Origin of the sequence: Natronococcus amylolyticus DSM 10524, assembly GCF_000337675.1 — an archaeon.
In the GTDB taxonomy this organism is placed as follows: domain Archaea; phylum Halobacteriota; class Halobacteria; order Halobacteriales; family Natrialbaceae; genus Natronococcus; species Natronococcus amylolyticus.
The window spans coordinates 1-57,671 of record NZ_AOIB01000036.1; the positions used below are offsets into that span (position 1 = coordinate 1).

Here is a 57,671-nt window from a genome sequence, read left to right on the forward strand (position 1 = left end):
CAACTGCCAGTTTTCCGCGCACAACGACCGTTACGGTCGGTTGACCAATCAAGCTCACGGCGCGTATCCCACGACTGAAGTCGTGGGTTTTGCGCCTGCTTCACACTATAATGAACGAAGCGATCCCCCCGCAGTGTCCCGAGTGCGGATCCACGAACCTCCAGCTCTCCCGCGTCGCGCCGGCCGAACACGATCACGGCGACGCGTGGGTGACTCACGCGTCGTGTGGCGCCTGCGAGGAGTACGTCGAGTGGTTCAACTGAGCTAGTCCGCTAGCCGGAGCCCCGGGACTCGTCAGTGACTGCGCTCGAGTACCCCCGGTAGCGTTCTGCTACACCACTCCTCTAGTACACCGGAACGACCGACAGTTCCCGCTCGCGAAACGCCTCGAGCGGGTCCGACACTCGGCGCCAGGCGCCGGTCCCCGACTGCAGGTCGCCGTCAACGACGACGGTGTCGGCTTCGACCTCCGTAGCGTACTCGACGATCTCGTCGATCGGGTGGCCGATCCGTCCGGCAGTCTCGTAGCGCTCGAGTGCGGGCGCGGCGAGTCGGTCGGCCTTGCGTTCGCAGATCGCCCGTATCGTGTCGATACCGGTCGGAATCCGCAGTCGTTCGGCCAGCCAGAGCTCCGCGCTCGCGTACCACTCGAGGCCGAGCACGTAGAGGACGTGGACCGTCGCGCCGGAGTCGTCCGCCCGGCGCGCGGCCTCGAAGAGCACGCGTTCGGGGGCGGTGGTACCGCTCACGACGGCGACGATTCCGTCGGTCATCGCTGCCCCGTAAGGCGCATCGCGGGGACGCTTCCATTACGTCGCAACGAGCGTCGGACCACGCTAGCTGCGTTCGAACGCGTCGACACCGGCTTCTGCGACGTCGACGTCTTCGTCCGCGCTCCCGCCGGAGACGCCGACGCCGCCGACGACGGTCCCGTCGTCGTCCTCGAGGGGGAGCCCGCCGCCGAAGGTGACGATCCGACCGTCGTTCGTGGTCCCAAGCCCGTACAGCGACTCGCCCGGCTGTGACACCTCCTGGATGGTCTGTGTCTCCATCTCCATGGCTACCGACGAGTAGGCCTTGTTCCGCGCGATGTCGATGCTCGCCAGCAGCGCGCCGTCCATGCGATGGAACGCAACGGGGTTTCCGCCCTCGTCGGTCACCGCGACACACATTGGGATGTCGATCTCCGCCGCCCGCTGTTCGGCCGCGTCCACGATCTCTTTCGCCGTATCCAGCGTCAGTTTGCTCATTGGTGTCGACCCAGCTACGAACTCTTCGTCGGAGCCGATAAACCCGTGGGACCGACCCTCATGCGGTAGTGGTCGACCGCATAGCTAAGACACGCAACGGAGTCGGACGCCAACCTCGAGAACCCGTCACTCGGCGTACTCGAGTTCGATTCCCTCGTCGGTGAGGACGTCCCACCAGTACCGCCACGCGAGCAGGTACGTCGCGGACAGCCCAAAAACGACCGCGAGCATCGGTTCGAGCGGCGTCATCGGTCGACTCTCCTCGCCCGTTCGGTCGTCGGCTCCTGCAATGGCGTTCGAAGCGCGAATCGCGACTGGTGGTCGGCCATAGGTGCTAGCGGACGGCTGTCCGTCGGCTCGAGGGTTCTGCACCGTGCAGTGACAAGTAGCTTCGCGGTATGCCGTCGGGCGACTCGAGCCGATCTCGGCAACGTTACCGGCGATCAGAATCCTTTCGGCCGAGCGCGCTCGAGACAGTGCCGTGCGCACCGACGACCAGGAACGTCCCGACGGTCGCCGCAGCTGGCTGGTGGCGATCGTCGGCGCGGTCGCGATGGTCTTTACCTTCGGCACGCCGCTGTCGTACGGCATCTTCCGCGAGCCATTTAGCGACGCTTTCGGTGTCTCGCCGCTCGCGCTGTCGGGCGTGTTCGCCGTCATGCTGTTTACCTTCTTCATCGGCTCCGGGCTCGTCGGCGTCTTCGGCACCCGCCTGGACTCTCGGCTCGTGCTGCTCGCCTGTTCGCTCGTGACGGGGCTGCTGGCGCCCGCGCTGTACCTCGTGGAGTCGATCGCCGGACTGGCGGTCGTCTTCGCGTTCCTCGGACTCGCGCTGGGGACGGCGTTCGTCCTGCTCGCGTCGGTCGTCCCGCGCTGGTTCGATCGCCGCCGCGGCGCCGCGACGGGGCTGATCTTCGTCGGCAACGGGCTCGGTCTGACCGTCCTCCCGCCGATCTGGCAGTTCGTCCTCGCGGAGCTCGGCGTCCGCCCGGGATTTCTCCTCGTGATGTCGGTGACCGCGGTCGCGTTCCTGCTGGCCGGACTGGTCTGTCGGCGCCCACGGTGGGCCGAGCAGTCGACCGCGACCGCGGGCGAACTCCTCGAGTGGCTCGCTCGGCTCGGCGGAACGCGAACGTTCCAGCTGCTGTTCGTCGGAATCGCGCTCTCGTTCGCGTGGTACCAGCTGCTCGCCGCCTACGCCGTCGATCTGTTCGCCCACCGTGGACTTACCGAGGCGGGCGCGTCGGCCGCGTTCGGACTGATCGGCGGCGTGAGCATCATCTCGCGGATCGGCAGCGGCTACCTCGCCGACGTCGTCGGCTCCCGGCGGGCCTTCCTCGCCTCGCTCACCGCCGCGGCCGCCGGCATCGGCCTGCTGTTCGCCCCGGCCGACTCGATGCTCCCGATCGCAATCTTCCTGATCGGGCTCGGACTCGGCGGCTCCGCGACGCTGTACATCCCGCTGGTGATGACGATCTACTCTCCGGAGAAGGACACCGCCATCGTCGGCGTGTTCAACATCGCGATCGGCGTAACCGCGCTGGCGATGCCCCCGCTCGGCACCGCGAGCGTCGCCTACACCGGGAGTTTCACGATTGCAATCGCCCTCACCTTCGCCGCGGTTCTCGTTGGACTCTGGTCGACCGCCGCTGGCACCGCTCGGCCGTCACACGTCTGACTCGAGTCGGAGAACGAACCGCCGAGTCGGTGGTAAGTCGCGGCCGAAAAGTATATTGACGAACTTGAGAACGGACGAGGGAGTCGAATGCGACCGCGAGGGACGTCGGACTCACCCGAACGAGGAATCGTCGGAACTGTCAATAATATAATTACATTCTATGTCGTGTGATAGCGCATGGGTGAGGAGGAACGAAGAATGGCGGTCTGTACGAAGTGCGGATCGGCCTACCTTTAAACAGCGAGAGAGTCCCGCCGTTTACGGCGTTGACGAGACGCTTTGCGTCTCGTTCGCACACCAGAACGCGGAGCGTTCTGGGGACGGGCGTGAATCGCGTCACTCGGCTACGCAAACCACCGGTTATTCCCTATCTGGAGTCTCCACGGCGTCGAGTCCAGCGTTCAAGAGTTGTTCGTATGCCTCGGTGAGCGTAATATCTCGTTCTTCGGCAAAGTCTTTCACACGACCATGCGTTGCGTGGGAGAGGTCTATGTTTGGACGCATAAGACTTAATAGACGTAAGGACGTGTTGAGTGTTACGGCGAATGAAGCGAACCAACGAGTTCGAAGTAGTTCCGAAGTCCGACGCAGACGAGGAGTTGCTTCGCCGACTCTTGGACGCTTCAGCCGCCCTCTGGAACGAGATCAATTACCAGCGCCGAACCAACTTCGAAGATCCAGACGGCGACGTTTGGGAGATCGACGAGTACCGCGGTCGGTACGGCGGTACGCTCGGTGCTTCGACAGTTCAACAGATCGAACGCAAGAACCGCGAAGCGTGGCGCTCGTTCTTTGCACTCCGAGAGAAGGGCGAAGCCAACAGCAAGCCCGGCTTCTGGGGCAACCAAGACGAGGGCCGCGATCTTCGGACGTACATCCGGAACACCTCGTACTCGGTCAAGTGGGGCGAATACTCCCGACTCGAAATTCTTGTCGGCCAAGACCTGAAAAAGGAGTACGGTCTTGGATATCGAGAACGACTCCGGCTCGAGGTCCGGGGTGAACCCAACTGGAACGAGTACGACAAGCAGGGTCGGTTGGAACTATATTACGACGACGTGAGCGAGACATTCAGGGCCTTTCAGCCAGTCACAATCAGCAATTCTCGACTGGCACAACCACTGGCGGACGAAACCGCCGCTCTGGATATTGGCGCAAACAACATCGTCGCCTGTACGACCACAACCGGCGAGCAGTATCTGTACGACGGACGTGACCTGTTCAAACGGTTCCGCGAAACCACGCAACGGATTGCCGAACTTCAGTCGAAACTCGAGGACGGCCGGTACAGCTCGAAGCAAATCGAATCGCTGTACCGACGCCGGACGCGACGGCGCAACCATGCGATGGACGCGCTTGTACGCGACTTGATCGAACGGCTGTACGACGAAGGTGTCTCGACGGTGTATGTTGGCGACCTCACGGACATCCTCGAAACGCACTGGTCGGTTCGGACGAACGCCAAGCTGCACAACTTCTGGACCTTCCGGCGGTTCGTTGGGCGGCTCGCCGATACCGCCGAGGAGTTCGGCATCACCGTCGAAGTGCGAACGGAAGCGTGGACCTCTCAGACGTGTCCGAACTGCGGTTCGACCGAGGACACGACGCGGCATCAGGACACGCTGACCTGTCACTGCGGCTTCGAGGGCCACGCGGACCTCGCGGCAAGTGAGACGTTCCTGAGACGGCACGAAACGGTAGCAAGGCCGATGGCACGGCCCGTGTGCCTCAAGTGGGACAGCCACGACTGGTTGGAGTCTCCACGCTCTCCCCGTCCCAACGAGGAGCACACGAACCCGCAAGTTGCCTCCGTGGTCGTTCGAGACGACTTTGTCGTCTCGTGATGACGAGAGAGCTTGCTCTCTCGAACCAACTCGGCGTAGCCGAGACTCCCAGCGCGAGGAAACCCCGGCGTTCACGCCGGGGAGGATGTCATGCTGCCAGGATTGCAGCCGACGGAGCGGTACAGCCGATTGGCTCGAGGGACGGCTGTCGCTGCGGATCGAACGAGTTCGAGGTGGTCGGAGAGTCGACCGACGTCGCCCGTCGAGAGGAGTAGGTCGACGGGCCGTCCGTGCCCGTACCGACGACAGTCAGGCGCCGGGCGAGCGGACGGTCGCACGCCGAGGGGGCAGCCCCGTCGTCCCTACTCGAGCAGTCGCTGAACCGTCTCGTCGTCGGCGAGTTCCTCGTCGGCCTCCTCGAGCAGGGCGACGACTCCGTCCGGCGCGTCCGCCTCTGCCCCCGGCGAGAGCGAGGTCTCGTATGACTCGCCGTTGGGCTCGATAACGATGCGCTCGACGTCGGTCTCGAGGCGGTAGTACTTCGTCGTCTCCGGAAGCTGCTCGCGCCGGCTGGGCTCGTCCCTGATACAGCGGATCCACGTGCCGTTCTTCCGCTCCAGCACCACGATTTCGTCGAACGGAACGCTCCGTCCATCCCGCAGGTCGACGGTGAATGTCCCCACCATGTTTCTGTAATGGAACTTCTAGGGTTTTGTTCTATTGGCTACTTTCGTAGGTCGAGAGATTTTACTAATGATTATATGGTAGCAGAAAATCCGTGCCGACGCCCGGCTCCGAGCGTTTGCGTGGTCACCACTGCGGCCCCGGCGCTCGGTCGGCTCTGAAGCCTACTTTTGCAACCGACCTCGAGAGCTGCGAGGTGCTACTGCGAGCGTTCCCAACGTGATTTGACCGAGCCGTTTTTGCACCCGATCCCGGAACTCTTCTCAGAGATGAACCGGACGGAGGCACTCGCGGTGCTCGCCAGCGCCGACCGCCAGCTTGTCCTGCACGAACTGGTCGAACGGAACCAAACGGTGACACTCGAGGGTCTCTCACGGAGCGTGGCCGCCCGCCGACACCAGATCCCGCCCGAAGACCTCGACGGTCGGGAGATCGAACGCGCCCGATATCGACTCCGACACACGCACCTGCCGAAACTCGCCGAGGAGGGAATCATCGATTCGAACTGGGAGGAGTCGGTCTCACTGGCGGACGGGGAGCGCACGGACCGCGTGTTCGGGCTCTCCGAGGAACTCGAGTGCTGGCCGCCGGACGACTCCCTGGGATACCCCTATCGGAGCCGGTAGGTGCCGCCGAATCCGCGTCGTGGGGCGTTTCGACCCGTCGACGACGTCCGCGTTCGAAACACATCGGGCTGGGCCTCGAGCTTCCGTGATCGCGAGTCTCGAGGGAGGTCTGACGTCAGCGTGCGGGACAGGTTCTCAGACGGCTATTCGTCCAGGTAGTCGCTACCACGCACGATCGGCAAGCGAGGTGCCGTTGGTCGCCCACTGAATCCAGGCTGTTCACAGTCACACAAATCGGCCGAATAGTGGGTTAATACTACTAGCAACTCTAGCATATTGGCACCATATGTCCAGTAATGCTATGTACTGATGTATGCTAACGCTAGTCAGTTATGATCGAGATGACAGTCAACAGCCTCGGGGTGCAGGCCCCGCCGACCGTGTCGCCCGATCAGGCTGCGGCGGAGGCGGCACAGCACCTTCGCCGTCCTGCGGTTCCGGCTCTTGTAGTCTGTCTCGACGATGTCGTCACCGGCATCGTCACCGAATCAGATATCGTCGCGATGGTCGCGGAAACGGCCGAGCAGCCGACCGTCGGCGAGATCATGTCGACACCGGTGACGACGATCGAACCGACGGCGACGCTGAAAGCGGCGACGGAGACGATGCAGGCCGCGGGCGTCAGACACCTTCCCGTCGTCAGCGACGGGAGCTACTGCGGACTGCTGTCGGCAGACTCCCTCTCACCGTACCTCTCACGCGGAAAGCTCGAGATCGAGTGGCACGGCGAATCGCTACGCCTCGAACCGCCGGGCGGCCAGGGACCCCAAACGAACGGGTAGCACGCCCATCTCGCCGTCGGACGGTCTCAGAACCCCTGTGCGGAGCCGTCGCCGCGAGGGTCGGCGCCGCCCTCGAGGTATCCCGTCTCGGGATCGATGCGGATCGCCTGGGCGTGTCCCATATTATCGTCCCAGTCGTCGAGTACCGTCGTCGGCTGGCCGCGTTCGGCGAGTTCTTCGACGACGTCGTCGTCGATGCGCCCTTCGAGCGAGAGATCGCGGGCGTCGGTTCCCCAGGTGGGACCCATCAACCAGCGCGGCGTCTCGATCGCCTGCTGGACGTCGTAGTCGAAGTCGACCAATCGTGTGACCATCGCGGCCTGGGTCTGTGGCTGGCCCTCGCCACCCATCGTACCGTAGCACAGATACGGTTCGTCGTTCTTGCAGCGCATTGCCGGGATCAGGGTGTGGAACGTGCGCTTGCCCGGCTCGAGGCAGTTCGGCTGACGCGAACCGTGCTCCCTCGCTGGTTGAATAACCAGCCGTCGTCATCGGGCTGCGCCCGATTGCTCGTGGGACGTTGTCCCACGCTGTTGACGCCCGCAGATTGCGGGGAGGAAGGCCCCATTGACAGGGCTGTACGCGCTGCAAAGCACGTCCGTGGTCACAACTGGGCGGCGACCGTTGACGGGTCACGCGAAAGCGTACTTGAACCTCGAGGAAACGCGCAACCTGAATATCCCCTTCGGGGAATCCTCGCCCTTTAGGGCGGAGAGGATGTCAATTGTTTTCCCGGTACTGAAGCGCGATCGGCGCGACGAGGGACACGACTGCGAGTAACAGGATCACCATCGCGATCGGGCTCGTGTAGATGATGTCCCAGCTTCCGTTCGAGATCTCGAGCGATCGACGAAGGTTTTCCTCGGCGATCGGTCCCAGGATCATTCCGAGAACGATCGGTGCGAGGGGGTAGCCGTCCATCCGTAGAATAAATCCGAGGACGCCGGCGGCGACCATCACCCACATGTCGAGGAGGTTCCCGCGAAGCGCGAACGCGCCGACGACACAGAGGACGAAGATGCTCGGCCAGAGGTACTTCGCGGGGAAGTTGATGACACGCACCCAGACGTGTGCGCCGAGCAGGCCGAGGACGAGGATCACAACGTACACCAGGAAGAAGCCGATGAAGATCGAGAAGACGAGCCCCGGTTCGTTATCGAACAGTCCGGGGCCCGGTTGAATCCCGTGGACGAGCAGGGCGCCGATCAGGATCGCGGTGACCGAGTCCCCGGGGATACCGAGGGTCAGCGTCGGAACGAGCGCACCCGCCGTACTCGAGTTGTTTCCGGATTCAGCCGCGGCGACGCCCTTGATGTTCCCGTTCCCGAACTCCGGCGTGGCATTTTTCGCCCAGCGTTTGGCCTCGTTGTACGTGACGAACGACGCGATGTCGCCGCCGGCACCCGGTATCGAGCCGACTATCGAGCCCACGACGCTCGAGCCGATCGTGACGTTCCGTATGTTCTTTAGGTCGGCGAGCGAGGGTGTGATGCCGCTGAGATCCTGCTGGATATCGATCGAACCGATCCCCTCTCGGTACCGATTGAGTCCCTCGGCCAGCCCGAACAGGCCAATCATCACTGCGATGAATTCGATTCCGGCGCTCAGCTCGGGAAATCCGAACGTGAACCGAGGCTGACCCAGCGTCGGATCGAGTCCCACCGTCGCGATCAGCATGCCGAGCAGTCCCGACAGCATCCCCTTCGTGATCGAATCGCCGCTAATACTCGCGATGATCGTAAGGCCAAAAAACGCGATCGCGAAGTACTCGGGCGAGCCGATGTTGAGCGCGACGTTGGCGATCTGTGGGGAGAGAAGGGTAACGAGAACAACGCTCACGGCCCCGCCGACGAACGAGGCGATCGTGGCGATACCGATCGCCTTTCCCGCCTGTCCCTGTTCGGAGAGCGGAAACCCGTCGAAGATCGTCGCGGCGGCGCTCGGCGTCCCGGGTGTCCGAATGAGGATCGCGGGAATCGAGCCTGCATACAGTGCACCCCCGTAGATGCCAAGCAGGAGCATCATTCCCTCGGTGGGGTTCATCCCGAACGTAAAGGAAACGAGAACGGCAACCGTCATCGTCGCCGTCATCCCCGGGATCGATCCCATGACGATGCCGACGACGACGCCGAAGACGATCAGCGCGAGCGCGAGCGGTTGGAAAACGAGGGACAGTCCTTCGAGCAATCCGGCGAGCATGTTAGCCGACCACCCCGGAAACCAGCCCGGCGTGGATCAATCCGGGAAGCGCGGCTTCGACTGGAATGAACGGGCTCTCCGGCAGCGGAATCCGGAGAAGCACCGCGAAGACGTAGTACAGTACCAACGTCAGTCCGAGGGCGGCAACTCCGATGCGGATCGGCGAACGCGCTCCGGAGTAGAGCATTCCCACGATCAGAAACAGCACCGTCCCGGTGACGAAACCGAACCACGGGAGCGAAAGCACGTAGATCGTGACGAGGGCGACGACCGCGACGACGCGCCGTGTTTGCTGTCTCGATACGTCACGAACCTGGTGCCCCTCGTCGTAGAAGCTACGGCCGAGTTGCAGACAGGCGAAGACGGCGATGAGCACGGCGATTACCCTCGGGTAGAACGCCGCTCCGGTCTCTCCGGTGCCGGTAGGCAGGTCCGTGGAGACGACGAAGATCCCGACCGCCAACAGTAGCCAGAGAATCGATCCGAGTTTGTCAGTGTGTGGTACGTGTAATCCCATTCTGATCCTACAGTATCGCTAAATAACCGTGGTTCGTCCTCGAGCGACCGGTTACTCGCCTTCGATTCCCAGCTCGTCGATGAGCTCGCCGAATCGGTCGTACTCCTCGTCCATGAACTGCCCGAATTCCTCCGCGTCGCGGTGCTCGAGCTGGAAATTGTTGTTCTCCATGAATTCCTCGAACTCTTCGGAGTCGTAAATATCATCGAAGGCGTCCTCGAGGGTCTCGACGATCTCCTCGTCCATGCCCTCGGGGCCGCCGATGCCCCGCCAGGCACCGACCGTAACGTCGTACCCTTCCTCCGACAGGGTCGGGACGTCGTCGAAAGCCGGATGGCGCTCGTCCCCGAAGAACGCGAGCATCTCGAGTTCGCCGTCCTGAACCTGCGAGGAGACCTCGGCGGCGCTCGAGGTCGTCGCCTCGACCTCGCCGCCGAGGACCGCCTCCGTCGCGGGTGCGGCGCCCTCGTAGCCGATGTGGTCGAGTTCGATGTCGGCGGCCTGCTCGAACTCCGCCGCCGCGAGGTGCCAGATCGCACCCGTTCCCGAGTTCGAGACACTGATCTCACCGGGGTTCTCTTCGGCGTACTCGATGAACTCCTCCAAGGTGTCGTAGGGTGCGTCCTCGTGGACCGTAAGCGCCGCCGGATCGAAGTTGTACTGCAGTATCGGCGTCATGTCCTCGTTGGTTACGTCTCCGATATCCAGGTGGGAGACGGTACAGATCTCGACCGTGAGAATCCCGAGCGTGTAGCCGTCGGCGGAGGCGGAGGCGATCTCACTGAATCCGACGCTGCCCGATCCACCGGTCGAGTTCGTCACGAACGACGACGTATCTAGCTGCTCCTCGAGTTGCTCGGACAGCTGTCGCGCCGTCAGGTCGGTACCACCACCCTCGTCGAACGGACAGATAATTTCAATGTCGTCCGATGGAAAGTCCGCCGCCCCCGAATCGGCTCCGTTGTCGTCCGGCGTCAGCGCGTCGGTGCACCCCGCTACTCCGACTGTCGTGCCGACGGCAGCCGTCGCCAAAAATTCCCGTCGTCCGCTATCTTTCATCATCTTCCGTAAACGCGTCTCGTCTATGATTACATTATACTTTTGTCTTCCTGCGAACACCATATTAGTTGAATAAGTCCACAATCGAACGGCGCGGATATTATTGACCGTTACCCGAGATGTTACTGTAATCGGACTGGAAAAAGCTTGGCCTTTGGTAGACCATTACCTGTAGTACTGGGAACGTTTCACTCGAGTCGACAGCGTCGCCTCCGAGTCGCTCGAGACTACATCGATGCCGGCGGCGGTCCCTGGCCAGCCCGGACTCAGTAGCCCAGCTCGAGCGCCCAGTTCGCCGCGAGCGCGGTAAACGTTAGCCCAAACAGGCCGGCGAGGACGAGAAAGGAAACGCCCCAGCCGAACAGGTCCGCGAGCAGGCCGACGCCGACCGAACCGGCGGAGCCGACGACGGTGTAGACCGTACGCACGAGCCCGAAGCCCGCGCCGCGTTCGGTGTCGCCGAACTGGTCGAGAAAGCGCGGATCGAGCGCGGCGAAGAAACTCGAGCCGAGGCCCGTCAGCAACACGGCGATCCCGACCGTGACGAGCCCCGGGCCGACGACCATCCCGAGGACGCCGACGGTCCCCGCGAGCATCGCGATGCCGATCGCGAGGTCGCGTCCGTACCGGTCGGAGAACTCGCCGAGGATCGACTGGCCGACGGTCCGAACGACGAAAAACGCCGAGAAGGCGACGCCGGCCAGCGTCGCGGAGTAGGCGTGGTAGTCGATCAGGAAGGTCGGAAGGAAGGTGAGCAGCCCCTGGACGATGAAGGTGCCGAGCATGGCGATGCCGAGCGTGAAGGCGATCGCCGGCCGCGTCACCAGCTCGCGAAGCGCCGCGAGCTCGAACCGGTCGCGCATCGGCTGGTCGGGCCGTCGCGGCTCGGTCGAGTGCACTCGGAGGGCGAAGAGGGCGAACACGGGGAGGCCGACGAGCAGCGCGAGCGCGACGGCCGGGCGCCAGCCGTACCGTGTGCCGACCCAGGCCGCCGCGACGGGGGCGACCAGCCCCGCGAGCGGGCCGCCGATCGAGTGGATGCCGACCGCGCGGCCGAGTTCGTCGTACGTCCGTGACAGCAGCGTCGTCGCGACGGCGTAATGCAGCCCTGCGACCAGTCCGAGGATCACGGCGAACAGGACGAACGCCGGAAACGCGGGCGCGAACGCGAGCAGGAGGCTGGCCAGCGCCGTGCCACCGACGGCGACGAGGATCACCGGCTTCTCGCCGTACCGATCGCCGAGGACGCCGCTGGGAAACTGCGAGAGCCCGTAGGCGAGCCACATCCCGGAGAGCGCGAACCCGATCTGGGTGTTCGTGACGTCGAAGTCCGCGGCGATAAACGGGATTACCGGGCTGATCGCCATCCGTGCGAAGTACGTCACGAAGAAGGCGAGCAGACAGAGCGCGAGGACCGTCGTTCGATACCGCCAGCGCATGATGGAAACGTCCACCACTTCGCCGGAGCACACGCATAAGCCCGCTGAATTCCGGCCGGCTCGAGACAACGCCGAGTTACCGGAGCCGGTCGTTTCGACGCCGGGCTTCCGGTAGTCCCGTGCTGATCGAGAGGTCGGTCGCGACGGCGCTCGAGGAGACGCCTCTCGGCGTCGCTCCCGACGCGTCGAGCCGGAAATCGGTCGGTACTCGTCGGCTGTCGTTCGTCCGAGTCCGTGTACTCACCGGTTACTGAAGCGCGAGACCGTCGAATCCGATCTTTCGACCGGGTCCCCGCCGGTCCGTACCAATGGCTCCCGCAATCGTCCACTTTCTGGTCGGCGCAGCGCTCGTCCTCCTGCTCGTCACGCCGCTGGCGCTCCGGTACCGACTGCCGACGTGGCTGCCGCTGTGGCTCGTCGCGGTCGGCGGGCTCTGGGGACTGTTCCCCGATATCCACCACATCGCGCCGGTGTACGAGACCGAACTCTACGCGTTCCACAACTCCCAGTGGGCCGACCTGTTCGCGTTCCACTACACGCTCGATCGGCCGGCAGTCCGCGCTCGATACAACGGGAGCATCTTCTGGTCGATCGTGCTCTTCCTCGCCGCCAGCGCGACGTTCACGGCCGCGGCTGCGGCGAACGCGCGGACCGCCGTCGACGAGACGCCCGCACCCCACCTCGTGGCGCTGGCGACGGCGACGATTCCCGCGCTGCTGGTCGGCGTCGCGGCGGTGGGCGGGCCGTTCTAGACGGCTCCGCGCTCGAGGGACGATCCCCCGCTCGGCCGTCAGAACGTCGCCGCGGTCAGCAGGTTCCAGTACCACAGCTGCCAGGCGAAGACGAGCAGGGCGACCGTCAGCGCGGTCAGGTACGCCAGCCCGAGCGGCGTCGTCGAACTCGCCTCGAGATCCCGCGCCGTGGCCACCCGGTACCACTCGAGGCCGACCAACGCCAGCGCGACCAGGGCCGCGAGCGGAACCCCGAGCAAGAACGCGAGGGTGAGCCGCAGCCACGGCGTATAGCCGTACACGAACTGATTCGGGTCGCCCACCCCGTTCGCGAGCAGGCCGACGACGAACGCGACGAGGAGCCCTGTACCGGCGAGGATCGCCAGTCGCGGGCGGGTGAGGTGAGTCCGCATCCGTCCCCACCCCCGGCTCCGATAGGCAGTGATCGGCCAGACCAGAAGCGTCGAGAGCACCGCGCCGAGGGCGACGACCGCAAGACCGAGCTGGGCCGTCGTCGTCTCGTACCACGACACCTGTTCGTACGGAGCCGCGGGTGCATCCGTGTAGAGGGTCCCGTCCTCGATGGCCAGCCTCGAGGTCAACATCGCGTCGTCCTCGTCGGGGTCGGGCGCGAAGACGCCGCGCTCGAGCTCGACCCAGCGCGTCTCGCCGCCGAGCAGGGGCGATCCCAGCTCGAGGTACCCCTCGTCGGTCACGGAGACGTGGTGGGCGTCGGCGAGCCCGACGATCTTCTCGGGGGTCGTCTGAAACCCGGTGCTCCGGTACTCGCCCTCGTACGCGTCCGCGCGGTCGGCGGTGGCCGGATCGGGCTCGAGGGTCGCCTCGCCCGCCTCGCTGTCGAAGCGCTGCTCGATGAACCCGTCGAGGACGTCGGCCAGGCCGGCACCGGAGCCGGCCGTGTTGAAGCTCACGTAGAGCGCGACGTCGTGGTCGGGAAACAGGACGAACAGCGTGTTGAAGTACTCGGTGCCGCCGGTGTGCCAGGCGAGGGCCTCACCGCCGCGCTCGCCGAGCATGTAGCCGTAGCCGACGCCGCCGACGTCGGGGTGGTTCGTCGCTCGCGGCTCGAGCATCGCCTCGGCCGACTCGGGCTCGAGGACCCGGTCGTCCTCGAACACGCCGTCCTGTAGCGCCGCGATCGCGAAGTTCCCCATATCGGTCGCGGTGGCGCTCATCGAGCCCGCGGGCGGAACGCCGATGATGACGGGGTCGTCCGTCTCGAACCCGTCCTCGGTCGGAACGTGGCCTTGCGAGACCGGCTCTCGGTCGTCGGGAACGGGCTGCTCGATCGTCGCCCCCTCCATCGCCAGCGGCTCGAAGATTTCTCGTTCGACGTACTCCTCGAACGGCTCGCCGACGGCCTCCTGGACGACCAGCGCCGCGAGCCCGGTGCCGTGGTTGGAGTAGGCGACCGTCTCCCCCGGCGGTCTGACGTGGGCGGGCAGCTCCCGCTCGAGTTTCGGCTCCCAGTTGTCGGCCTCGTCGTAGTCGTCGACGAACAGCCCCTGGAGGCGATCCTCGTACCCTGGCGTGTGGGTTCCGAGGTGCTCGAGGGTCACTTCGTCCTCGCCCTCGACGGAGTAGTTCTCGAGGTAGGTGCCGACAGGTTCGTCGAGCTCGAGGTCGCCGTTCTCGACGCCCTGCATCACCGCGGTCCAAACGGTCAGCTTGCCGACCGAGCCGACCATGAACGACGTCTCGTTCGGGTCGACCGGGGTTCCGGCCGCGGCGTCGGCGTTGCCGTACCCCTCGGCGTGGACGAGTTCGTCGCCCTCGACGACCGCAGCAGACGCGCCCGCGACGTCGTGTTCGGCCATCACGCTCCCGATCAGTCGATCGACCTCGGTACCGACGATCTGATCGTCCGCGGCCGACCCGGCAGTGTCGTCAGTCAAGGGGTGAGCCGCGTCGTCGAGTTCATCCGCCGCGGCGCCGCCCGAGTGAGCCATCGCTGTTCCGACGATCGGACCGACGAGCCCGCTTACCAGAAGCACGCAGACGATTCCCGTCACTGTCGCCCCTCGAGCCATGGCATACGAACGCAAGCCCGCAAGAAAACCGTACGGGTCGCTGACGCTAGATCTCGACGGCGCCGAGCCACCGATCCTCGCCGTGGACCGGGCAGAACGACTCGTGGTTCCGCCGGCAGTTCGGGTCCATACACCAGCCGCACTCGCAGACACGCTGCAGGGACCGATCCGGGATGGTCCGCCTGCAGAGGGTACATCGTACACGCATGGTTCGAGGTATGCTATTGAATACCATATTTGTGTCCACGTTCAGCGAGCGTTTCATCTCGCCGTTCCGAAGTAGGCTCTCGACGCCGACAGCGAGGAAAAGCGTCAGCCGCGACAGCGTCCGTTCGCCGACGAGTGTGCGGTAGCGAGCGAACTGCGTTTTGCCGGTGAGTATAAACGCAGCAAAAATAACTATCAAAAGAATGTACGGGTACCGGCCATATTTATTACTGATCTCCCTGTTTGTCATTGTATGTCACGATCGACGCTCGATCTCGATCGTCGGGGGTTCCTCAAGGCCGGTGCTGCCGGGACGCTCGCGACGGCGGTCGGGGGGCGAACGCTCCTCGAGCGGGGGGAGGCACAGGACGACGACACTGTCGATCCCGACGCGGCTGACGAGCTGGTCAAGACGGTCTGTACGCACTGCTCGGTCGGCTGCGGCGTACAGATGGCCGTCGAGGACGACGCGCTCGTCGGCCAGGAGACGTGGGACGACAACCCGATCAACCGGGGCGGGCTCTGCTCGAAGGGGGCGTCGCTCGCGCAGTCGGTCAACTCCGACAAACGGCTGAAGGAGCCGCTGAAACTCGAGGACGGCGAGTGGACCCAGATGGAGTGGGGCGCGATCCTCGAGGAGATCACCGGCCGACTGGACGACATCCGCGAGGAGACCGGCCCCCACGCCACGATGTGGGTCGGGTCGGCCAAACACACGAACGAGTGTGCGTACCTGATCCGGAAGCTGGCCGCGTTCTACGGGACGAACAACATCGACCACCAGGCGCGGATCTGTCACTCGACGACGGTGACCGGGATCGCCAACACCTGGGGCGTCGGCGCGATGACCAACAACAACAACGACATGCGCAACGTCGACGTTAACCTCATCATCGGGCACAACCCGCTCGAGAGCCACCCCGTCGCCTGGCAGCACTTCCAGGAGGCCCAGCGCCGAGGTGGCAGACACATCGTCGCCGAGCCGCGGTACACGAAGACGGCCGCCGCCGCCGACGACTACTACCACTTCCGGTCGGGCACCGACGTCGCGTTCATCTACGGGCTGATCCACCACATCGTCGAGAACGATCTCCACGACGAGGCGTTCATCGAGAGCCGCGTGATGGTACCGACCTGGGAGGAGTTCCGCGACGATGTCCTTCCCGAGTACGACCTCGAGACGGTTTCGGATATCACCGGGACGTCCGAGGACGACCTCGCCGAACTCGCCGAGACGCTCGCCGACGCCGACGTGAGCTGCGTCGAGTGGGCGATGGGTGGAACCCAGCACAACAACGCGACGGGCAACGTTCGGGCCTACGCGATGCTGAACCTGACGCTCGGCCACGCCGCCCAGTCCGGCGGCGGCACGCCCATCTATCGGGGCCACGACAACGTTCAGGGCGCGACCGACCTCGGCGTCGACTCCGGGAACACGCCGGGCTACTACGGGCTCGACGAGGGCGCCTGGGAGCACTGGACGAGCGTCTGGACCGAAACCGAGAGCACCTCCGGCGAGATCAGCTACGACGAACTGGTCGATCGGTTCCACTCGACCGAGCTGATGGAAAAGAACGGCTTTACTGTCGCCCGCTGGTTCGAGGGCGTCCTCGACGACGAGTGGGAGATCTACCAGCCCGATCCGCTCCGGGCGGCGGTCTTCTGGGGGCACGGCCTCGGCTCGCTCAGCGAGTACAAGCGGGTTCGGGAGGCGGTCAACGAACTCGAGTTCATCGTCAACGTCGACGTCTACCCCAACCAGGTCGCCGAGCTCGCCGACAGCGACACCGACGTCTACATGCTGCCGGCGGCGACCAACATGGAGGAAGCCGGCAGCGCCACCAACACCGGCCGGCAGCTCCAGTGGCGAAACCAGGCGATTACCCCGCGGCACAACTCCCGGACGGACTGGGAGCTGCTGTGTGACTTCGCCGAGCATCTCGGCTTCGGCGAGCACTTCGACTACGACGAGCCCGAGGAGATCCTGCGGGAGATCAACCTGGGTACGCGCTCGATTGGCTACGTCGGCCAGACGCCCGAACGGCTCAAGCTCCACCAGGAGCACGCGGAGCTGTTCAGCGTCGAGGATCTCCGGGCCGACCTCGAGGAGGACCACGAGCTGTACGACGAACTCGACGGCGACTACTACGGCCTGCCGTGGCCGTCCTGGCACGAGGACCACCCCGGGACGCCGATCCTCTACGACGCGTCGCTCCACCCCGCGGAAGGCGGCATGGACTTCCGTGCGAACTGGTGGGACGCGGCGGTCGACGAGGACGATCCCGAGGTCGAGCCCGAGGACCAACTCCGGGAGCCGTTCGAGCCGGAGTGGTGGGACGGCGAACTCGAGGGGGTCCCGCAGTACCCGCTGTTCTCGACCGTGCTGCCCGACCCCGAGACCCCGGCCGCGGCGACGCTCCCGGTGGAGTACGCCGAGGACGAGTCCCAGTCGGTCGCCGACACCGCCGAGGCGCTTGCCGACGAGGGGTACGACGTCGACCTCGAGCGGTACGCGGCGTTCGACAACCCACAGCCCGACGCCCCGTGGGGTCGCGGCCGAGCCCGGATGAAAGCCTGGAACCTCGAGGACCAGATTCCGGTTCACCGCGAGCCCGCGGTCACGCCGCGCGCGGATCTCGTCGAGGACTACCCGTGTAACGAGCGCGTCGAGGACCACTGGCGCGTCGAGCTCGACAACGAACGGGTCCAGCAGGACAACATCGACGCCCACGAGGAGTACGATCTGGTCCTCACGTCGGGCCGGCAGGTCGAACACCAGGGCGCCGCCGCACAGACCCGCAGCACGCTCGGCACGGCATCGCGGTCGCCGATGATGTACCTGGAGCTCCATCCCGACGTCGGCGGCGACCTCGGCGTCGACGACGGCGAGTGGATCGTCGTCGAGACGCCCCACGCCGAGATGGTCGTTCAGGCCAACGTCACCGAGCGGGTCGCCCCTGATCACGCGTTCGCCCCCTACCACTGGAGCGGCATCCTCGAGGGGGAGAGTATGCTGGAGACGGTCCCCGAGGGGCTGGGACCGCTGGTGATCGGCGAGTCGATCAACGCCGGGACGGCGCCGGCCTACGACCGCGAGACCCAGATGCAGGAGACGAAGGTGACGTTATGTCGCGTCCGGGTGGCTGACGACGGCGAGATCCCGGAGCTGTCGGATCGGCAGCTTCAGTGGCAAGAACAGCGCATGAGCCGCCACAAGCGATAGGTGAAACCGATGAGCACACACCAATCAGACGGAGGAACGGCCCGGGTAATCCCGAACTGGGAGTCCTGTATCGACTGCGGCGCCTGCGAGGTCGCGTGTCAGCGAACGTGGGACCTGCCGCCCGAAAGCGACCGGATTCAGGTCGTCGCGCTCGCCCACGGCACGGAGGACGAGACGAACAAGCCGATGCAGTGTTACAACTGCGCCGAAGCGCCCTGCGTCGAGGTCTGCCCGACCGACGCGCTTCGGTTTCGAGACAACGGCACCGTCCGGGTGGACGCGGGGATGTGCATCGGCTGTCACTACTGCGGCGTCGGCTGTCCGTTCGGCGCCCCCCAGTACCCCGACGCCGAGGTCCCCGAGGCCGAGGAAGCGTCGCCGCTGGGCGCCCGCGGGAACGGCCTGATGGACAAGTGCACGACCTGTGAGCCACGCCAGGAGCAGGGCCTCGAGCCAGCCTGCTCCTCGGAGTGTCCGACTGACGCGTTGCTGTTCGGCACGCCCGACGAACTCTCGGAAAAACTCGAGGAAGACCACGTCTCGACGCCGTTCTCCGACGAGGCTGCACGGATCGTCTTCGGAGACGACGCGGACGAAATCATGGGGGAGTGATACACGATGGCAACAGAAATCGCGTTCGAACTTCCGTACACGGAGTGGAACTGGCGAATCGGCGTCTACATCGCCATGATCGGGATCGCCGGCGGGGCGTACCTGACCGGCTACGTCGCGGACCTCCTCTCGGCGAGGAGCAACGCGAGCGAGCACGGTCGGATCGCCAAGTACGGCTACCTCGTCGGACTGCTCGGACTAGCGATCGGCCCGCCGGTCCTGCTGTCGCACCTCGCGACGCCGTTCCGGGCGATGCTGATCCCGCTGACGATGACGAACCTCGGCTCGTGGATGGCCATCGGGGCGTACATGCTGCTCGGGTTCGGCCTGGGCTCGTTCCTGATGTTCGTCTGGGTCGCGTTCGGGGCGAGCCGACCGCACTCACCGACCGTCGCCGAGGGGAGCGAGGGAACGCTCGCGGCCGACGGCGGACGGGACGTCGCCTCCGACGGCGGAGCCGAGGACGGACCCGCCAGGGCTGCAACGGGGGGGACGACCGGCGGGATCCGGGGCATCCTCGAGCGTCTCGGACTCGTAGACCGGCTCGACTCGCTCGCCGACTACACCCGCCCCTCGGAGCCGATCCGCCTCGCGCTCGGGGGCGTCTTTGCGATCTTCGCCGCCGGCGTCCTCGTCTACTCGGCGATGGCGTACGGCTCCGGGGCGACCGAACGGGTCGCGCTGTGGGACAAGACGTTCCTGGTTCCGGTCCAGATTTTCGGCGGGCTCGGCGCGGGGCTGGCCGTCTCCGTCGGGCTGACGGCGGTCGCCGACCGGTCCGTCAGCCCGACGATCCAGAACTACGCGCTCGGCGCCGCCGGACTGCTGGCGGCGACGCTGGCGGCGGTGCTCGCGACCGTCTTCCTGCTACCGGAGCAGGTTCCCGCGGCCGAGCCGGCGGTACAGAACCTGCTGACCACTCACGCGACGCTGTTCGTCGGCGTCGTCGTGATCGCCGGGCTGATCGTGCCGATCCTGCTGTCGGTCGGAACGGTCGTCGGCCAGCGTCGCGACGCGGTCTCGGCGACCGCTGCGGCGACGTCCTACGCCATCGCCGGGCTGCTGGTGATCGCCGGTAAGGTCGCCCTCGCGCTGGCGTACCTGCTCGCAGCCGAGTTCACGCCGATTCCGCTCCCGGTCTGACCTCCATCCGCTACCTCGGCTGTGGGTGCGAGCGTGGATGGAGTTCCGGCTGTAACCCGAACGGATAGGCAACCCGACACCGTAGCCCCCGGTGATGACGTCTCCTCGAGATGACTGGGACGCGACCGCCTACGACGACGACCACTCGTTCGTCTACGAGTACGGCAGGGACCTGCTCGAGCTCCTCGAGCCGACCGCCGGCGAGCGTGTACTCGACCTCGGCTGTGGAACGGGGGAGCTGACGGCGGCGGTGAGCGACGCGGGCGCGACCGCCGTCGGGATCGACAGCTCCGCCAAGATGATTGCGACCGCCCGCGAGACCCACCCCGATTGTTCGTTCGTTCGCGCCGACGCGACGACGTTCGCTTCCGACGAGCCGTTCGACGCCGTGCTCTCGAACGCGGCCTTACACTGGATCGACGACCAGGATGCCGTCCTCGAGACCGTGCAGAACGCGCTTCGGCCGGGCGGCCGGTTCGTCGCGGAGCTAGGCGGGACGGGTAACGTCCGAGCGATCGTCGACGCGCTCGAGGCCGAACTCGCTGACCGCGGATACGACGCCGACCACCCCTGGTACTTCCCGTCGATCGGCGAGTACGCGCCCCGGCTCGAGGCCCACGGGTTCGAGGTGCGCTCGGCGGAACTGTTCGACCGACCGACGGAACTCGAGAACGGTGCGGACGGCCTCGCGAACTGGATCGGGATGTTCGGCGACGAATTCTTCGAGGGGGTTCCCGACGCCGAGCGTGACGCAATCGTCGAGGGGGTCGAGGACCGACTTCGTCCGACGCTGTTCCGCGACGGCTCGTGGGTTGCCGACTACCGTCGGCTTCGCTTCGTCGCGGTTGCGGACGCCCTCTCAGGAGAATAGTGGTGGTGTGCAGAAGAGGCTACTTTGTTAAATAGTCACCTATTGCAGCTGTTCGGAATTAGGTACCTACCGAGGAGACGAGCAGATACCCGACGTAGACGAGGAGCGCGAGCACGGCCAGCGAGACGATCGTGCTCACGATCCACGTCACGAGCCCGAACACGAGCGCGATAAGCTCGAGCACGAGCCAGAGGACGACGATGCCGGCGACGGCGAGGCCGACGATCCGCAGTGGACGTGTCATACCCGAAAATACCGCATGAGCCGATATGAGTGTTTTCGCCGATCGACGAACCACGCGGGCCAGACCCATCGGCTTGCGCAACCGACGAAAGCGAACTTGGCCCGGTCCCGAGACGAGTCGACAGCCCGTTCCAATCGTGCTGTGCGTTTCTAGTACATTGTTGGAAATAGGTAGAACTGCTCGTGCTGAGCTCAGGGTAACACTACCGATCAGCTCAGTAGTTACCTATTACACCTCTTCCTCGGAGCGGGTTCTCGAGAACAGGCGGCGTGCGACAGGGAGAGGTTTTGACGAGGCCCGTTCCGGATCGGAGCGGACGAGAGAGAAACCGAACGTATACCCTTCTATTCCGAGCAGCAGTCTAGCATCGTTTCTAATAACTTGAAGAAATTACCTGATTACGGATAGTTTTCGAATCGATCGGTGAACCCGAAATGTCAGTTTGTCAATCACTCCACTCACCCAGGCGGACGGAGCTTGTCGATTGCACACGGCGGCCGTCCCGGTCGCGTGGAACACAATCGAGCCCTCGTCCGGGTGACGAACCGCTACGTTCAAGCCCGCGATCGAGAAAGCATTCATATGCCCCAATCGAACGCCGTCGAACGACAAATCGGCGACAGCGGCGTCGTCGCGGTGCTCCGCGGGATCGACGAGGATCGGATCACCCCCGTCGCTCGAGCGATCCACGACGCCGGAGTCGGCGCGATCGAAGTGACCGCCGACGGAACTCGCGTTCGCGAGAAGGTCGCGGCCGTCGACCGCGAACTGCGCGACACCGACGCCGTCGTCGGTGCGGGGACCGTCCGCGACGCCGCGACGGCGGCGTCGGTCGTCGACGCGGGGGCGACGTTCGTCCTCGCGCCCGACTGCAACCCCGACGTGATCCGAGCGTGCAACCGTCACGGCGTCGTCTCGATCCCCGGCGTCACGACGCCGACGGAGGCCGTAACGGCGATCGAGGCCGGTGCCGACATCCTGAAACTGTTTCCGGCAGCGACCGTCGGTCCAGACCACGTCGGCGCGCTGCAGGGTCCGCTCAGAGACGTTCGCGTCGTGCCGACCGGAGGTGTCTCCGTCGACAACGTCGCGTCGTTTTTCGACGCGGGAGCGTTCGCCGTCGGCGTCGGCAGCGCGATCGTCGACGACGACGCGATCGCGGACGGCGACATGGCTCGGGTCCGGGAGACCGCCACCGAGTTCGTCGCCGCGGTCGAGTCTGCTCGGTCCGGGTAGGGACGCCGCTACTCGAGCGCCCTCGCTGTTCCCTCGAGCGACCTCATGCGGGCTCGAGCGAGCCGTCGAGCGATTCTCGGACCGTCGGACGACAGCCCGGCCGCCCGCCGAGGAGTGATTCTATACACCCATATGACTGTAAACAGCCGGCTGAGCGGTACACCGGAAAACACGACCTGTTCGACCACCCACATATAATGGGACGATGTTAGGAAGCGAACGACGCCTCGAGTCGTCGCCCGCCGACCGGTTCCCGACGGGTCCCCCGTTCGCGTTCGTAATATCAAACGCTTTGTCGTCGTACTCGAGACCTCCCGTATGGACTACTGGTCGTCGCCGAGGAACCGTCGCTGGCTGCTATGGGGGATTCTGGCCGTCTCCTTCCTGCTGGTCAACGTCTACCGGCTCTCGACGGCCGTACTCGCCGACGACCTGATGGCGGCGTTTCGGACGACCGGCGGGCAGCTCGGCACGCTCCACGCCGTCTTCTTCCTCGTCTACGCCCTGATGCAGCTGCCGACGGGCATCCTCGTCGACCGGATCGGTATCCGTCGAACGGCGGCGATCGGCGCGGTGACCATGAACGCCGGCGCGCTCTGGTTCGCGCTCGCAGAGGGGTACCCGTCTGCGCTGGGCGGTCGGCTGGTGATCGGACTCGGCGGCAGCGTGATCTTCGTCTGCATGCTGCGGTTCTGTGCCAGCTGGTACCGCGTCGACGAGTTCGGCACGATGAACGGCCTGAGCTTCGCCGTCGGCGGCGTCGGCGGCGTGCTCGCGACGACGCCCCTGGCCGTGCTGGTGGACGCGACCGGCTGGCGAACCTCGCTGTCGATGCTCGCGGCCGTCGGACTGGTCGCTGCCGTCGTGACGGCGCTCGTCGTCCGAGACTCGCCGGAACGTGCGGGGTTCGAACCGATCGAGGGGGTTCCCGAGCAGTCCCGGCTCACGCTGGGAGAGGTCCGGACCCACGGCGCCACCGTCCTGCGCGATCGGTGGACGTGGGTCGTCAGCGTCCTGCTGTTCTGTACGGGCGGGGTGAATCTCACGCTGTTCGGCCTCTGGGGGATCCCCTACGTCGTCCAGGTGTACGACACCTCGGTGACCGTGGCGTCGCTGTGTACGCTGCTCGGCGGCGTCGGGAGCGCCGTCGGCCCGCCCGCGTTCGGCTGGCTCTCCGACCGCCTCGAGCGCCGAACCGAGTTCATCGTCGGCGGCGGGCTCCTCTACACCGGTGCGCTCGCGCTGCTCGCGATCGTCGGCGACCCCCCGCTCGTGGTCGTCGGAGCCGTCTTCTTCGTGGCCGGCGCGCTGCTGGGGACGTTCGTCCTCACCTACCCCCTGATCAAGGAGCGCCACTCGAGCCGGGCAAGCGGGATCTCGCTGGGCGCGATCAACGGAGCCTCGTTCTTCGGCGCCGCCGTCTTTCCGACGGCGATGGGGTGGGTGCTCGACGCCTACTGGACCGGGGAGTTCGTCGGCGGCGTCCGCGTCTACACGGTGACGGGGTACCGGGTCGCCTTCGGGATCGCCGCCGTCGCGGGGCTCGTGACGATTGCCTGTGCGATCTGGCTTCACCGTCGAGCTAACGCCGTCAACGCCGTCGACGCCATCGACGCGTGAGTGGGGTCAGCCGCTCGAGAATCAGGCGTCGTACGCTTCCTGAGCGAGTCGATGGAGCTTGTGAACGGTGTGTTCGTTCGGTCCGAGCTGGGCCTGCGCGAGCGCGCCGGTCCGCAGCCCTGCCCACTGGCGTTCGACGAGTTCGAAGTCCTCTTCCTGGAGCTGACGGCTCGTGCGGACGAACTCTCGTTCCTCCTCCGAGATGTCGCCGTCACGGAAGTAGTAGTCCGCAATGAGCCGGAAGCGGCCGGTGTCGATCGGATCGATGATGTAGGTGCCGTAGCCGTCGGCGGTGCCGTACATGTTGACCGTGAAGTTCGGCCAGAAGTAGTGGAACTGGGCCTCGCGCTCGTCGTGAATGCGGAGTTCGTCCTCGATGTCCTCGTCGTGGGTGTAGTGGAGCACCCAGTGGTAGTCGTTGACCTCGAGTTCGGAGTCGGTGAGCTCGATCCCCTTGATCCAGTCCTGGTGGTTGGCCTGGCAGTGGTCGCACTCGGAGTAGTTACCCGCGAACACCTTCCAGTTGCACTCGACCTCCGAGACGACCCGGCAGCCGTGCTCGTACTCCTCGAGGGGCAGCGACTCGAGTCGCTCCTTCAGCACACCGGCCTGTTCGGAGAGCGACATCGGCTCGTCGCTCAGGTTGACGAAGTAAAGCGGTCCGATGCTGTCGACGCGGACCGACTCGGCGTGCTCGAAGTCGGCGAGGTCGACGCGGCCGGGATCGGTCATCGACGTCTCGTCGACCACCGGCGAGCCGGTTCGCGCCGAGAAGTTCTCGAAGACCTCGACGTCGCCGTCCGTTCCGCGGACGACGACGAGGTCGCGACCGCCGACGTTCCGGGTGAAGAACTGTCCCGGCTCGGCGATGCAGCTGGCGTGGCCGGCGTACACCCAGTACCGCCCGAAGACCTTGTCCTTCTCCATCTCGAAGGTCTCGGGCTCGGTGAAGTACTTCGCCGGCAGCGCGTTCGACTTCTCCGTGATATCCGGGCTGACTGGCTTTGTCCGAGCGTGCTCCCACTGTGTCATATACTCACTATGATGATAGAGTTCATGAAAGAAGTTAACTAGGTATATTGCGCCCATTTATATGACGGGTGGTTCTCGACAGCGCTGGTCGCGTTCCCGCTTGGCCTGGAGTCGCCCGGCGTCGCCTTCGTCCGTCGAGCGAGCATTGCCGACGGTGTCGTGACTCAGGTTCGAAATCCACCGACTGACCGCCGTTCCCGGCGGTACTGGGAGCCAGTCGTGGCCGCGTCAAGAAGAGGTCGTTCGGGCGGTCGTCTTCGCAGTGTAGGACGGTCGTTCGTCGACAGTAGGAGGGGCCGGAAGCCGATACACCGCCGACCGGGGGTTTCCTCGATCAGAACGCACGTAGGTGGTCGTCTTGTGGTTCGTACAGTCCGCCGCCCATTCGGATCTCGTGGATCTTTTCGAGCGTCTCGCCGATCGACAGTCCCTGCTCGCTCATCGCCGCTGCGACGGCGCCGATCGGAACCCCGTTCTCGTACTCCGCCTCGAGCTGGGTCACGACGTCTTTGAGCGTGTAGACCTCCTTGAGGTCGTCCTCTGTCACCGCGTCCACGAGGTCGGGTCCGATTCGGGTGAACTCCACGTCGTGGCCCGTGACACTCGAGTGGCGGCGGTAGAACTCGACGATCTCGTTCGGGTCCTCGCTGTGCAGATCGACGTCGCAGTCGGGACAGCTCGCGGCATACGTTGAGTGTTGTTGTTGTTGTGTGCTCATGGATCGATCACGAGTTGGACTCCTGTGCGAGCCCGTGGAGGTCGTGGACGGTGTGTTCGTTCGGTCCGAGCGTCCGCTCGAGGGTGCTGGCTCCGTCCGCGTCGCGGCGGCGTTCGGCCAGTTCGATCGCTTCGGCCCGACGCTGGCGGCTCGTGCGGACGAACTCTCGTTCCGCTTCGGTGCCATCGCCGTCCCGAGCGTAGTAGTCTACGATCAGCTGACAGCGGCCGGCGTCGACCGGGTCGATAATACACGTCGCGTACCCGTCGTCGCCGTCCACCTCGATCGTGACGTTCGGCCAGCAGTAGTGAATCTGCGCTCTCCCATCGTCGTCGGTCGAACTGAGCGACCAGCAGTGGTCGTCGGTCTCGAGGTCGGTCTCCGCGGACTCGACGCCCGGAAGCCGATCCTGACGGTCGACCGCGTCCAGGAGGCTGCCGGCGACCGTCTTCCAGTTGCACTCGACCTCCTCGACGACCCGACGCTCGTGGTCGGCCGCCTCGAGGGACAGCGACTCGAGCCGATCCGCCATCGGACCGACCTGCTCGGACAGCGCCGGCGGGTCGTCGCTCAGGTTCACGAACAGCAGCGGGCCGACGCTGTCAATGTGAACGTCGTTCAGGCCGTTGGTCTCGCAGTCGAACTCCTGGACGTCCTCGTTCTCGAGGTCGGGGTTCAGGCTCGCGTCCTCGAAGCTCTTCGGTGTGCTCCGGAGCTCGCCGTCGAGGTCGTACGTCCAGAGATGGTACGGACACTGGATCCGGTTCCCACCGCCGGGATCGGTCATCGGCGTATCCTCGACCATCTTGGAGCCGCGATGGGCACAGACGTTGTCGAACGCCTTGCTCTCGCCGTCGTGACCGCGGACGACGATCAGCTGCCGGTCGCCGACGGTTCGGGTGAAGAACTGTCCCGGTTCGGCGATGCTGTTGGCGTGGCCGGCGTAGATCCAGTCTCTGCCGAAGACCGTCTCCTTCTCCGTCTCGAAGGGATCGGGGTCGGCGAGCTGATTGGCCGACGAGGTGCTCGACTCGTCCGTAACGTTCTCACTCACCGCGGCGGCTTGTGAGTCGTCCCACTGTGTCATATGGCACCACCAACACAGGATATACTGAAAGTCGTTCACCCGTGCTATTGAACACCAATATATACCCCCATGAAGGTGACGCCTCGAACCGACCCGGTTCTCAAAGGAGTCGAAACCGGCTCGTAGCGCACGAGCCGAGAGAGAACGGTGATGTGAGGACGGGAGAGAAGAACTCGGTCGACGGTTGCGGACCGGTGTCGATCGGCGAGCGACGCTACGGGACGGCCGACTGCCGATCGCCGGAGTGGGCATCCCCGGCGCGTCGCTCGGATCGGTGCTGGTCGCTGCCGCGGATCCGCTCGGCGATCTCCTCCCGAGACGGCCCCTCCTCCGGCGTTCTCGAGGCGTAGACGCGTCTGACCACGAGATCGATCAGATCGAGTTCCTCGAGCAGCTCCCGGGTCCGGTCGCGCTCGAGGTCGAGCGCTCGAGAGACGTCGTACAGCGTCATCGCCGACTCGACCGCGTCGATCAGTCCCTCGACCTCGACGTCGTCCGGAAGACCGATCCCGTCCGCGACGAGGGGCCGCTCTGGGATGTCCTCGACCGGGTCCGCGGTCCCGTCGGGACGAGCAGGAGCCGGCTCCGCGTCGCTCGCGGTAGCGTCCGATCCCTCGGCAGCGGACTGGTCGTCCGGCTCGTCGACCGGTTCCGTTCGCTCTTCGGTCTCCTCGGCGTCGGCCACGTCGTAGGAGACGGGGTCGTGGACGCCGGCGTCGATCATGTACCGACGGACGGTCTCGGCTGCGACGTCCATCTCGAGGACGTCGGCCATCGCCGCGAACGTCTCGAACGACTCGTACAGACACTGCAGGTACTCGGCGTCGTCGTACGGCGGTAGCTCCTCGTTGCGCGCGTCCTCGAGGGCCCGTGAGAGTTCGGAGTCGATCGCGGACTCGGCTTCGGCTTCGCTCCCGAGTCGAGCGCCCGTCGATACCGGGCCGACTCCCTCCTCGTCGAGGGGGTCACCCGTCTCGAGCGAGCCGTCGGTTTCGGTCGGTTCCGTCCCGGCGTCCGATTCGGCCGCTGAACCCGCCGGCGGCTCGGCTCGAGCCGACGTCGCCTCCTCCTCGAAGCCGATCGCGAACGTCACGACGACGTCGCCGTCGGCGGTCACGCGGGCGTCGTCCCTCGTCACGACGACGCCGTCCGGCGCGTACTCCGCTATCGCGGGCAGCGCCGAGCGGGAGAACTCGAGGGAGAGCCCCCCGTCGTCGTCCAGGCGTGCCGTTTCGGGCGTCGTGCTGGTGTCCGATTCGGCCGCCGTCCCGTTACACAGCGGGGCGACGACGTCGACCGAGACGCTCGGAGCGGTCGCGTCCGCCCGCCCCGAGATCGTCGCGTCGACCTGCCGGATCACGCCGCCGTCCGCCTCGTACCGGTCTACTATTTGCGAGAGTGTATCAACCGAGTCACCGATCCTCATGATATGCTTACGATTGGACTCGGGTCGGGGTAATACTGAGTGGGGAATACTCCGTCCCTTCATATAGCTCGAGGCTGAGTTCCGGGAAGCGGACGTGAGGACCGAGAATCCGCGAGCGAGCGAACTGGATCCGACGGGCCGTTCGGTCGGGCCCTCGGTCGTCTTCGACGGAACGACGACGGCCGACGACGGCATCGCGCGGTCGTCGGGACTGCCGGGTCGTCCGAAACACTATCTCTCAGTTTTCGTATCGTTCGTTGGACGATCCGGGACGGCGACAGCTATATTTGACCCCCACCAGCATATCGAGGTGAGTAATGAATACACACGACAGTCTGCCGGCCGAGGCCGACACCGTCGTCGTCGGGGCCGGAATCGTCGGCTGCAGCACGGCCTACCACCTGACCGAGTTCGGGCGTGAGGACGTCGTCGTCGTCGACCAGGGGCCACTCCCGACCACGGGCGGCTCCTCGAGCCACGCGCCGGGGATCATGTTCCAGACCGCCGAGGACAAGGTGTTGACCAAGTTCGCGAACTACAGCCGCAAGCTCTACTCGCAACTCGAGGACGAGGACGGGAACCAGCTCTACAGCGAGACGGGCGGGATCGAAGTCGCCCGGAGCGACGAGCGGATGGACTTCCTCCAGCGCCGGGTCGAGTACGGCACCGCGTGGGGCGTTCCGGACCCCCAGCTCCTCTCGCCCGAGGAGGTCGAGGAGAAGCTGCCGCTGGTCGACAGCGACGTCATCCAGGGCGGCTACTACTCGCCGACCGACGGCCAGGTGTCGGGTGTCAAGGCCTGCGCCGCGCTGGCGAGGGCGTCGATGGATCGGGGCGCGAGGTTCGTCCCCCACACCCGGACCGAGGACGTCGCGGTCGAGGACGGCGAGGTGCAGGCCGTCGTCACCGAACACGGCGAGATCGAGTGTAACGAGGTCGTGATCGCGACGAACATCTGGGCGCGCCAGCTTGGCGAACAGCTCGGAGTCCACCTGCCCGTGACGCCGGTCGAACACCAGTACACGATCACCGAGTCCCTCGAGGAGCTGTCGGACGACCAGGACGTCACCCAGGACCCGGTCTACGAGAACTACCGCGAAGTCTCCGGCGAGAAGGCAGACCGCCTGCTCGCGAACCCCGACCGACCGATCCTCCGGGACCAGGACAACGCCCTGTACTTCCGGACCCACGGCGACGCCTACGGGATCGGCTCGTACAACCACGAACCGCTCGTCCCCGACCCACAGGAGCTCGGCGGTAACGAGGAGGGCGGCGAGCAGGGCTCGATCCACGAGTTCTCCGACTACCACCTGAACAACGCGACCCACCCCGATCGGCCGGACAAGGCACCCCGCCAGGCCAGCGACGAGCTGTTGCCCGCGACCGCGGGGAAAGAACTCGAGCACAAGTACAACGGGATGTTCGCGGAGTCGCCCAACGGCCTCCCCGTGATGGGGCCCGTCCAGGAGTACGACGGGCTCTGGACCGCCGCGGCTATCTGGGTCACCCACGCCGGCGGCGCGGGGCGAGCGCTGGCCGAGTGGATGGAGACCGGCGCGCCGAAGCTCTCCGACGGACGGATCGACCTCTCGCACTGTAACGTCAACCGGTTCCAGCCCCACGAGGGCAGCTGGGACTTCGCCCGCGACATCGGCGGCGAGGAGTACCGGATCGTCTACAACATCGTCCACCCCAAGTGGACCTGGACGGACTACCAGCGCGACATCCGCCGCAGCTCGGTCTACCACAAACTGCAGGAGCTCGACGCCGAGCTGTGGGCCGAGGCCGGCTGGGAGGAGGCCCAGTGGTTCGATTCGAACGCCGACTTGCTTGCACGCTACGGCGAGGACGTTCCCGAGCGGGACGGCTGGGAGGCGAAGTACTGGTCGCCGATCGAGGGCGCCGAGTCCCTGCACGTCCGCAACGAGGTCGGCATCCACGATATGACCTCGTTCAACAAGATGGAGGTCAGCGGGCAGGGCGCCGGCGAGTTCGTCCAGTACCTCTGTACCAACGACATGGACATCGACGTCGGGCAGGTGCGCTACACCCTCATGTGCAACGAGGAGGGTGGCGTGCGGGCCGACATCACCGTCACCCGGACCGACGACGATCGCTACCTCGTGCTCACCACGGGCCGGGAGGTCGGGCAGAACCACGTCGCCTGGGTCAAGAAACACGCCCCCGAGGACGTCACGGTCCGGGAGGTCACCTCCGAACTCACCTCGTTCGTCCTCACGGGGCCGAACGCCCGCGACGTGCTGAGCGAGGTAACCCGAGCCGATCTCTCGGACGACGCCTTCCCGTACTTCACCTCCCAGGAGATGTTCGTCAAGAACGTCCCGGTGCGGGCGCTGCGAGTCTCCTACGCCGGGGAACTCGGCTGGGAGCTGTACACGCCAAGCGAGTACGGCGGACGGCTCTGGGAGCACCTCTGGGAGGCCGGCCAGGACCACGACCTCCGGCCGTACGGCAACGGCGCGCTCGACTCCCTGCGCATCGAGAAGGGGTTCCGGCTGTGGGGGGAGGACCTCCACACCGAGCACAACCCCTACGAGGCGGGGCTCAGCTTCGCCGTCGACCTCGAGACGGAGTTCATCGGGAAGGAGGCCGTCGTCGAGGCCGCCGAGGGCGAGCGGATCGATCACAAGGTAGCCTGTCTGACCCTCGATGACGAGGACGCGGTCGTCTTCAAGAACCGGCCCGTCCTCGACGGCGACGAATCGTTGGGGTACGTTCACAGCGCCGAGTACGGCTACACGGTCGGCGCCTGCGTCGCCTACGCCTACCTCCCGCCGGAGTACGCCGAGCCCGGCACTGAAGTCGAGATTCTCCACGAGGGCGAACGCTACGCGGCGACGGTTCAGGACGGACCGCTGCTGTAGTTCGACCTCGAGCGGTTTTTCGACTCGCTATCGACGCGTAGTGACGTCTCCTGGCTCTCGAGTGGTCAGTTCGACACGGTACGAGGTCCGAAACGGCCCGGAACCGCACTCCTTCGGACCGATGCTATGGGAGTGGAGGCGTGGAAGAACGACACGCCTCCCTTCGTATGGCAGCGACACCCCTCAACAGGTGTCACCTCGACGTTGACATCCGATCTCAAAGTAGGTGCAGGTGGAATACTGGTGGTGTTTATGCCGCGCGAGAGTTCGGGAATCGCGGTCAAGAAGCCGTCTCGGCGATGAAACGCCGAACATTGCCCTCGGGATCGTGATCGCGGCCGCCGGCTACCCCCAACTGATCGACGGCTCGATGATCGGCGACAAGCGGTCGTGATCGACGTCGGCGTCAACCGCGTCGATGCAGATACGAAGAAGGGGTACGGACTCGTCGGGGACGTCGAGTTCGAGAGCGCGAAGGCGAGAGCAGACGCCATACCCCCCGTTCCCGGCGGCGTCGGCCCAGTGACGATTGCCATGCACCTCTACAACACGGTGAAGGCCGCGAGTATCTAGATGGACGTTCCGGTTTCGCTGCCGTAGTCACGGTCGTCGAACGGCGTCCTCGAGCGACTAACCTTGGGACGCAATACGTGTCTGGATGATGACTGTTTGTGGACTGTCGATCAACACTGTCCCTTCGTCGCCGGAGTGGGCCCGCAGTACCCGGATTGAAGACCGCGTCCGCCCTCTCACCGATGCACTTATGATACCCACTGTACCACGGTGTGGTATATGAGCACAGACAGCCCGCCCTCGAGTGCCGGGACGGTGATCATCGGTGCCGGGGCGGTCGGGTGCAGCGTGGCTTATCACCTGACCGAACTCGGTGCCGACGACGTCGTCGTCCTCGACAAGGGACCGCTGCCGGTGACCGGCGGCTCCTCGACCCACGCGCCGGGGATCATGTTCCAGACCTCGCCGTCGAAGCTCCAGACGAAGACGGCCCACTACACGACTCGACTGCTGAAGGAAGCCGGCGTCTACAACGAGACCGGCGGAATCGAGCTCGCTCGCTCGGAGGAACGGATGGATTTCCTCCAGCGCCGGGTCGAGTGGGCGAAATCGTACGGGCTCCCCGAGCCGGAGCTGCTCGAGCCCGCGGAAGTCACCGACTACCTGCCGCTGGTCGACGAGGAGGAGATCCTCGGCGGCTACTACTCGCCGACCGACGGCCAGGTCGCCGGCACCGACGCGCTCCAGTGGTACCTCGAGACGACGCCGGCGTCGTTCCACGGCCACACCGAGGTGACCGATATCGAGGTCGACGGCGGGGAGGTGCAGGCGGTCGTCACCGACCGCGGGCGCATCGAGTGTGACCGCTGCGTGCTGGCAACGAACAACTGGGCCTACCAGACCGGACAGCTCGCTGGCGTCGACCTGCCGATCGCCCCGGTCGAACACCAGTACGTCGTCACCGAACCGCTCGAGGAGCTGCGAGGCAACGAACGGGCCGACGACGCCGTCACCGGGCTCGAGATCCCGGGCGATCGAAAGATCACCGAGTCGATGGCCCAGCCGCCGGACCGCCCGGTCGGCCGGGATCAAGACAACTCGTTATACTTCCGAACCCACGGCGAGGGGTACGGGCTCGGCTCGTACAACCACGAGCAGCTCGTGGTCGACCCCGACGAGATGGGGTCGAACTCCGAGGAGAGCCAGGCCTCCGTCCACAGCTTCACGGAGAAACACTGGAGGAAGGCGACTCACCCGGATCGGGAGAAGTCGCCGAAGCAGGCGTTCGACGAGCTGCTTCCTGCGACCGAAGGCAGAGAGTTCGACGCTACCGAGAACGGAATCTTCGTCTACACGCCGGACGGGATGCCCGTACTGGGCGAGACCGCGGCGGTCGACGGGCTCTGGACCGGGCTCGCGATCTGGTGGACCCACTCGGGCGGCTACGGCAAGATCCTCGCGGAGTGGATGGAAACGGGCGTCCCCCGACTCCCCTCCGGCCCCGTCGACACGAGCGGAATCCACGTCGAGCGGTTCGAGCCTCACGCAGGAAACAAGCAGTACTTCATGGACCGTGGCGGGATGCGCTACCAGCAGGTCTACAGCATCGTCGAGCCCCGCTGGCAGCCCGCCGACCGCCGCGGGCTCCGGACGAGTCCGTTCTACCACCGTCAGCAGGAACTGGGTGCGGAGTTCTACCAGAGCGGCGGCTGGGAGACCCCGCAGTGGTACGAATCCAACGCCGACCTCCTCTCGACGTACGAGGACCGCATCCCCGACCAGGACGGCTGGCAGGGGGTCAACCGCTCCCCGATCGAGGGCGCCGAACATCTCCACACCCGCGAGAAGGTGTCGATGTTCGATATGACGACGTTCAGTTCGATCGTGGTCGAGGGCAGCGACGCCGGCGCGTTCCTCCAGCGGGTCTGTAGCAACGATATGGACCTCTCGATCGGCCAGGTTCGCTACACCACGATGTTGAACGAAGGCGGGACCGTCCTCGCGGACCTCACCGTCGCTCGCCTCGACGACGAGGAGTACGTGGTGACCACCGGTGGGGGGAACTCGCCGGGGATCCACGGCTCCTGGCTCGAGCGCCACGCCCCCGAGTCGGTGTCGGTCACGGTCGAGGAGTCCGCGAGGAGTACGATCGGCCTCTGGGGGCCGAACGCGCGACTGCTCCTCCAGCGGGCGACCGACGCGGATCTCTCGAACGACGAGTTCTCCTACTTCAGCGGAAAGCGGATCTACGTCGGCGACGTCCCCGTCATCGCCCTGCGGCTCTCCTACGTCGGCGAACTCGGCTGGGAGCTGTGGGCGCCGACGGAGTACGCGGGGAAGCTGTGGGACACCCTCTGGGAAGCCGGCCAGGATCTGGGCGTCCGACCGATGGGCGCCGGGGCCGTCGAGTCGATGCGCCTCGAGAAGGGGTTCCGGCTGTGGGGGACGGACGTCGATACCGACGTCAACCCCTACGAGGCCGGGCTCCCGTTCGCGGTCGATCTCGACACCGACTTCATCGGGAAGGAGGCGCTCGTCGAGGCCAAAGACGAGGGGATCGACAACCGGGTCGCCTGCCTCACCCTCGACGACTCGAGCGACGTGATGCTGAGCGGCCGTCCGGTCTCGAAAGACGGCGCCACTCTCGGGTACGTCCAGGCCGGCGACTACGGCTACAGCATCGGCGAGTCGATCGCGTACACCTACCTGCCGAGCGAGTACGCCGAGACGGGCACGTCGGTCCGAATCGAGTGCGAGGGGCAGAGCTACGACGCGACGGTTCGGGACGAGCCGCTGTTCGACCCCGGCCGCGATAAAATAATCCGATAGGCCGTCGAGAGCAGACCATGAACGAATCACGAAAACGCGAACCCGAAATCCAGTACGAGGACATCGAGCGAGCACGCGAGCGACTGACCGACGAGACGGTCGTCAAGCGCACGCCGATCGAGCGCTCCACGTCCCTCGAGGAGCTGGTCGACGCGGAGGTCTACCTGAAGATGGAACACCTCCAGTGGACCGGCTCGTTCAAGACCCGCGGGGCGTACAACCGGATCAGCCAGGCCGTCGCCGACGGCGCCGACGAGTTCGTCGCCGCAAGCGCCGGCAACCACGCCCAGGGCGTCGCGCTGGCTGCGACCAGGTGTGGCGCCGACTCGACGATCGTTATGCCGAGACATGCCCCCCAGGCGAAGATCGACGCCACCCGGAGCTACGGCGCGACGGTCGAACTCGTCGGCCAGGACTTCCAGGAGGCGATGGCCCACGCGAAGGAGTACGCCAGCGAGGACGACGAGGTCGAGTTCGTCCACGCCTACGACGATCCCGCGATCGTCGCGGGACAGGGAACTCTGGGAATCGAGATGTACGAGGACCTCCCCGAGGTCGACACCGTCGTCGTCCCGATCGGCGGCGGCGGGTTGATAAGCGGGATCTCCACGGCGCTCGACCACCTCTCACCCGAGACGCGAGTCGTCGGCGTCCAGGCGACAGGCGCCGAGACCGTCCACGAGAGCCTCGACAAGGGCGTCCCGGTGACGCTCGACGACGTCGATACGATCGCCGACGGGATCGCCACCGGTGGGATCTCCGAACTGACGCTGGGGCTCATCGAGGAACACGTCGACGAGGTCGTCACCGTCACCGACTCCCAGATCGCCCGCGCGATCTTGCTGTTGCTCGAGCGAGCGAAGCAGGTCGTCGAGGGCGCGGCCGCGGCGTCGGTCGCGGCGCTGCTGAGCGACGATCTGGATGTCACGGGCGAGACCGTCATGCCGCTGCTGTGTGGCGGCAATCTCGACATGACGATGCTGCAGACGGTGTTGATCCACGCGCTCACCGGCCGAGGCCAGATCCTGCGCCTGCGCGTGAAGATCGACGACATGCCGGGGAAGATGAACGAGCTCTCGGGGATCATCGCCCACCACGGAGCGAACATTCAGACCGTCCGCCACGACCGCGCGGTCGAATCGCTGAACGTCGGCGAGGCCTACCTCGTCTTCCAGATCGAGACGAGCGGGATCGAACACGCCGCCGCGATCATCGACAGCATCGAAGCGGAGGGGTACGACGTCGAAGACGTCAACCGCGAATAAGCGGAGACGCCCTCGCACCGAACACGATTTGCGAACGCTACGGGCGACGATAGCAGACGCCCGTCGAACCAACACGAACGTGAGATACTAACACGCATGATACGCCAGCGTACCGAGCGAACGGGACGACGCATCGAACGACGAACCGAGCGAGCGGGCCGAGACCCGGATCGACCCGGAGACAGAAGGGTGAGAGCGCGTGGCCGGCTCTGAGTCGACCGGGCCGCTGGCGCGATTCGCCGAGGAACTCGACGTCGCCGTCTTCACCGTCGGCTTCGTCATCGCGGCCGTGTCGGTACTGGCGTTCGTGATTCGGCCCGAGGCCGCGTCGAGCCTGATGGCCGACGCGAACGACGTTCTGTGGACCGCCGCCGGCTGGTGGTACCTGGTCGCGATGTTTATCCTCGTCGCGTTCGTCGGCTTCCTCATCTTCGGGCCGTGGGGAAACATCAAACTCGGCGACGACGACGAACGGCCGGAGTTTGCCTTCCCGGCGTACTTCGCGATGCTGTACTCCGCCGGAATCGCTGCCGGAATCGTATTCTGGGGGCCCGCCGAGGCCATTTTCCACTACGACGCGGTATCGCCGTTCGTCGACGCCGAGTCCCAGTCCTCCGGCGCCGCGGTCAGCGCGATCCAGTACACCTTCTTCCACTGGGGCGTCTCCGCGTGGACCGCCTACGTCGTCATGGCGCTGCCGATCGCGTACTTCGCGTATCGGTACGACGCGCCGCTTCGGATCTCGACGGTGATCGCACCGTGGGTCGGCCTCGAGAATCTCGACAGCCCGCTCGCGAAGTCGATCGACATCCTCGCGGTGTTCGCCACGATCGGCGGCGTCGCGACGACGCTCGGGCTGGTCGGAAGCCAGTTCCTCGTCGGCATCGAGTGGACCACCGGTGCCAGCGTCGGCGACGCGGGTACCGTGGTGGTGATAACCGGCCTCACGGTCGCGTTCACGATCTCCGTCGCGCTCGGGGTTCGAAAGGGGATCCGACGGCTCTCCTACTTCAATATGGGGCTGTTCGCGCTCGTGACCGTCGCGACGTTCCTGCTCGGACCCACGACCCAGATCATGTCGATGGGGACCCAGGCGCTCGGCGCCTACATCAACCAGTTCATCACGATGAGCTTCTACACTGGATCCGGCGCCACGGGAGGTGCGGGCGTCGCGGAGTGGGTCGGCGACTGGACGATCTTCTACTGGGCCTGGTGGTTCTCCTGGACGCCGTTCGTCGGCCTCTTCATCGCGCGGATCTCACGGGGCCGAACGGTCCGGCAGGTCGCCGTTACGGGCGTGATCGCCTCGACCGGAATCACGGTTCCCTGGTTCGCAACGATGGGCGGAACGGCGATCTTCCTCCAGGGAAACGATCGGGCCGACATCCTCGCTGTCGTCAGTGAACTCGGCGAGGCGGGGTCGGGCTACCCGCTGTTCGAGGCGCTCCCGCTGGGCGGCGTGTTGACCGTCCTCTTTCTGGTGCTCGTGACGACGTTCCTGATCACGTCGGCCGACTCCTCGACGCTCGCACTCGGCATGCTGACCACCGGCGGCGTCGAGGAGCCCTCGACGATCAACCGCGTCATCTGGGGCTTTCTCATCGGGGCGCTGGCCTCCCTGCTGATGGTTACCGGTGGCGTCGACGCGCTTCAGCAGGCCGCGATCATCACCGGCGGCCCGTTCTCGATCATCGCTCTGCTCGCCGTGATCTCGATGATGTCCGCGTTCGGAGCTCGCAGACCGCTGTTCCTCCGCGAGGAGGACGACGTCTCGCTCGGCTCGACCGACCTCGAGGGAACCCGCACGGAACCCGAGACCGCGGATCCGTCCGACGACTGAGCGGGCGTCGCGCCGCTCGTCCCGTTCGCTCGGCTTCCTCCCGACCGCAAGAACTCGAACGGCGAGTACGGCGAGTGCTCTCGAGAGTCCCTTCCTGAGCGAAAAGGCCGATGCGATACCGCCAACGTGTCGTCGATCCCACCGCCGAGATGTGCTCGAGTTTGTCTTGCCATCGACGGTCTGGCTCCGAACGGTGTTTCGTCGAGAGAAAACGGGCCGTTGTGCTACTCGTAGATCGGGTATGCCGTACAGAGTTCGTCGACCTGTGAGGCCACACGATCGGTGACACCCTCGTCGTCAGGCGCGTCGAGTACGTCGACGATACAGTCGGCGACGGTCTCCATCTCCGCCTCCTCGAGCCCGCGCGTGGTGAGCGCCGGCGTGCCGACGCGGATCCCGCTCGTGACCATCGGCGATCGGGTCTCGCCGGGAACGGTGTTCTTGTTGACGATGATGCCGGCGTCGCTCAGCAGCGACTCGGCTTGCTTGCCCGTGAGGTCGGGATGGGAGTCCCGGAGGTCGACCAGCAGGAGGTGTTTGTCGGTGCCGTCGCTGACCAGCGAGAGTCCTCGCTCGACGAAGACATCGGCGAGTCGCTTCGCGTTCGCGACGACCTGTTCGGCGTACTCGTCGAACGCGTCGGTTCGAGCTTCCGCGAAGCCGACGGCCTTGCCGGCGACGTTGTGCATCAGCGGGCCGCCCTGCGCGCCGGGGAACACCGCCGAGTCGATGTCGTCGGCGAACTCCTCGTCGCACATGACGATCCCGCCCCGCCCCGCGCGGATCGTCTTGTGCGTGCTCCCGGTGACGAATTCGGCGTGTTCGACGGGCGAGGCGTGGACGCCGGCCGCGACGAGCCCGGTTACGTGAGCGATGTCCGCCAGGTGGAGCGCGTCGACGGCGTCGGCGATCTCCGCGATTCGCTCGTACTCGAACTCGCGGGGGTACGCCGAAGAACCGCTGACGATCAGCTCCGGATCGGTCTCGCGAGCCTGCCGCTCGAGGTCGTCGTAGTCGATGTAGCCGGTGTCGGGATCGACCTCGTACTGGTCGACGTCGTAGAGCTGTCCGGAGAAGTTGACGCTGTGGCCGTGGCTCAGATGGCCGCCGTGAGACAGCGACAGCGAGAGGATGCTGTCGGCGGGCTCGAGGACGGCAAAGTAGACGCTCATGTTCGCCTGGGTCCCGCTGTGGGGCTGGACGTTGACGTGGTCCGCGCCGAAGAGCGCTTTCGCCGACTCGATCGCGTCCTCCTCGACCGTGTCGACGTGCTGGCAGCCGCCGTAGTACCGGCCGCCGGGGTAGCCCTCGGCGTACTTGTTCGTCAGCGCGCTGCCCTGGGCCTCGAGGACGGCCTCCGAGACGTGGTTTTCCGAGGCGATCATGCCGAGCGTCGACTCCTGTCGATCGCGTTCGCGGTCGATGGCCGTCGCTACGCTCGGTGAGATGCTGTCGAGTGGCTGGTCGAACGCCATACTACGAGTAGCGAGAACCCGGAGTAAGTATCTTGCGAGCGTGAGTGTTCAAACACAATACGTAAGATGAATGATCGTGCGTGGTACGACCGAGGACGAAAGTGGACGACTCTCGGGCGAGGTCGACGGACGTAGGTCGCGGAGCGAAAGAACGAAATCGACGTCAGTCGTCGGCAACGGCCGTCCCCTCGCGGTCGTCGGCGACGAGCGACTCGCGCTCGTCGACCGGGGCCTCGGGGTTGGCCCGATCCAGCGCTGCGGGTGCGCCGAGCTGAGTCGCATCCCGGTCCGGTTTCTCGACCATGGCCCGGCCGTCACCGATGACGAGTTCGTCCTCGAGGTGGAGCTCGATCGCCTCGAGCAGGGCCTCGGCCTCGAGGGGCTGGCCGCGCGCCTTGAGGTCGGCCTCGGCCGCGTCGGCGGGAACGTTGAACGCGCGCTGGGTGATGATCGGTCCCTGATCGAGATCTGTGGTCACGTAGTGGGCGGTGACGCCGGCGACCCGGACCCCCTTCTCCAGGGCCTGGCGGTAGGCCGCAGCGCCGGGGAACGCCGGCAGGAGGCTCGGGTGGACGTTGATAATGCGATCCTCGTACCGGAAGACGACCTCCGGGGAGAGGATCTGGATGTACCTGGCCAGCGCGACGAGGTCGGTGTCGTACTCCGCGAGCAGCTCCAGGAGCTCGTCCTCGTCGGGCGAGCCGCTCTCGTCGCCGACGTCGTGGAACGGGACGTCGTACTCCGCGGCGAGGGGACGCAGATCATCGTGGTTTCCGATGACGACGCCGATATCCGCATCGAGTTCGCCCTCGTCCCAGGCCTCGAGTAACGCCTCCAGACAGTGGCTCTCCTTCGTGACCAGGACGGCGATCGACTGGTCGTCGCAACTCGAGGGGAAGCGTACCCGAACGTCGGCGTCGAACTCGTCGCCGAGTGCCTGCAGCTCCGATCGCAGGACCGACTGCGAGACGGTCATTCCATCGGTGTCGACCCGGGCGTTCACCCGGAAGGTGCCGTCGCGGACGGCCTGATCTAGCTCGAGCAGTTCGACGTTACGATCGTAAAGCGCGGTGGTCAGCTCCGCGAGTACTCCCGACTCGTCCGTCCCGATAAGGGTGATCTCGGTGCTCTCGCGGGTCATCGCTGCCGATTCCCTCCGTCGTCGGCGTTTACTCGCTGCTGGCGCTGCTGGCGCTGCAGTCGCTCCTCGCCTCGAGGGGCCTGCCTGTAGTGTGACATCTACTGACGTAGTTCCGGTTCGCCGATAATGAACGTTGGCTCTCCTGAAATCACCGAGAGAGGATGTGCTTCGGAACGCTCGTCGTTTTCGGTATCTGATAGCTTGTGAACCGACGGAGGTCACCGAACAGGACCGACACGGGTTTGGTATCGACCGCAGTCGCCTCCTTCACTCTCGAGAACAGTACTGAACCCGACGCTAAACTTCTGGATGTTTATTAAACTGGATAGAGCCAGGAGGCCAAGTGACCTATTCTGCAGGGAAGATACCACAATAGTAGTTAAGTTTTACAACACCTGAGGTCGGCCACGAGGAACGATCGGCTCCGAGCCAACCGCGTTCGCACACCGAACGCTGTGGATCCGCCAGCGGGCTCGAGGCGGACCCAGCCACCCAGTACGCATATAGTCGCCGTCGTCGAACGCTGTCCATGGATACGGACCGGTTACTCGAACTCGTTCCCCACTACGTTGCGATGCTACTGCTGGTGTTTCTCGTGCTCGGTATCGTGCGAACGCTCGTCGGCGACGTTGGCTTCTGGGTCGATCTCGCGATCATCTTCGTCCTCGTCTTTCTGTATCGGCCCGCCGTTCAAGCCCTCGGTATTGCTCCCAGCGCGTGGGAGGAGTGAGACAGCTCGAGGGGACGGAAATTCGTCTGCGCCCGTCCTCCGGTTTCCGGGCGACACGGACAAAACGGTGAAGCCTCGGGGTCGTTCGAGAGAGCTTCGCTCTCCCGTGACTGAGCGGAGCGAAGCTAAGCGGGAACGAAGTTCCCGCGAGGCCAGCGGAACGTACGTCCCGCCAGACTCCGCGAGGTCCGCGAGACCTCCGGTCTCGCTTGATGACGAGAATCTACGATTCCCGAACCACTTGGCCCCCGAGGTACTCCACCTGCCGAGACGGTACCGGATACGAAACGGACGTCGGAAGCGACTGTCCCCTAACGTGCCGCTCGGATCGCGCCGGTCGCAGCATCGTTATCGACCGACATCCGTCGTGTGTACTCGTTCTCGGATTCGATAGACGGTAATCGTATCGAGCACCGGATGAAGTACCACGCTAAGAAACGAGCCGACGGCAGCGGCCAGTCAGGGAGCGTAGAAGCGGACGGACGAGAGTCCGGTACCGTGGAAGAACCGCCGACAGAGATCTCCGTCTCGAGACGGTTCGATACGGCCGCCGCGATCAGCGCACCCGAAACCGCCACTGCGAAGCCGCAATCACCTCGAGCCGGGGTACCTTGGGATTGATCCACGAGGATCGGCGCAGAACTTCGGAGGATGGATTTTGACAAATCACCAAAATAGTGATGTTTCTATATTCGGACATACGTGATTGGTAGGGAATGAAACCGATTAACACCAGTTCTGAATCAAAGACAATCAGAATGTGATGTAGGTGAGTGAATGGAAGTGGAGGAAACTTATTAGTGATAGAGTTATAACTATTACATATGAGTCAGAACAAATCTGACGGTGGGAAATTCGTTGCTTCAATTCACCGCTCAATACTTGGTGCGCTACTTGCAATAGCCGGAATTGTAGGTCTCGCTGGGGTAATGGAAGCGGTTACCGGAGGGCATCTGTTGTTTGGTGTTGTTGGAATCGTAGTTGCTGGAATCGCAGTCTATTGGATATATTACCTGTTTATGGAAGGTTTGCAAGAACGGTAAGACAGATTGCTATCTACAGATGCGAACTGGACAATATTTATCAATTCTCAAACTGACACTATTGTATGGGAAGTTCGGGCGAGTCAGATCGACGCATTATCTTTTTCAGCGTAGCTATGGCCATCGCTGGAGGTGCCATGCTAGTGAGGATTCTACAGGGTGATGGTGATGTTTGGGCAACAATCAGTGTGATTGGGGCATTTGTAGTGGTGGCAATAGGGGTATATCAGTTTGCGTATTAATATCTATGAGATTGAACAGTACGTCCTTGTTTCCTACATAACAGATTTCGCTTTGCTAATCATGGAAACCGACACTGCCGACGCTGATCAGTACCTTATCACAGCTTCTTGTATGTAAGATCTTTTGAAGACACATATTCACGAATCAGTTCACCAAGTTCCCAAGTGCGATGTACGTCTGCTAAATTATGCTGAAGTATCGGAAGGAATTCTTCGCGTTTGTAGTGCTCAACAGCACTCCCAGAGTCCTCGAACGGATCATACGGCTCGCCCTGATACCAAATGTGATCCACACTTTCGGAAGTAGTCTCTATCGGAACCTGATCAACTTCATTGAACAAGATTTCATGCGATCCGACGAGCGTATTTACATCTGAGCCATTACCGTAGGCGGTGTGTTGCGTGTTGAGACGTTTTTTGACTGGTTCAAACACATCTGCGAATTGGAGGTTGTTGAATACCCAGTTGAGATCGTTCTTGATACATCGAGTGCGTAGAAATGGAAGGTCAAAGCCACCAGACCATGAGTCCGCATTGTACGCAATGATCCGATTGTAGTCTCTATCGAACTTCTCAAAGATGATTTTCTGTAATGCTTTCAGAAGATGCCGTTCATTTTCTACTACGGTCACTGAAATGGGAACGCCTCCGCTTACACTTTCAAGTCGTTGTTCGCTTTCCTGAGACGACAGTGTACTTCCATCAGTATTGATTACGAGTTCTGCTCGTCCTGTCGGGAACCAAAACCCGGAGACCGTGATCTGGTCTGACCACCCGAACCCTGTTGTTTCGATGTCCCATGCGACGTGTGTCCGATCTATTTCTTGAATCATCACAACTGTATCATCAGGAAGAGATAACAAAACAGACGGGGCGAAATTTCCGGAAGATCAAGCATGTACCTACAGTATCTCATCACCAATATTCAGTGCAAAGCTGAAATCTGTCGAAAAGGAGATGGGTTAAAGATCTATTTGAAATGTTCTTTAATTTGATCGTAGTATCCCAAAACCGTCAAACACCCCAGTATAATACTCCCCGTGCTAACTAGTGTTCCTACGATTGGTCTTCGAAGTCTCCGTGATCCCATGGGTTCCAATGACAAAGGGTTACCGTGGACGAAGATAAGATACAACAGGAGTACCACCCCTATGAGAATCATATAGACACCATAGGTTTTGTCCCCTTCCAAACTAACCATATTTAATATATGAATTCAACATTTAAAAGTATGAGGTTTTAAACAGGACTGTTGCTCTATGTGATATATTCGTATGTTTTCTTCTTCAGCAATTATCTATGTCCGACAGCAAGGACACACATTTTCAGTTATCACTGGTTAGGAAGAGGTATTATACGTTCGTCCTCGGTTTTCGCCGTTAGCAACAACAAGGTTGTAGTGCTGCATCTTCTTCAGATAGTACCGCATCATTCGTCTTGTCTTCGGCTCATCAGCCCGATCCCGATAGGATTCATACAGTCGACCAGCCGAAATCTCTCCCTCCTCGGTCAGAATATCATAGAGTATCCGTTGATCCTCTGTAAGTTTCTCTACGTTTTTCTGCTTGATTTCCGTTTTCGCTTCCGGTACTGCTTCATCAATATACTCGTCCGAAATAGCCCGCTCATTGTCTTGTGAAGCCAGTCGTGCAGCTCTCCGAAGCACTCCTATTGCAACGCGAGAATCGCCTTTAGACGCGACAGCAATGCGCTCTAACTGATCACGAGTGACTGTATCTGGTTCCAACCCCCAGTGCACTCTGTCTTCAAGTATGGATACGATCTCACCGCTCCGGTACGGTTTGTAATGGATGCGTGTTATTGTCTGTAAACGGCTTTTGAGACGGGTATCCAACCGAGAGAACAGATCTGCCTCTTGATTCGCTATGAGAACCATTTCGATGTTTGGTGTGCGGTATATGTTGTAGAGTACGTCGGTGGTTTCGAGTTGATCTGCTTCGTCAAGAACGACTATGTAGGGTGGGCCGTCGTAGTTGTGTAGTCGGTCACGGAGTTTGTCGGTGGGTGTGGATTGGCGGTGGATGTCGAGTGTTTGGTCAATGCCTTCGAGGATGCGGTAGAGGGTTTGGAACTGGGTGTGGTCTTTCCAGCAGTTGACGTATTGTGTGTTGAGGTCGATTACGTTTTCGTGGAGTTGGTTGAGGATGTATTGTGTAGTGCAGGTTTTTCCGACGCCTGGGGGTCCATGTAGGAGGGTGGTTTCTCCTGGTTCGCCGTTAGTGAGTGGTTTGAGGGCGGCGGAGAGTGTGGTGAGTTCGTTATCGCGGTGAACGAGGTCTTTGGGTACGAATTCGGTTTGGAGGACTCGTGCGTCTGTTATCATAACGCATACTTCAACAGCATCCTAAATAAGTGGAAGTGGTGAATTTCCGCTTTTCCGATTCAGTTATTAGTACTCCGTAGTCCGGTTTCTTCATTGAGAAAGTTATCTGAAACTCGCTTTACGTAGAGAGAATCCGTAGAACGATACGATAGGGATCAGATTAATCCGAGCCCATTGACGATAATGAACAGAGAAATAACAATCCCGAGTATCCCTGCTATACGGCCCAGTTGAGCTTTAGTCAGGTTCATATTTATACTGTCGTTCGGCAGACATATAAATCTACTCGGTTTGGAGCCGTTCAGTGCGCACTCTATACGTAACGTGCGACCAATTTGGATTCACATTCCAGACGATATACTACCAACTACTACCAGCAGTCATTCATCCTTGTCTACTCTTCCTTGTTCTTCCTTTGCAGGGTCCGTAGTGGTGTACAGCGTAGGTGCAATCGGAATAAATTCATCATCCGCATATTCTTTGTCCATTTCTTCATAACCATCTACAATAGTGTCTAACACATTGTCACGCGCATCATCGAATCCTTTACGCGCATCTCTTAATTCGTAATGATAGTGAACTAAGCCAATATGCTCCATATTCATCAATAAATACCTTCCCCTGTTCGTCAAAATATACGCATGTGATTTTCCCTTCTCTCCATCAACTACTTCAGTGTCAACTAGTGACAAATATTCTGCCCGTTTCAACCTTTTAGTTAATGTTCCTTGACTAATGTCGAGTGCATCATCTAATTCGTTGAAACGAGACCCATTATATCCCATCTCACACACCATTCGTATTGACCCTTTTTTCCACAGAAACCCTCTAACATCTCCTGACATTAATCTCTGATTCATATTGCAACATATTAAATTCTACAGTACACTCTAATTTAGCGCACGCTCTCACCTTTTTGATTAAATACACCCATCAACTACCCCGATTACCGGAAATCGGAAACTCCGCACTTAAATCTTAGTTTAAAACCAGAGGACATCTACCATGAAACCATCAAACCACGATTCTCATCTTAACGACCTAATCGAGCAGACAGAAGAGCGCTGCCAAGTCCGCGACCATATTTCGAAAGTAATTGCTGATCTCGAATTTTCAGACGAAATGTTCACAGACCAGCATAATGGATCTGCTTTCTACGATTTTGAGGGAATGGTACGCATATTCCTTTACAAAGAAGTTCGCGGCCTCAGCCAACGAGAAACTGCACGACACTTGGAGCAATGGCCACACATACTGATGAAATTCGGGCTGGACCGTTCTCCAAGACAAGCAACACTGTCACACACGCGCAAAAAACGTTTTTCACGCACGGACTGGCTATTCCTGCGTGATGCTGCATCTCAAATCCAGAAAATCGCGGAAGAACACGGTCTGATTCATGCTCCAAACGACTCTCCACCAATTTCACCGGACGAAATTCAGGACGGTGGGCTAACTGAGAAAGAAATTCGACGGGCCACGCAACTCGCCCGGAAACACGTATTCAAACCGTTCAGCACAGGACGTGCTGAGAACGCAAAATACGACGATAACATTTTCTGGGAGATGCAGGCCTACTTGTCGATGGTTAGATGTGGGACTGCACAAGGCGGTCGGCGCTTTGCTCGGATGAGCAAACGAAGCGAGACACCACATGGCGACACACACGAAAGAACAATAAAGAAAATTGGTGCTCCTAATCCCCAAACCAGTCTCAAAGAATGGAGTGATGGATCAGACACGGTGAATTGGAAACGGATTCGGAAACAGTTACTTGATCCGTTCGATGACGCTATTGAACATCTCTTAGAGGAATCCACACTCAAAAACGATATTCGGGAACCAGTTAACGTCGCCATTGACATTACACCATGGCAGTTCTATCCCTCTCCATGGAAGGACAGAGACCGGGATCTTCCGAAGGAAGACTATCCAGAAATGGTTGCAGGGTTGAAGGAGAGAGGTGTTCGTGGATATGAGTTTGCGACGTTAACTGTAGTAGGAGCAAACACCCCGATTATTCTTGCTGTTGAACCAGTTAAACGTCACTCTGCATGGGAAAATGATGGCGTTGGATCAACACCAGTAGCGGATGTAGTAGAGCGGCTTCTGAATAAGGCGCAGCAGTATGTTGAGATCAACAAGGTGATGGCAGATCGGGAGTTTGACACCCATCTTGTTCGAGATACAATTCATTGGAAAGGAATGACCTACTTGATTCCGAAGCGGTTCAGTGCCTCGAAGGATTCCGAGAACGCTGAAAAAGTCGAGCAACATCCTTACGCAGATGTGGCAGTCGAACAAGATGTTCCGCTTTCAGTTGATGGCAGAACACATGAAGTGAATTTCATGTATGTCCCGTCAAAATCGGGTGAGGGTTCTGCACTGTTCACAACAAATGCAGATGTAACTCCGGATCGGGCACAAGGTTTGGTGGCTCAGTACCGGGACCGATGGATGATTGAGAACGAGTACAAGTCGATCAAAGCGGATTTCCTGCCGGTCACCTGCTCGAAAGACTACCGCATGCGGATGTTCTATTTTATTGCGGCTACTCTGATGTACAATCTGTGGCGGTTAACGAATCTTGTTCTTCGGGACTTGGTGGATGCGGATCTTGGTGAGTCTCCACCAATAACAGCCGGAGAATTTGTGGAGTTGATGGCAGTTTTTGTTGAGCCGCAGAAAGAATACGGGTAACTGATTGTTGTTATCGCGTTCATTTTTTGAGTAGTTGCATCGCTCGTTAGCACTTCTTATTTTCGTCAACAACCAACTGTATTTTATATTAGTAAATAATTTTAAATTCGTATCTTCTCTGACCTGATTTCTCAGATAAACAGAATTGGTTGGCGGACTGGTTTTCGTTTGTCAACCGGGTAAACTCCGAAGTTGTGATCGGCGTTTCGCCGCCGTTTTTGTATCGCGATATGCCGTTTACCACTCGATTTCTCGGAAGCTTAGTCCATCGATCCAGTGTCGATGATCCGATCGAGGAGTTCGTCCTCCGAGAGCTCCTCCGCTTCGTAGGCTTCGAGCCACTCGGATTCGATGTAGAAGTCGGCGAGGCTCGTGCCACCGTGCTCGACGTCCCACTCGACGGTCGAGACGGTGCCGGTAAACTCGTCGACGTCGTCGATAGCCCCGACGAACGCCCGACCGGCGTCCTCGAGGTCGTCCTCGAGGGCCTCCTGGTCGAGGGAGTGTGCCTCCATCCGAACGGTAACCGTCTCGTCGTCACGGGTCACCTCCTTGAGCGAAATCTCGTCACTGTCGATGGTAAACGAGTCGTCCTCGAAACCGGGAATCCGGTCCTCGACTGGGTCGTCGTTTTCGTCCTCGTCGTCTTCATCGTCTTCGCCGTCCTCCTCGGAAAGTTCGTCGGTCGGTGTGTCGTCGGCGTCGTCGGAATCGTCCTCGAGTGTGTCGTCCATCTCGTCGGCGTCGTTCGGTTCGTCCGACTCCTCTCCGTCCGCGCTTCCACACCCTGCTATCGTCGTCGTGAGTGCGGCGCCGGCTCCGAGAAGGATTTTCCGTCGGTTCATGGTGTCCCCTTCGTTCGAGAACGTGGTTAGTAATAGTCACATAACCGAGAAACGGGACGTTGTGGATGCCGAAACTGTCCGTGACCTACCGGCTCAGGTCGCGTTCGTTGTGGCAAACTTCGATGGGAGAGCGATAGCCGTCGGTTAGTTATCCGTTCCGCTGTCCGCGACCGGATCCCAAAAATTCTGGATCGCTTGCCGTCCCGTCAGCCGGCGACGATCGACCGTTAGATCTGTCATAAACCGTCTGATAGGTAGCAACGAACTACTATTAGTCGAATATCCTGAACTAGTCGTATACTAACCTTACACCGTCTCACAAGCTTTAATACGGCGTCTGAGGGAGAGAATATGTTGAATGTTACTACGCTGGGGATATCGCGGTGCCGCAGCCACAGGGACGCTGCTGCTCGCACTCGCGGCGGGGTTCGTCGCGGGTATCCTCACCGGTGTGCCGACGACGCTCGGGGAGAGCCTTCTCGCCGCGGCACTCGTCGGTGGGGTCGTCAGCGTCGCGTTGACCCCGCTGTACGTCTCCCGACCACGCTCGGTAACGACGGTGCTTTCGGAGAGTTGGCGACAGATCGGTATCGCCTGCCTCGTTCTTATCTCCCTCGCGGTCACTGGCGTCCCTATCGCCCCCGCAGTTTCGACGACGCTCGTCTCTGGTACCATCCTCGCACTCGCGCTTCCTGCCTGGTACGCACACTGTCGTCGTCGTGACCGCCCCGAACGCGTCCTGATCGTCGGCGACGAGCCCACGCTGATCAAATCCTCGGTCCTCTCGCTTCCCGTTTCGCCCCTCGGCTTCCTATCACCGGTACTGACCGAGCAGTCGATCGAGATGTCGTATCCCGGTAGCTCGGTACCGGACCGACATTCCGACGACGAACAGGTTCTTAGAACCGACGGCGGCCTCCGGACGGATGCCCAGCTCAACCGACTCGAGCTGATCGCCGGAACCAAGCGCCTCGGCGGGCTCTCGCGACTCGAGCGAGTCGTCCGGGAGCGCGACGTCGACACCGTCGTGCTCGCGTTCGCTCACGGCGACCGCGAGGAGTGTTTCGGCGTCCTGCGGACGTGCCGGGAACAGGGCGTCGACGCGCTCGTCCATGACTCGCTCGCCGACCGTGTTCTCGAGGACGAACCCGTCGGCGACGCGTTGGTGCGCGTCGACCTCCAGCCGTGGCCGTGGTACGGACGGCTAACGAAGCGAGCGTTCGATCTGACCTTCGCAACGGTGGGACTGCTCGTACTGGCGCCGATAATTCTGCTCGTCGCGGTGGCGGTCAAACTCGACTCTCCCGGTCCCGTCCTCTACAACCAGGTCCGAACGTCGACGCTGGGGCGGACGTTTACCCTCTCGAAGTTCCGGAGTATGGTCACCGACGCCGAAAGCGACGGTGCCGAGCTGAGCGACGAGGACGCCGGCGGCGTCGATCCCCGCGTCACCGGGGTCGGTCGAGTCCTCCGGAAGACTCACCTCGACGAGATCCCACAGCTGTTTTCAATTCTCAGCGGCGAGATGAGCGTCGTCGGTCCGCGACCCGAGCGCCCCGAGATCGACCGGGAGATCGAAGCCGACGGCATCGACTGGTCGAGGCGCTGGTTCGTCAAACCGGGGCTCACCGGTATCGCACAGATCAACGATGTGACGGGGTTCGAACCCGCGAAGAAACTCGAGTACGACCTCGAGTACGTACGACGACGGTCGCTGTGGCTGGACCTCAGGCTCGTCGCCGTCCAGATCTGGTCGGTCACGGTGGACGTCGTCGACCTGTTGTCTGAACGCTTAACTAAGGACGGCGACGAAGAGTCGAGTAGCAGCTGATGTCAGGTCAACGACCGGAGCCGCCGACGGGAGAGACGATTCTGGTAACAGGTGGAGCGGGGTTTATTGGTAGTCATCTCGTCGACGCGCTCGCCGACGAGAACGACGTTCGCGTGCTCGATAGCCTCTCGAGTGGTCGCCGTGACCGCGTTCCGGAGGGCGTGACCCTCGTCGAGGGCGACCTTCGGGACGAGGACGCCGTCGCGCGAGCGACGGACGGGATCGATCTCGTCTTCCACGAGGCAGCCCTCGTCAGCGTCGAGCGGTCGGTCGACGATCCCGTGGAGAGCCACGCGGTCAACGTCGACGGGACGCTGACGCTGCTCGAGCGGGCCCGCGCCGAGGACGCCCGGGTCGTACTGGCCTCGAGCGCGGCGATCTACGGCCACCCCGAGTACACGCCGATCGACGAGGACCACCCGGCAGAACCGAGTTCGCCGTACGGGTTGGAGAAGGCGACCGTCGACGAGTACGCCCGGCTCTACCACGAGCTGTACGGTCTGCCGACGGTGTCGCTTCGGTACTTCAACGTTTACGGCCCGAGACAGGTCGGCGGCGACTACAGCGCCGTTATCAGCATCTTTCTCGAGCAGGCCCGGGCCGACGAACCCATTACGATCGACGGCGACGGCGCCCAGACGCGGGACTTCGTCCACATCTCGGACGTCGTGCAGGCGAACCTGCTCGCGGCGACGACCGACGCCGTCGGCGAGTCGTTCAACGTCGGTACCGGGTCGTCGGTGACGATCCGGGAACTCGCCGAGACGATCCGCGAGGTCGTCGGCTCGGACTCGGAGATCGTTCACGGGGAGCCCCGACCCGGCGACATCGAACACAGTCAGGCAGCGATTTCGAAGATCCGAACCGAACTCGGCTACGAACCGACGGTAGGCCTCGAGGAGGGGCTCTCGCGGCTCGTGGAGAACGACTGAGTGGATTCAGGAATGTCGCTCGAACTACCCGACGCGGATCGACCGATGCGAATCCTTCGAGTGGCACAGAAGAGCTATCCCGACGTCAACGGCGGCGGCGCCTACCACGTCCACGCGATGAGCCGGGATCAGGCCGCGATGGGCCACGACGTTACGGTCCTGACGGTGCGACGCGACCCCGAACTCCCCCACCTCGAGAAGCGAGACGGCTACACCGTCGTTCGATACGATCCGACGGTCAGCCCGCTGGGCAACGACCTCTCGGTCGGCGTCGCACGGTACCTGCACGACGCCCGCGGGTTCGACGTCGTCCACGCCCACTCACACCTGTACTTCTCGACGAACCTGGCGGCGCTGAAGCGTCGGCTCGGGGGGACGCCGCTGGCGATCACGAACCACGGGCTGTACTCCCAGACGGCGCCCGAACGGGTGTTCGAGTGGTATCTGAAGACTGTCGGCCGGTGGACGTTCGACCAGGCCGACGTCGCGTTCTGTTACACCGACGTCGGCGAGCGCCAGCTCCGCGAGTTCGGCGTCCAAACGCCGATCGAAGTCGTCCCGAACGGGATTGACACCGAGCGATTTCGGCCTGAGGGTCCCGAAAGCGACCTGCTCGAGTCGTCGGGACCGATCGTGTTGTTCGTTGGTCGACTGGTCGAGGGAAAGCGACCGCAGGACGCCCTGGCGGCCGTCGAACGCATGCGTGAGACGTACCCCGACGTGACGCTGTACTTCTGCGGCGAGGGGCCGCTCCGCGAACGCCTCGAGGAGCGAGCCGCCGACCGGCTGGGCGACGGCGTCGAGTTTCTGGGCCACCTCCCCTACGAGGAGATGCCCCGCGTCTACCGGTCGGCGGACGTGCTCGTCCTCCCGAGTCGGACGGAGGGCGTCCCCAGAACCGTCCTCGAGGCGATGGCCTCGAACGTTCGCGTCGTCTGTTCGGACCTCGAGCAGGTCGCTGCGGTCGTCGGCGACGGCGGGAGCGTCGCTCCCGTCGGCGACGTCGAGGCGTTCGCCGACGGGATCGAAACGCAGCTCTCGCGCTCGAGTGCCCGGAGCGACGGTGGTCCCGGACCGGAGTACGACTGGCGGTCGACCGTCGAGCGGACCACGAGCGTGCTCCGGGAAGTCAGCCGCCGGTGATTCCCCACCCTACTCGCTCACCGCTGACGCGGTTCGCTCCTCGAAGCTAAGAGCGACGAGTACCGTACGCGAGCGAACAACTAAGAGCGCATACGCTTTTCGAGGTAGTAAGGCGTGCATAGAAACCGGCTCGGAAGTGTTCGGGACGTCGCGTACGAACTTTGGAGTGACGGCCGCGGCTGGATTCTGGTCGGCGTCGCCAGCGGCTGGTTTCTATCCCTGGGCGTCCGATTGATCTTTCCCGCACTCCTCCCGTCTATTCGGGAGACGTTCGACGTCAACCTGGCGGTTCTCGGGTTGCTCGTCACGGTGCTCTGGACGGCCTACGCACTCGGACAGTTCCCCGGAGGGATCGTCGGTGACCTGTTAGGCGAGGGGAACGCGCTGGTCATCAGCACCGTCTGCTCGGGAATCGCGATCGCCGCCGTCGCCGGCGCGACGACGCCGGTGATGCTGTTCGTCGCCACCGCGGTCTTCGGGTTCTCGACCGCGCTATTCGGCCCCGCGCGGTTCACGATTCTCTCGGCTATCTACGAGCGGCGGGACGGCACCGCCATCGGCCTGACGCTCTCGGCCGGCGAGGCTGGTAACGCCGCCCTCCCCGTCGTCGCCGGCGTCCTCGCGGGGGTGCTGTCCTGGCGGGTAGGTTTTGGTATCACTGTTCCGCTGTTTTTCCTCGTTGCGGTGCTGATCTTCTGGGCGATCCCCGGCCGGGTCTCGACGGCAACGGACGGCTACTCGCTGACGGTGGCGACGTTCCGGGAGGTGATCGACGGGATCGCGGATCGACTGATCCTGCTGATTACGAGCGTCCACCTCGTGCTCTTTTTCGTTTACCAGGGGTTCACCGGGTTCTACCCGATCTACCTCGTCGAAATGAAGGGGCTATCGCCGACCGCCGCCGCGGCGTTTTTCGGCTGGTTCTTCGTCGTCGGCATCGCCGTCCAACCGGCCGCCGGAGCCGGCGGCGATCGGTTCGGCTACCGGCCCATGCTACTGATCGTCGCCGGCGTTTCGACGGTCGTGTTGCTCGCGCTTCCGTTCGCCGAGACGCTCGGCTCGCTCCTCCTGGTCACGACGGTCGCCAGCGTGCTCCTCGGGGCGACACCGCTCACTCAAACGTACCTCGTCAACGAACTTCCCTCGAGCGTCAAAGGGACTGGCCTCGGTCTCCTCCGAACGGGGTACATCGCGCTCGGGGCAACGGGACCCCTGATCATCGGGACGTTCGCGGAGTGGGGGTACTTCGACGGCGCCTTCCTCGGACTCGGGGCCATCGCCGGCGCTAGCCTTCTGCTGGCGCTACTCCTGCCGACTGCCGGCTCGTAACCGCCGTTCCGAACGACCGATAGATTCAGCGGTATCCAATCGTATCCATCCAGATCAAACGAATCTAAAATCGACCGGGAGAAACGAATCCGGTCGCCGTGATCAGTACATACTCTGTCGCCAGTACGCCTCTCTGGACAGCTATCAGAAGAATTGATTGCCGCTCCTTTGCTCACTCGAGCCGGACGTAACACGAGTTTCACGCAGTGTGCGGAAAGTCGACCCACCACCGGCTGCTAACCGTGGTGTCGTTCGCCCTCGAGGCGCTCGAGAACCGTCGCGACGGCGTCCTCGAGGTCTGCCTGCGACTCGTTGTCGACGCGGAGCAGGTCGACCGACGGTTCGTCGGCGACGGCGTCCGCGAGCGAGCGTTCGATTCGATCCTTCCGTTCGAACGCCTCGCTGACGCCGTGACCGTCGCCAGCGGGACTGACCCGTGTGTCGCCGTCCGCGCGACTCGCGAGCCGTTCGCGGACCGTCTCGGGCGCGACGTCGACGACCACGACCACCGATGGACCCGCCCGCGAGAGCGCGTCGACGGCCAGTTCGCACAGCGGGGTCGTTCGATCCCGTTCGGCGCCGAGTCCGACCGACCAGGCGGCCTGTACCAGCCCCTGGTCGAGCACCTGCAGCTCTCCGGACTTTCGGGACTCGAGCACGCCGGTCACGTACAGCCAGTTGAACGTCGTCTTCACCAGCGCTCGAGGGGAGGGCTGACCGCTTTCGGCGATCGCTCGAGCGGCCGCGAGCGCTTGTCGGGGCCGCCGGCACGTTCCGGTGGCGGCGTACCCGCTCTTGGCGAGATACCGTCGCGCGCTCGAGACTCCGTGGGCGAGTTCGTACGTCGGTTCCGAGACCGGTCGTCCCGTCGCCGCCAGCCGCTCGGTCAGTCGGCGGGCGATCGTCGACTTTCCCGCTCCGGGAACGCCGAAGAACTCCACCGTCGCCGTGCCGTCTGCGGACCCCGTCACGGTCGGATCGTCCGACGTTCGGGCAAAAGCGGTTCCGGTTCGATCCCTACGACGACTCGAGCAGCTCCCGGTACAGCTTGGCGTAGGCGTCGGCGGTCCGCTCGAGGGGGAACTCGGTTCGCGCGCGGTCGGACGCCCGCTCGGCGAACTCCCGGCGCAGCTCGTCGTCCCCGAGCAGCCGTCGCAGGCGGTCGGCGAACGCGGCGGGCTCCGTCGGGGTCGCGTAGGCGCCCGCCTCGCCGACGACCTCGTGCAGGACGGGAACGTCGCTGACGACGACCGGAAGCCGACAGGCCATCGCTTCGACGAGGGCGACGCAAAAGCCCTCCGACAGCGACGGCTGGACGTAGAGGTCGCTCGCGGCGAGAATCCGGTACACCTCCTCGCGGTCGACGAAGCCCGTGAACTCGACGCGCGCTCGGACGCCGAGCGAGTCGGCGACCGACTCGAGGTCCTCGCGCAGGGGACCGTCACCGACGATCGTCAGCCGACTCTCGGGGTAGTCGTCGGCGAGCGACGCGAACGCCCGGAGCAGCGTCGACTGGTTCTTCGTCTCGCTCAGCCGGCCGACCGACGTGATTCGCGGCCCCTCGCCCTCCCGAGAGTCGCGGGGCTCCTCGAGCACGCGGTCGATCCGATCGACGTCGATCCCGTTGTAGATCACCGAGCACTGCTCGTCGTCCAGTCCGAGCCGTTCGAACCAGTACAGGGACTCGAGGGTCCGCCTCGAGTTTGCAACGACCCGGTCGGCCCGCGGGAGCGTCGCGGCGTTGACCAGCACTTGCGGGAGCGAGTAGTGACGCTCGTGGTCGGCGTGTTCGGTGTCGACGATTCGCGTCCCGCGGGGGGCGAGCAGCCGGGCCAGCGAGCCGACGAAGTTGTGGTGGGTGTGGAGGACGTCGTAGGACCTCGTCCGCAGGACCCAGCGAAGGTGGGCTATTGCGGTCGGATCGAGACGCGAACTCGCGTTCAGCGGCACGAACTCGACGGCCGACTCCGGCGCCATCGCCGTCTCCTCGACGGCGGCGTCGTAGTAGGAAACGATCGTCACCTCGATCCCGTCGATCGCCGCCAGCGCCTCGCAGAGTTCGTAGGAGAAGGTCGTCGGCTTGACGTGCGTGAGGACGGCGAGGACGCGAACCATTGCTCGAGGGATTTCCGATCGGACGGGTAAAGGCTTCGGTGCGGACGGCGCTACGCGGACCCGGACCGGACGGCTTCCCCGTACTCGAACCCGCTGGAGTCGCGCCTCGAGCGCAGGTACCGCGTCGCGGCGATCGCCGATCGAACGACCGCGGGGTGGGTGTAGGAAAGCGCCAGCAGCGCCGCCCTACGTTTCGTCGGCTCCGCGTAGAGGGCGGCCTTGAGGGCGCTACGGGCGCTTCGGAGTTCGTCGTGATCCAGGTACGCCCGCCCCGCTCGCTCGGCGACCGCCGCCGTCGCCGGCTCCCAGTAGCCACGCTCGCGGATCAGCGACTCGTGTTTCTCGAGCACGGCTCGGTAGTCGCGGGTCACGGCTTCGGGCGAACTGGACATGCTCTCGTGGGACGTCCGAAAGCAGAGGTGGTCGTCGACGGCGCCGACGTGCCAGCGCTGGCAGAGGCGAATGTAGAGGTCCCAGTCCTGTTTCGTCGGCAGGTTCTCGTCGAACCCGTCGGCCTCCTCGAGTGCGGCCCGTCGGGCGAGCACGCGGGAGGGCGAGCCGAGCAGGTTCTTTCGCAGCATAGCGTCGGAGAGGTCGCCGCTGGGTGCGTCACGTTCGACGTGGATAACCTCCCCGTCGGGGGTTACCGACACGGAGAGGCAGGTGACGAGGCCGACCCGGTCGTCCGATTCGAGGCGTCGGACCTGCCGTTCGATCTTCGTCTCGTGCCACCGGTCGTCGTCGTCGAGGAAGGCGACGCACTCACCCGAGGCGCGCTCGATCCCCGTGTTCCGCGCCGCGGAGAGCCCCCGGTTCTCCTCGTGTTCGATCCCGACCACCCGCTCCGGGTACTCGTCGACGACGGCCCCGAGGTAGTCGGTCTCGGAGCCGTCGTCGACAACGATCACCTCGAGATCGTCGTACGTCTGGGCCAGTGCAGTTTCGACGGCGCCCTCGAGGAAGGCGGGACGTTCGTAGGTCGGGATCACTACACTGACGGTCGCCATACCGGTGAAATTTCCCTCGGCGCCTTCAGCGTGTCGCTTCCGCGAGAGGTTGCAAGCGTTCGCGAGACGGGGTCGACTGCGACCACCGAGAGCTATACGGCTGGGGTCGCTACTCGAGCCGTAACCGCCGCGTGCCGACGCGGTCCGACCCATGATCGACAGGAACCTGCTCCGGCTGAAGCTGCGAGACGCCCTCCCGCGATCGATCACGGGGCCGACCGTTCCGCCGTTCGTGATCTGTCGGGTCGATCCCCGCGAGATCCGGACGTACCTCGAGTACACCGTGTTGCGAAAGTACCGCTCGGCGGGCCGGATCGAGCCCGGGGAGTGGGACCTGCAGGCGAAGCCGCTGTCCGAGAGTCCGAAGTACCGGCTGCTTCGGGGGTACTACGAGGGGAGCGTCCGCAAGGGCGACCTCACTCCCGAGCGACTGCGCGAGGCCGGCTACCCCGAGCGCGAGGCCCGCTCCTACGCAGCGTCCGGGTACGGGGCCTACCTGGACGAGCTGTTCGCGTCGATCCGGGAACGGGGGATCGAACTCGAGTACGACACCGCCCAGGCGGAGCGAACCGCCGACCGGTACGATCAGGTAGCTGTCAACGTCGGCCGTGAGGGGGCGCTGATCTTCAACTCCTGTGGGTTCCACCGGCTGGTGGCGTCACAGCTGGTCGGGCTCGAGGAGATACCGGTCCGGATCAACGCCGTCCACGACCGCTGGTGGCGGGCTCACCGCGACACGGCGAACCCGTTCGACGAACACCCGAAGCTAACCTACGTCGGTCGAATCCCGATCCGGTGGCGGGACGTGCTGGCGCGAGCCTGACACCTACTCGAGGCGGTCAGAACGGCGCCGCCGAACGGAGCTGCTGGCGCTCGAGCAGGCCGATCGAGACCGTCGCCCCGAGCCAGACGGCCGTCCCGAGGGCGACGACCGCCGCGAGCGAGACGACGCCGTCGACCATGGGCGAAAGCGGTAGAACGACGAGGGACATGACCGCCGTGACGGCCCCGACCTTGGCACAGCGACGACCGATCGCCCGCCAGTCGAGGTCGAGCTCGAGGTGGATGAGGTAGACGTTCACCGTGACGTAGGCCGCGTACGTGCCCGCCGTCGAGATCGCCGCACCGGCGATCCCGATCGTCGGAATGAGCGCGAGGTTCAACAGGAGGTTCGCGACCGCCGCCGCCCCCTTCGCGTACGCGCGGTGTTTCGCCCGGCCGAGGTAGTCGAGCCCGCCGCTGG

General features: G+C 63.4%; 50 protein-coding genes and 1 pseudogene (1 of these 51 running past the window's edge). 25 read left to right on the plus strand and 26 right to left on the minus strand.

Annotation, left to right across the window (positions count from 1 at the left end):
- The first annotated feature begins 110 nt into the window (after positions 1-110).
- Positions 111-263: a hypothetical protein gene (locus C491_RS23415; protein WP_005558730.1), complete on the plus strand. Its 153-nt coding sequence runs from the start codon at positions 111-113 to the stop codon at positions 261-263.
- Between the two features lie 81 nt (positions 264-344).
- On the opposite strand, the gene C491_RS17415 is transcribed toward C491_RS23415, so the two are convergent.
- The 3 genes from C491_RS17415 to C491_RS24050 all read right to left on the minus strand — a co-directional run bounded on the left by C491_RS17415 (position 345) and on the right by C491_RS24050 (position 1,499).
- Positions 345-773, minus strand: coding sequence for a universal stress protein (locus tag C491_RS17415; protein ID WP_005558732.1), 429 nt, complete (start codon positions 771-773; stop codon positions 345-347).
- A 63-nt stretch (positions 774-836) separates the two neighbouring features.
- Positions 837-1,250 (minus strand): GlcG/HbpS family heme-binding protein, encoded by a 414-nt coding sequence (locus C491_RS17420; RefSeq protein ID WP_005558733.1) that lies wholly within the window; start codon positions 1,248-1,250, stop codon positions 837-839.
- A gap of 126 nt (positions 1,251-1,376) precedes the next feature.
- Complete coding sequence (locus C491_RS24050) at positions 1,377-1,499, minus strand: hypothetical protein (protein WP_275040021.1); 123 nt, start codon at positions 1,497-1,499, stop codon at positions 1,377-1,379.
- A gap of 232 nt (positions 1,500-1,731) precedes the next feature.
- Here C491_RS24050 and C491_RS17425 point away from each other — a divergent pair, with 232 nt between their 5' ends.
- Both C491_RS17425 and C491_RS17430 read left to right on the plus strand, forming a co-directional pair.
- Positions 1,732-2,928 (plus strand): MFS transporter, encoded by a 1,197-nt coding sequence (locus tag C491_RS17425; RefSeq protein WP_005558735.1) that lies wholly within the window; start codon positions 1,732-1,734, stop codon positions 2,926-2,928.
- Between the two features lie 545 nt (positions 2,929-3,473).
- A complete protein-coding gene (locus C491_RS17430; RefSeq protein WP_005558738.1) occupies positions 3,474-4,772 on the plus strand; it encodes an RNA-guided endonuclease InsQ/TnpB family protein in 1,299 nt (432 codons plus the stop codon).
- Positions 4,773-5,074: 302 nt separating this feature from the next.
- Here the strand turns inward: C491_RS17430 and C491_RS17435 are convergent, their stop codons facing one another.
- The gene (locus tag C491_RS17435) at positions 5,075-5,398 is read right to left on the minus strand and encodes a hypothetical protein (RefSeq protein ID WP_005558740.1); all 324 of its coding nucleotides are present in this window, start codon (positions 5,396-5,398) and stop codon (positions 5,075-5,077) included.
- A gap of 267 nt (positions 5,399-5,665) precedes the next feature.
- Between C491_RS17435 and C491_RS17440 the strand changes: the two genes are divergently transcribed.
- The gene (locus tag C491_RS17440) at positions 5,666-6,022 is read left to right on the plus strand and encodes a DUF7344 domain-containing protein (RefSeq protein ID WP_005558741.1); all 357 of its coding nucleotides are present in this window, start codon (positions 5,666-5,668) and stop codon (positions 6,020-6,022) included.
- A gap of 332 nt (positions 6,023-6,354) precedes the next feature.
- Complete coding sequence (locus C491_RS17445; RefSeq protein WP_005558743.1) at positions 6,355-6,804, plus strand: CBS domain-containing protein; 450 nt, start codon at positions 6,355-6,357, stop codon at positions 6,802-6,804.
- A 26-nt stretch (positions 6,805-6,830) separates the two neighbouring features.
- Here C491_RS17445 and C491_RS17450 read toward each other — a convergent pair whose 3' ends face one another.
- From C491_RS17450 to C491_RS17470, 5 genes are all read right to left on the minus strand, one after another.
- Positions 6,831-7,286, minus strand: a complete 456-nt coding sequence (locus C491_RS17450; RefSeq protein ID WP_338042752.1) for a gamma-glutamyltransferase — start codon at positions 7,284-7,286, stop codon at positions 6,831-6,833.
- Between the two features lie 238 nt (positions 7,287-7,524).
- Entirely contained in the window at positions 7,525-9,003 is a 1,479-nt protein-coding gene (locus C491_RS17455; protein ID WP_005558747.1) for a tripartite tricarboxylate transporter permease, read from the minus strand.
- 1 nt (position 9,004) lies between these two features.
- A complete protein-coding gene (locus C491_RS17460) occupies positions 9,005-9,520 on the minus strand; it encodes a tripartite tricarboxylate transporter TctB family protein (RefSeq protein WP_049892258.1) in 516 nt (171 codons plus the stop codon).
- Positions 9,521-9,571: 51 nt separating this feature from the next.
- Positions 9,572-10,582, minus strand: a complete 1,011-nt coding sequence (locus C491_RS17465; RefSeq protein ID WP_193787550.1) for a Bug family tripartite tricarboxylate transporter substrate binding protein — start codon at positions 10,580-10,582, stop codon at positions 9,572-9,574.
- A gap of 263 nt (positions 10,583-10,845) precedes the next feature.
- Positions 10,846-12,018, minus strand: coding sequence for an MFS transporter (locus tag C491_RS17470; protein ID WP_005558753.1), 1,173 nt, complete (start codon positions 12,016-12,018; stop codon positions 10,846-10,848).
- 308 nt (positions 12,019-12,326) lie between these two features.
- Here C491_RS17470 and C491_RS17475 point away from each other — a divergent pair, with 308 nt between their 5' ends.
- Positions 12,327-12,770 (plus strand): hypothetical protein, encoded by a 444-nt coding sequence (locus tag C491_RS17475; RefSeq protein ID WP_005558754.1) that lies wholly within the window; start codon positions 12,327-12,329, stop codon positions 12,768-12,770.
- A gap of 38 nt (positions 12,771-12,808) precedes the next feature.
- On the opposite strand, the gene C491_RS17480 is transcribed toward C491_RS17475, so the two are convergent.
- Entirely contained in the window at positions 12,809-14,800 is a 1,992-nt protein-coding gene (locus C491_RS17480; protein ID WP_083909387.1) for a serine hydrolase domain-containing protein, read from the minus strand.
- A 46-nt stretch (positions 14,801-14,846) separates the two neighbouring features.
- A complete protein-coding gene (locus C491_RS17485; protein ID WP_005558758.1) occupies positions 14,847-15,257 on the minus strand; it encodes a hypothetical protein in 411 nt (136 codons plus the stop codon).
- Between the two features lie 3 nt (positions 15,258-15,260).
- On the opposite strand from C491_RS17485, the gene C491_RS17490 reads away from it, so the two are divergent.
- From C491_RS17490 to C491_RS17505, 4 genes are all read left to right on the plus strand, one after another.
- On the plus strand, positions 15,261-18,230 hold the full coding sequence (locus tag C491_RS17490) for a molybdopterin-dependent oxidoreductase (RefSeq protein WP_005558761.1): 2,970 nt from the start codon (positions 15,261-15,263) through the stop codon (positions 18,228-18,230).
- 9 nt (positions 18,231-18,239) lie between these two features.
- Positions 18,240-18,842, plus strand: a complete 603-nt coding sequence (locus tag C491_RS17495; protein ID WP_049892324.1) for a 4Fe-4S dicluster domain-containing protein — start codon at positions 18,240-18,242, stop codon at positions 18,840-18,842.
- Positions 18,843-18,848: 6 nt separating this feature from the next.
- The gene (locus C491_RS17500; protein ID WP_005558765.1) at positions 18,849-19,985 is read left to right on the plus strand and encodes a hypothetical protein; all 1,137 of its coding nucleotides are present in this window, start codon (positions 18,849-18,851) and stop codon (positions 19,983-19,985) included.
- A gap of 94 nt (positions 19,986-20,079) precedes the next feature.
- Complete coding sequence (locus C491_RS17505) at positions 20,080-20,856, plus strand: class I SAM-dependent methyltransferase (RefSeq protein WP_005558767.1); 777 nt, start codon at positions 20,080-20,082, stop codon at positions 20,854-20,856.
- 58 nt (positions 20,857-20,914) lie between these two features.
- Here C491_RS17505 and C491_RS17510 read toward each other — a convergent pair whose 3' ends face one another.
- Positions 20,915-21,100 carry a hypothetical protein gene (locus C491_RS17510; protein WP_005558769.1) on the minus strand — a complete coding sequence of 62 codons (186 nt, stop codon included), beginning with the start codon at positions 21,098-21,100 and terminating at the stop codon, positions 20,915-20,917.
- Positions 21,101-21,682: 582 nt separating this feature from the next.
- Here C491_RS17510 and C491_RS17515 point away from each other — a divergent pair.
- Entirely contained in the window at positions 21,683-22,336 is a 654-nt protein-coding gene (locus tag C491_RS17515; protein WP_005558771.1) for a bifunctional 4-hydroxy-2-oxoglutarate aldolase/2-dehydro-3-deoxy-phosphogluconate aldolase, read from the plus strand.
- 318 nt (positions 22,337-22,654) lie between these two features.
- Positions 22,655-23,956, plus strand: coding sequence for an MFS transporter (locus C491_RS17520; RefSeq protein ID WP_005558773.1), 1,302 nt, complete (start codon positions 22,655-22,657; stop codon positions 23,954-23,956).
- A gap of 21 nt (positions 23,957-23,977) precedes the next feature.
- Here C491_RS17520 and C491_RS17525 read toward each other — a convergent pair whose 3' ends face one another.
- From C491_RS17525 to C491_RS17540, 4 genes are all read right to left on the minus strand, one after another.
- A complete protein-coding gene (locus tag C491_RS17525; protein ID WP_005558774.1) occupies positions 23,978-24,988 on the minus strand; it encodes an aromatic ring-hydroxylating oxygenase subunit alpha in 1,011 nt (336 codons plus the stop codon).
- A gap of 334 nt (positions 24,989-25,322) precedes the next feature.
- Positions 25,323-25,706: a hypothetical protein gene (locus C491_RS17530; protein WP_005558777.1), complete on the minus strand. Its 384-nt coding sequence runs from the start codon at positions 25,704-25,706 to the stop codon at positions 25,323-25,325.
- A 7-nt stretch (positions 25,707-25,713) separates the two neighbouring features.
- Positions 25,714-26,793, minus strand: a complete 1,080-nt coding sequence (locus C491_RS17535) for an aromatic ring-hydroxylating oxygenase subunit alpha (RefSeq protein WP_049892261.1) — start codon at positions 26,791-26,793, stop codon at positions 25,714-25,716.
- 214 nt (positions 26,794-27,007) lie between these two features.
- Positions 27,008-28,219 carry a hypothetical protein gene (locus C491_RS17540; protein ID WP_005558782.1) on the minus strand — a complete coding sequence of 404 codons (1,212 nt, stop codon included), beginning with the start codon at positions 28,217-28,219 and terminating at the stop codon, positions 27,008-27,010.
- Between the two features lie 317 nt (positions 28,220-28,536).
- On the opposite strand from C491_RS17540, the gene C491_RS17545 reads away from it, so the two are divergent.
- The 5 genes and pseudogenes from C491_RS17545 to C491_RS17565 all read left to right on the plus strand — a co-directional run bounded on the left by C491_RS17545 (position 28,537) and on the right by C491_RS17565 (position 37,551).
- Positions 28,537-31,104, plus strand: coding sequence for a GcvT family protein (locus tag C491_RS17545; RefSeq protein WP_005558784.1), 2,568 nt, complete (start codon positions 28,537-28,539; stop codon positions 31,102-31,104).
- Positions 31,105-31,429: 325 nt separating this feature from the next.
- Positions 31,430-31,677: pseudogene (locus tag C491_RS17550) on the plus strand (bifunctional 5,10-methylene-tetrahydrofolate dehydrogenase/5,10-methylene-tetrahydrofolate cyclohydrolase); the annotation flags it as partial.
- A gap of 219 nt (positions 31,678-31,896) precedes the next feature.
- Complete coding sequence (locus tag C491_RS17555; RefSeq protein WP_049892263.1) at positions 31,897-34,446, plus strand: GcvT family protein; 2,550 nt, start codon at positions 31,897-31,899, stop codon at positions 34,444-34,446.
- Between the two features lie 17 nt (positions 34,447-34,463).
- Complete coding sequence (gene ilvA, locus C491_RS17560; RefSeq protein WP_005558793.1) at positions 34,464-35,711, plus strand: threonine ammonia-lyase; 1,248 nt, start codon at positions 34,464-34,466, stop codon at positions 35,709-35,711.
- Positions 35,712-35,910: 199 nt separating this feature from the next.
- Positions 35,911-37,551 (plus strand): BCCT family transporter, encoded by a 1,641-nt coding sequence (locus C491_RS17565; protein ID WP_005558795.1) that lies wholly within the window; start codon positions 35,911-35,913, stop codon positions 37,549-37,551.
- 224 nt (positions 37,552-37,775) lie between these two features.
- Here C491_RS17565 and C491_RS17570 read toward each other — a convergent pair whose 3' ends face one another.
- Together C491_RS17570 and C491_RS17575 are read right to left on the minus strand one after the other, a co-directional pair.
- A complete protein-coding gene (locus tag C491_RS17570) occupies positions 37,776-39,026 on the minus strand; it encodes a serine hydroxymethyltransferase (protein ID WP_005558798.1) in 1,251 nt (416 codons plus the stop codon).
- A 163-nt stretch (positions 39,027-39,189) separates the two neighbouring features.
- Positions 39,190-40,167 carry a formyltetrahydrofolate deformylase gene (locus tag C491_RS17575; RefSeq protein WP_005558801.1) on the minus strand — a complete coding sequence of 326 codons (978 nt, stop codon included), beginning with the start codon at positions 40,165-40,167 and terminating at the stop codon, positions 39,190-39,192.
- 529 nt (positions 40,168-40,696) lie between these two features.
- Between C491_RS17575 and C491_RS17580 the strand changes: the two genes are divergently transcribed.
- Together C491_RS17580 and C491_RS22755 are read left to right on the plus strand one after the other, a co-directional pair.
- Positions 40,697-40,897 carry a hypothetical protein gene (locus C491_RS17580; protein ID WP_005558802.1) on the plus strand — a complete coding sequence of 67 codons (201 nt, stop codon included), beginning with the start codon at positions 40,697-40,699 and terminating at the stop codon, positions 40,895-40,897.
- Positions 40,898-41,721: 824 nt separating this feature from the next.
- Positions 41,722-41,940 (plus strand): hypothetical protein, encoded by a 219-nt coding sequence (locus C491_RS22755; protein WP_152421386.1) that lies wholly within the window; start codon positions 41,722-41,724, stop codon positions 41,938-41,940.
- A gap of 340 nt (positions 41,941-42,280) precedes the next feature.
- On the opposite strand, the gene C491_RS22760 is transcribed toward C491_RS22755, so the two are convergent.
- From C491_RS22760 to C491_RS22150, 3 genes are all read right to left on the minus strand, one after another.
- Positions 42,281-43,015 carry a 3'-5' exonuclease family protein gene (locus C491_RS22760; RefSeq protein WP_005558804.1) on the minus strand — a complete coding sequence of 245 codons (735 nt, stop codon included), beginning with the start codon at positions 43,013-43,015 and terminating at the stop codon, positions 42,281-42,283.
- A 506-nt stretch (positions 43,016-43,521) separates the two neighbouring features.
- On the minus strand, positions 43,522-44,526 hold the full coding sequence (locus C491_RS17590) for a Cdc6/Cdc18 family protein (RefSeq protein ID WP_005558806.1): 1,005 nt from the start codon (positions 44,524-44,526) through the stop codon (positions 43,522-43,524).
- 380 nt (positions 44,527-44,906) lie between these two features.
- Positions 44,907-45,371 (minus strand): winged helix-turn-helix transcriptional regulator, encoded by a 465-nt coding sequence (locus C491_RS22150; protein ID WP_160167169.1) that lies wholly within the window; start codon positions 45,369-45,371, stop codon positions 44,907-44,909.
- Between the two features lie 160 nt (positions 45,372-45,531).
- On the opposite strand from C491_RS22150, the gene C491_RS22155 reads away from it, so the two are divergent.
- Positions 45,532-47,226 (plus strand): transposase, encoded by a 1,695-nt coding sequence (locus C491_RS22155; protein WP_083909389.1) that lies wholly within the window; start codon positions 45,532-45,534, stop codon positions 47,224-47,226.
- A gap of 260 nt (positions 47,227-47,486) precedes the next feature.
- Here the strand turns inward: C491_RS22155 and C491_RS17605 are convergent, their stop codons facing one another.
- On the minus strand, positions 47,487-48,071 hold the full coding sequence (locus C491_RS17605) for a hypothetical protein (RefSeq protein ID WP_005558811.1): 585 nt from the start codon (positions 48,069-48,071) through the stop codon (positions 47,487-47,489).
- A gap of 358 nt (positions 48,072-48,429) precedes the next feature.
- Here C491_RS17605 and C491_RS17610 point away from each other — a divergent pair, with 358 nt between their 5' ends.
- From C491_RS17610 to C491_RS17625, 4 genes are all read left to right on the plus strand, one after another.
- On the plus strand, positions 48,430-49,902 hold the full coding sequence (locus C491_RS17610) for a sugar transferase (RefSeq protein WP_049892267.1): 1,473 nt from the start codon (positions 48,430-48,432) through the stop codon (positions 49,900-49,902).
- Positions 49,902-50,834 (plus strand): SDR family oxidoreductase, encoded by a 933-nt coding sequence (locus C491_RS17615; RefSeq protein WP_005558817.1) that lies wholly within the window; start codon positions 49,902-49,904, stop codon positions 50,832-50,834. Before C491_RS17610 ends, C491_RS17615 begins: the two co-directional genes overlap by 1 nt.
- A gap of 45 nt (positions 50,835-50,879) precedes the next feature.
- A complete protein-coding gene (locus tag C491_RS17620) occupies positions 50,880-51,977 on the plus strand; it encodes a glycosyltransferase family 4 protein (RefSeq protein ID WP_049892325.1) in 1,098 nt (365 codons plus the stop codon).
- Between the two features lie 114 nt (positions 51,978-52,091).
- Positions 52,092-53,306, plus strand: coding sequence for an MFS transporter (locus C491_RS17625; RefSeq protein ID WP_005558821.1), 1,215 nt, complete (start codon positions 52,092-52,094; stop codon positions 53,304-53,306).
- A 236-nt stretch (positions 53,307-53,542) separates the two neighbouring features.
- Here C491_RS17625 and C491_RS17630 read toward each other — a convergent pair whose 3' ends face one another.
- Genes C491_RS17630 through C491_RS17640 form a run of 3 tightly spaced genes read right to left on the minus strand, consistent with a single transcriptional unit; the run spans position 53,543 to position 56,428 of the window.
- The gene (locus tag C491_RS17630; protein WP_005558823.1) at positions 53,543-54,277 is read right to left on the minus strand and encodes an AAA family ATPase; all 735 of its coding nucleotides are present in this window, start codon (positions 54,275-54,277) and stop codon (positions 53,543-53,545) included.
- A 46-nt stretch (positions 54,278-54,323) separates the two neighbouring features.
- Positions 54,324-55,421 (minus strand): glycosyltransferase family 4 protein, encoded by a 1,098-nt coding sequence (locus tag C491_RS17635; RefSeq protein ID WP_005558825.1) that lies wholly within the window; start codon positions 55,419-55,421, stop codon positions 54,324-54,326.
- A gap of 50 nt (positions 55,422-55,471) precedes the next feature.
- Positions 55,472-56,428 (minus strand): glycosyltransferase family 2 protein, encoded by a 957-nt coding sequence (locus tag C491_RS17640; RefSeq protein WP_005558827.1) that lies wholly within the window; start codon positions 56,426-56,428, stop codon positions 55,472-55,474.
- A gap of 151 nt (positions 56,429-56,579) precedes the next feature.
- Here C491_RS17640 and C491_RS17645 point away from each other — a divergent pair, with 151 nt between their 5' ends.
- Positions 56,580-57,251, plus strand: a complete 672-nt coding sequence (locus C491_RS17645) for a hypothetical protein (RefSeq protein ID WP_005558829.1) — start codon at positions 56,580-56,582, stop codon at positions 57,249-57,251.
- A gap of 16 nt (positions 57,252-57,267) precedes the next feature.
- Here the strand turns inward: C491_RS17645 and C491_RS17650 are convergent, their stop codons facing one another.
- Positions 57,268-57,671, minus strand: the end of a protein-coding gene (locus tag C491_RS17650) for a flippase (protein WP_005558830.1). It continues 1,060 nt past the right edge of the window; 404 of the gene's 1,464 nt are visible here — the last part of the coding sequence; its start codon lies beyond the right edge, outside the window; it ends in the stop codon at positions 57,268-57,270.

Bases quoted from the DNA above. Each gene is read 5' to 3' on its own strand.
- C491_RS17525 (WP_005558774.1), bottom strand. From the start codon at position 24,988: ATGACACAGTGGGAGCACGCTCGGACAAAGCCAGTCAGCCCGGATATC.
- C491_RS22150 (WP_160167169.1), bottom strand. From the start codon at position 45,371: ATGTCAGGAGATGTTAGAGGGTTTCTGTGGAAAAAAGGGTCAATACGA.
- C491_RS17590 (WP_005558806.1), bottom strand. From the start codon at position 44,526: ATGATAACAGACGCACGAGTCCTCCAAACCGAATTCGTACCCAAAGAC.
- C491_RS17480 (WP_083909387.1), bottom strand. From the start codon at position 14,800: ATGGCTCGAGGGGCGACAGTGACGGGAATCGTCTGCGTGCTTCTGGTA.
- C491_RS17570 (WP_005558798.1), bottom strand. From the start codon at position 39,026: ATGGCGTTCGACCAGCCACTCGACAGCATCTCACCGAGCGTAGCGACG.
- C491_RS17485 (WP_005558758.1), bottom strand. From the start codon at position 15,257: ATGACAAACAGGGAGATCAGTAATAAATATGGCCGGTACCCGTACATT.
- C491_RS17610 (WP_049892267.1), top strand. From the start codon at position 48,430: ATGTTACTACGCTGGGGATATCGCGGTGCCGCAGCCACAGGGACGCTG.
- C491_RS17645 (WP_005558829.1), top strand. From the start codon at position 56,580: ATGATCGACAGGAACCTGCTCCGGCTGAAGCTGCGAGACGCCCTCCCG.
- C491_RS23415 (WP_005558730.1), top strand. From the start codon at position 111: ATGAACGAAGCGATCCCCCCGCAGTGTCCCGAGTGCGGATCCACGAAC.
- C491_RS17460 (WP_049892258.1), bottom strand. From the start codon at position 9,520: ATGGGATTACACGTACCACACACTGACAAACTCGGATCGATTCTCTGG.
- C491_RS17530 (WP_005558777.1), bottom strand. From the start codon at position 25,706: ATGAGCACACAACAACAACAACACTCAACGTATGCCGCGAGCTGTCCC.
- C491_RS17440 (WP_005558741.1), top strand. From the start codon at position 5,666: ATGAACCGGACGGAGGCACTCGCGGTGCTCGCCAGCGCCGACCGCCAG.
- C491_RS17605 (WP_005558811.1), bottom strand. From the start codon at position 48,071: ATGAACCGACGGAAAATCCTTCTCGGAGCCGGCGCCGCACTCACGACG.
- C491_RS17435 (WP_005558740.1), bottom strand. From the start codon at position 5,398: ATGGTGGGGACATTCACCGTCGACCTGCGGGATGGACGGAGCGTTCCG.
- C491_RS24050 (WP_275040021.1), bottom strand. From the start codon at position 1,499: ATGACGCCGCTCGAACCGATGCTCGCGGTCGTTTTTGGGCTGTCCGCG.
- ilvA (WP_005558793.1), top strand. From the start codon at position 34,464: ATGAACGAATCACGAAAACGCGAACCCGAAATCCAGTACGAGGACATC.
- C491_RS17515 (WP_005558771.1), top strand. From the start codon at position 21,683: ATGCCCCAATCGAACGCCGTCGAACGACAAATCGGCGACAGCGGCGTC.
- C491_RS17490 (WP_005558761.1), top strand. From the start codon at position 15,261: ATGTCACGATCGACGCTCGATCTCGATCGTCGGGGGTTCCTCAAGGCC.
- C491_RS17500 (WP_005558765.1), top strand. From the start codon at position 18,849: ATGGCAACAGAAATCGCGTTCGAACTTCCGTACACGGAGTGGAACTGG.
- C491_RS17495 (WP_049892324.1), top strand. From the start codon at position 18,240: ATGAGCACACACCAATCAGACGGAGGAACGGCCCGGGTAATCCCGAAC.
- C491_RS17470 (WP_005558753.1), bottom strand. From the start codon at position 12,018: ATGCGCTGGCGGTATCGAACGACGGTCCTCGCGCTCTGTCTGCTCGCC.
- C491_RS17430 (WP_005558738.1), top strand. From the start codon at position 3,474: ATGAAGCGAACCAACGAGTTCGAAGTAGTTCCGAAGTCCGACGCAGAC.
- C491_RS17535 (WP_049892261.1), bottom strand. From the start codon at position 26,793: ATGACACAGTGGGACGACTCACAAGCCGCCGCGGTGAGTGAGAACGTT.
- C491_RS17540 (WP_005558782.1), bottom strand. From the start codon at position 28,219: ATGAGGATCGGTGACTCGGTTGATACACTCTCGCAAATAGTAGACCGG.
- C491_RS17415 (WP_005558732.1), bottom strand. From the start codon at position 773: ATGACCGACGGAATCGTCGCCGTCGTGAGCGGTACCACCGCCCCCGAA.
- C491_RS17575 (WP_005558801.1), bottom strand. From the start codon at position 40,167: ATGACCCGCGAGAGCACCGAGATCACCCTTATCGGGACGGACGAGTCG.
- C491_RS17620 (WP_049892325.1), top strand. From the start codon at position 50,880: ATGCGAATCCTTCGAGTGGCACAGAAGAGCTATCCCGACGTCAACGGC.
- C491_RS17475 (WP_005558754.1), top strand. From the start codon at position 12,327: ATGGCTCCCGCAATCGTCCACTTTCTGGTCGGCGCAGCGCTCGTCCTC.
- C491_RS17420 (WP_005558733.1), bottom strand. From the start codon at position 1,250: ATGAGCAAACTGACGCTGGATACGGCGAAAGAGATCGTGGACGCGGCC.
- C491_RS17510 (WP_005558769.1), bottom strand. From the start codon at position 21,100: ATGACACGTCCACTGCGGATCGTCGGCCTCGCCGTCGCCGGCATCGTC.
- C491_RS22755 (WP_152421386.1), top strand. From the start codon at position 41,722: ATGAGTCAGAACAAATCTGACGGTGGGAAATTCGTTGCTTCAATTCAC.
- C491_RS17580 (WP_005558802.1), top strand. From the start codon at position 40,697: ATGGATACGGACCGGTTACTCGAACTCGTTCCCCACTACGTTGCGATG.
- C491_RS17465 (WP_193787550.1), bottom strand. From the start codon at position 10,582: ATGATGAAAGATAGCGGACGACGGGAATTTTTGGCGACGGCTGCCGTC.
- C491_RS17635 (WP_005558825.1), bottom strand. From the start codon at position 55,421: ATGGTTCGCGTCCTCGCCGTCCTCACGCACGTCAAGCCGACGACCTTC.
- C491_RS17615 (WP_005558817.1), top strand. From the start codon at position 49,902: ATGTCAGGTCAACGACCGGAGCCGCCGACGGGAGAGACGATTCTGGTA.
- C491_RS17640 (WP_005558827.1), bottom strand. From the start codon at position 56,428: ATGGCGACCGTCAGTGTAGTGATCCCGACCTACGAACGTCCCGCCTTC.
- C491_RS17555 (WP_049892263.1), top strand. From the start codon at position 31,897: ATGAGCACAGACAGCCCGCCCTCGAGTGCCGGGACGGTGATCATCGGT.
- C491_RS17445 (WP_005558743.1), top strand. From the start codon at position 6,355: ATGATCGAGATGACAGTCAACAGCCTCGGGGTGCAGGCCCCGCCGACC.
- C491_RS22155 (WP_083909389.1), top strand. From the start codon at position 45,532: ATGAAACCATCAAACCACGATTCTCATCTTAACGACCTAATCGAGCAG.
- C491_RS17505 (WP_005558767.1), top strand. From the start codon at position 20,080: ATGACGTCTCCTCGAGATGACTGGGACGCGACCGCCTACGACGACGAC.
- C491_RS17545 (WP_005558784.1), top strand. From the start codon at position 28,537: ATGAATACACACGACAGTCTGCCGGCCGAGGCCGACACCGTCGTCGTC.
- C491_RS17520 (WP_005558773.1), top strand. From the start codon at position 22,655: ATGGACTACTGGTCGTCGCCGAGGAACCGTCGCTGGCTGCTATGGGGG.
- C491_RS17455 (WP_005558747.1), bottom strand. From the start codon at position 9,003: ATGCTCGCCGGATTGCTCGAAGGACTGTCCCTCGTTTTCCAACCGCTC.
- C491_RS22760 (WP_005558804.1), bottom strand. From the start codon at position 43,015: ATGATTCAAGAAATAGATCGGACACACGTCGCATGGGACATCGAAACA.